Annotated in this window: 22 protein-coding genes (1 of these 22 running past the window's edge); 4 read left to right on the top strand and 18 right to left on the bottom strand. The window is 67.2% G+C overall.

Annotated features, from left to right (window positions below; all coding sequences use genetic code 11):
- The 12 genes from MJD61_05230 to MJD61_05175 all read right to left on the bottom strand — a co-directional run.
- Positions 1 to 2986 carry the start of an amino acid adenylation domain-containing protein gene (locus tag MJD61_05230; protein ID MCG8554680.1) on the bottom strand. The gene continues 5114 nt to the left of window position 1, outside the view, so 2986 of the gene's 8100 nt are visible here — the first part of the coding sequence; its start codon is at positions 2984 to 2986; its stop codon lies off the left edge, out of view.
- Positions 2983 to 14259 carry an amino acid adenylation domain-containing protein gene (locus tag MJD61_05225; protein ID MCG8554679.1) on the bottom strand — a complete coding sequence of 3759 codons (11277 nt, stop codon included), beginning with the start codon at positions 14257 to 14259 and terminating at the stop codon, positions 2983 to 2985. Before MJD61_05225 ends, MJD61_05230 begins: the two co-directional genes overlap by 4 nt.
- Positions 14256 to 22220: an amino acid adenylation domain-containing protein gene (locus MJD61_05220; protein MCG8554678.1), complete on the bottom strand. Its 7965-nt coding sequence runs from the start codon at positions 22218 to 22220 to the stop codon at positions 14256 to 14258. Before MJD61_05220 ends, MJD61_05225 begins: the two co-directional genes overlap by 4 nt.
- Positions 22221 to 22222: 2 nt before the next feature.
- Positions 22223 to 33958 (bottom strand): amino acid adenylation domain-containing protein, encoded by an 11736-nt coding sequence (locus MJD61_05215; protein ID MCG8554677.1) that lies wholly within the window; start codon positions 33956 to 33958, stop codon positions 22223 to 22225.
- 18 nt (positions 33959 to 33976) lie between these two features.
- Positions 33977 to 34957 (bottom strand): TauD/TfdA family dioxygenase, encoded by a 981-nt coding sequence (locus tag MJD61_05210; GenBank protein ID MCG8554676.1) that lies wholly within the window; start codon positions 34955 to 34957, stop codon positions 33977 to 33979.
- Between the two features lie 155 nt (positions 34958 to 35112).
- Positions 35113 to 35838: a hypothetical protein gene (locus tag MJD61_05205; protein MCG8554675.1), complete on the bottom strand. Its 726-nt coding sequence runs from the start codon at positions 35836 to 35838 to the stop codon at positions 35113 to 35115.
- A gap of 283 nt (positions 35839 to 36121) precedes the next feature.
- A complete protein-coding gene (locus MJD61_05200; protein ID MCG8554674.1) occupies positions 36122 to 36661 on the bottom strand; it encodes a hypothetical protein in 540 nt (179 codons plus the stop codon).
- 33 nt (positions 36662 to 36694) lie between these two features.
- A complete protein-coding gene (locus MJD61_05195) occupies positions 36695 to 37240 on the bottom strand; it encodes a peroxiredoxin (protein MCG8554673.1) in 546 nt (181 codons plus the stop codon).
- Between the two features lie 112 nt (positions 37241 to 37352).
- The gene (locus MJD61_05190; GenBank protein ID MCG8554672.1) at positions 37353 to 37625 is read right to left on the bottom strand and encodes a hypothetical protein; all 273 of its coding nucleotides are present in this window, start codon (positions 37623 to 37625) and stop codon (positions 37353 to 37355) included.
- The gene (locus MJD61_05185) at positions 37622 to 38770 is read right to left on the bottom strand and encodes a DUF3501 family protein (GenBank protein ID MCG8554671.1); all 1149 of its coding nucleotides are present in this window, start codon (positions 38768 to 38770) and stop codon (positions 37622 to 37624) included. The genes MJD61_05190 and MJD61_05185 overlap by 4 nt, the downstream gene beginning before the upstream one ends.
- Positions 38767 to 40506 carry an HmuY family protein gene (locus MJD61_05180; protein MCG8554670.1) on the bottom strand — a complete coding sequence of 580 codons (1740 nt, stop codon included), beginning with the start codon at positions 40504 to 40506 and terminating at the stop codon, positions 38767 to 38769. The genes MJD61_05185 and MJD61_05180 overlap by 4 nt, the downstream gene beginning before the upstream one ends.
- Positions 40507 to 40525: 19 nt before the next feature.
- Positions 40526 to 42697, bottom strand: a complete 2172-nt coding sequence (locus MJD61_05175; GenBank protein MCG8554669.1) for a TonB-dependent receptor — start codon at positions 42695 to 42697, stop codon at positions 40526 to 40528.
- 352 nt (positions 42698 to 43049) lie between these two features.
- Here MJD61_05175 and MJD61_05170 point away from each other — a divergent pair, with 352 nt between their 5' ends.
- The gene (locus MJD61_05170) at positions 43050 to 45287 is read left to right on the top strand and encodes a hypothetical protein (GenBank protein ID MCG8554668.1); all 2238 of its coding nucleotides are present in this window, start codon (positions 43050 to 43052) and stop codon (positions 45285 to 45287) included.
- Between the two features lie 196 nt (positions 45288 to 45483).
- On the opposite strand, the gene MJD61_05165 is transcribed toward MJD61_05170, so the two are convergent.
- A complete protein-coding gene (locus tag MJD61_05165; GenBank protein ID MCG8554667.1) occupies positions 45484 to 47376 on the bottom strand; it encodes a permease in 1893 nt (630 codons plus the stop codon).
- A gap of 200 nt (positions 47377 to 47576) precedes the next feature.
- Between MJD61_05165 and MJD61_05160 the strand changes: the two genes are divergently transcribed.
- Positions 47577 to 47951, top strand: a complete 375-nt coding sequence (locus MJD61_05160; GenBank protein ID MCG8554666.1) for a metalloregulator ArsR/SmtB family transcription factor — start codon at positions 47577 to 47579, stop codon at positions 47949 to 47951.
- 35 nt (positions 47952 to 47986) lie between these two features.
- On the top strand, positions 47987 to 48331 hold the full coding sequence (locus tag MJD61_05155; GenBank protein ID MCG8554665.1) for a hypothetical protein: 345 nt from the start codon (positions 47987 to 47989) through the stop codon (positions 48329 to 48331).
- Positions 48332 to 48406: 75 nt separating this feature from the next.
- On the opposite strand, the gene MJD61_05150 is transcribed toward MJD61_05155, so the two are convergent.
- The 5 genes from MJD61_05150 to MJD61_05130 all read right to left on the bottom strand — a co-directional run bounded on the left by MJD61_05150 (position 48407) and on the right by MJD61_05130 (position 56731).
- Positions 48407 to 49138, bottom strand: a complete 732-nt coding sequence (locus MJD61_05150; protein MCG8554664.1) for a hypothetical protein — start codon at positions 49136 to 49138, stop codon at positions 48407 to 48409.
- A gap of 143 nt (positions 49139 to 49281) precedes the next feature.
- Complete coding sequence (locus tag MJD61_05145) at positions 49282 to 51663, bottom strand: TonB-dependent receptor (GenBank protein MCG8554663.1); 2382 nt, start codon at positions 51661 to 51663, stop codon at positions 49282 to 49284.
- Entirely contained in the window at positions 51660 to 52379 is a 720-nt protein-coding gene (locus MJD61_05140; GenBank protein MCG8554662.1) for a hypothetical protein, read from the bottom strand. Before MJD61_05140 ends, MJD61_05145 begins: the two co-directional genes overlap by 4 nt.
- A gap of 53 nt (positions 52380 to 52432) precedes the next feature.
- Positions 52433 to 55117: a fused MFS/spermidine synthase gene (locus tag MJD61_05135; protein ID MCG8554661.1), complete on the bottom strand. Its 2685-nt coding sequence runs from the start codon at positions 55115 to 55117 to the stop codon at positions 52433 to 52435.
- Between the two features lie 219 nt (positions 55118 to 55336).
- Positions 55337 to 56731, bottom strand: a complete 1395-nt coding sequence (locus tag MJD61_05130) for a hypothetical protein (protein ID MCG8554660.1) — start codon at positions 56729 to 56731, stop codon at positions 55337 to 55339.
- A gap of 343 nt (positions 56732 to 57074) precedes the next feature.
- Between MJD61_05130 and MJD61_05125 the strand changes: the two genes are divergently transcribed.
- On the top strand, positions 57075 to 57524 hold the full coding sequence (locus tag MJD61_05125) for a MerC domain-containing protein (protein MCG8554659.1): 450 nt from the start codon (positions 57075 to 57077) through the stop codon (positions 57522 to 57524).
- Positions 57525 to 57671: the final 147 nt, after the last annotated feature.

Raw genomic sequence — 57671 nt, 5'->3', positions numbered from 1 at the left:
GCGATGCGCGGTCGAGCTTGCCGCTCGGCAAAAGCGGCAGCTCGGACAAGACCCTCCAGGCGGCCGGAATCATGCCTCGCGGCAATTCGGCGCGCAGCACGTGCTCGATCGCCGTAAGGTCGAGCGCCGAGCCCGGACCGGACACCAAGAAACCCACCAAGCGCTCGCCCTGCGGTCCAGACTGCAGGTCCACCGCGGCCGCCAGCACGCCCGCGCAGCCAGCGAGGCAACGCTCGATCTCTTGAGGCTCGATACGCTGGCCGTGCAGCTTCAGCTGCGAGTCGAGCCGCCCCAGGAAATGCAACAGGCCGGCGCGCATGCACACCTTGTCGCCCGTGCGATAGAGTCGCCCGCCGCACCCAAAGGGATCCGGCACGAAGCGTTCCGCGGTCATTGACGGGCGCCCGAAGTAACCGCGCGCGAGCGCGCTGCCGGCAACACACAGCTCACCCGCGCCGCCTTCGGGCGCGGGTTGGCCGCTGCTGTCTAGAATCCGAATCGCGACGTGCCCGAAGGGAGCACCGATGGGATGGATACGCCGCGCCTCGGGCTCGCCGCTGTCGAGGCCGGATCGGGCCTCATCGGCATCGGACGGGGGCAGCCCGTGCGCCGTAACACCGATCGTGGTTTCGGTCGGGCCGTAGTGGTTCAGGATCCGGCACTCCGGCTCGAGAGCGCGAACCCGCCGTACGCACGACTCGTGCAACGGCTCGCCGCCGAGCAGCAACGTGTGACGTGGAATGAGCCCCTGCGGTGCGGCGGCCGCGCTCAGTAGTGCGCTCAGGTGCGAAGGGGCGATCTTCAGGCAATCGACTTGTGCCGAGCGCAGTCGTGCCGCCACCTGATCTGCGTTTTCGGCCTCACGCTCGCTCACCACCACCAGCGGGCGCCCCGTGCCGAGGGCGCCAAACACGCTGGTGTTGCCGAGATCCACGGCCACGCTCGAAAGCCAGCCCCAGCGGGCGTTGCGCGGCAGCTGCACCCGCTCCTGGAGAGCCGCCACGTACTCGCTCAGATTCTGGTGCGTGACCGCCACGCCTTTGGGGTGGCCGGTAGAGCCCGACGTATAAAGTATGTAGGCGAGCTGTTGCGCGTGCGGAGGCGCGAATTCGAGCTTCGTGCTCGGGTCGTTCGATGCGGTGCCGGCCCCGGCCTCGAGGTCCGACCACACCAGAAAACGAGCTGCCGCCTGCTCGCCGCAGCGATGGCGTGCGTCGTGCTCCGAGGTGGCGATTACAAACCGCGCGCCCGAATCCCGCAAGCAGTAGTGCAGGCGCGCAGGGGGAGCCTGATTATCGAGCGGCACGTAGGCACCACCGGCCTTGAGCACGCCGAGCATGGCCACGATCCACTCGCTAGCGCGCGGCAGCAGCAACGCCACCCGAGTCTCCTCCACTACGCCGCGCGCGCGGAGGCGCGCGGCCACGAGGCTCGAGCGCCGATCGAGCGAACGCCAATCGACGGCGGTCTGTTCGCACAAGAGCGCAGGAGCGCACGGATCGCTGTGGGCCTGTAGGCTCAGCGCCGCCAGCCAACCGGCCGCGGCCGGCCGCTGGCGCCGCGCCGGCGCCACGCCGGGGTCTCGGGCTGCGAAGCAAAGGCTCCCGGCGGGAGCCCCGGGCGCGGCTGCGGCGAGCCCGATCAGGGTCTCGCGCACGCCGGCAAGCAAGTGCCTGGCGCGTTTGTCGCTGAAGAGGCTGCGCTGATAGGACAAACGGAGCTGCAGTCGGTCACCAGGCACAACGACCAGCGTAAGAGGATAGTGATTGCGCTGGGCCGTCCAGCGGTCGATCAATGCCCGCTCTTCACTGGTCAGCGGCTGCGCCTGCAAGCGCTGGGAGCCGGCGCCCCTGAGGGGCTCGAGCGGGAAATTATCCACGACCAACAAGCTGTCGAATAGCCTCCCGGCTCCGCACCAGCGCTGGATGTCCGAGAGCGCGCTAAACTCGAGCTCGCGTACCGACAAGCACTGCTTATGTAGCGTGGCCAGCAGCTGCGAGAGGTTGGTGCCTGCGGTCCAGCGCACACGCACCGGCAGGCTGTTGACGAGCAGGCCAACCATGCGCTCGCTTTCTGGCAGCCCCGGTGGCCGGCCTGACACGGTAGCTCCAAAAACCACATCCGAAGTGCCGGCATAGCGTCCCAGCACGAGACCCCACGCGGCTTGCAGGAGCGTGCTCAGCGTAACGTGCTGCCTGCCGGCTGAGCCCCTGAGGCGTGCGGTTTGGTCCAAGCTCAGACGAGAGACGGTTTCCGCGTAGGCGTGCGCGTCGCCGCGGGCACCGCCGTCGTGGCCGGAGCGATCGCCTGGGAGCGGAGTCGGCACGGGGACACCCGCCAGGCTGCGCTGCCAGTACGACCGGGCCGCCGCTCGATCCTGCTTGCCCAACCAGCGAATGTAGTCCGAGTACGCCGTAGCAGGTGGGAGCTGCGTGCTTTGCACCGGCGGATTCTCCTGGCACAAGCGCAGTACCTCGCCCAGCAAGACGACGCTGCTCCAGCCATCGAGAATCAGGTGGTGATGACTGAAGATCACGTAAAATGAGTCCGAGCTCAGGGTCGCCAGGTAAAGGCGCAGCAGGGGCGCCTGTTTGAGCTCGAAACCTCGCGCCAGCTCCTGTTCGAGCAACGCTTCCAACCTGGCGCGCTGCCCGGCGGGCGAGGCATCCCGCCAATCCAGAAACTCGAGCGGCAACGGGAGGGTGTCGGCCCGCAGCACGATCTGCAGGGGCTGCTCTGCTTCCTGCCAGACGAAGGCGCTGCGCAGCGCGTCGTGGCGCCGTAAGACCTCACTCCATGCGCGGCGAAACTGCGCGGGGCCGAGCGCGCCCGCCAGACGGTACACGGCCGAGACGCGATAGCTAGCCGCCTCCGGGCTGAGCACGCTGTGGAAGAGCATGCCCTGCTGAGCGGGCGACAACGGAAGGATGTCCTCGATCGCCCGCCGACTCGCTGTCGCTGCCGTGACCGGCGCCTGTATGCTCATGGCTCCATCGTCTCCACGATCCGTGCAAGCGACGCCTGATCGAGCGCGGCTTCAGGGAAGTCCGACGGCGCGTAGCGAGCTCTTCCCTGCTGCAGGCAGTGGGCAACCAGGCGTTCGAGCGCGTGCAAGTAGGCATCGCTCAGTGCTGCGACGGTCCTGGCAAGCAATCGACCCGGGGCGTAGCTCCAACACACGTGCAGCTGGCCGCCACGAATGTAAGCGCTGACGTCCATCGGGTGGCGAAAGCGATTACCTGGGTCGCTGGTAGGCCCCGCACCTTCGATGAGGCGCACGCCGGTGCCGGCGCCTGCGCCTGCGTCGAGTTGCCCGAGGTAGTTGAAGCTGAGCTCGGGGCTTGGCAGCGTGCGAGACAACGCCGGCGGCTCGGTCAAGTAACGCAGGATACCGAAACCAAGCCCTTCGCCGGGGACCGCCCGCAAGGTATCGCGCACGCCGCGTAAGACTTCGCCGGGTCCATCCCGCACGGGCAACAAGACCGGGTAGATGGTGGTAAACCAGCCCACGGTCCGCGACACGTCGCTATCTTCGAAGTGCGTGCTGCGCCCGTGGCCCTCGAGGTCGAGCAGTACCTGCGAACAGTCGAGCCAGGCACCGATCACTTGGGTAAGCCCGGCCAGCAGCGCGTGCTGAATGCGCGTGTCGTAGACGGGAGGCACGCTGCGCAGCAGATGTTCCGTCGCCTGCACAGACAGCGAAGCGCGTACCTCACCGCGACCCGCATTATATTCCGTGGCCTCCTGGGGCAGGCGCTTGACCTCGGTCCACGCCAGGCTCTGCCAGTAGCCGGCCTCCCGCCGCAGCTCGGGCGTCCCGGCATAGGCATGCAAGCGCGCGGCCCAGCGCTGGTAGCTGGCGGTTCGGTGCCTTGGCTCGGGTGCTGTGCCTGACTGCAACTCCGTGTACGCCGCCTCGAGGTCCTCCAGCAGGATGCGCCAGGACACCGTGTCTACGACCAGGTGATGCAGGACCAACAAGAGCCTGTCGGCGCGCGCAAGACCGCACCGGTAGTAGACGGCCCGGCACACGGGTCCCCGCTCGAGATGCAGCGTTGCTTGCGCCCGCCGGTTGTGACGCCGGAACGCGCGTTCCTGCTCGGCCGGGGTTCGCCGGGCCAGATTCACGATCGACAGCGGCCAACCATCCCCACCCGGGCTGGCGTAGTACTGCCGTCTCGCTCCCAGCTCGAAGCGCAATCGCAGCGCCGCATGCTCATGTACCAGATGTTGCAGCGCACGCCGCAGCCGATCGGGATCACGAGGACTCGGCAATTCCAGAAAGACGGCCTGGTTGTAGTGGTGTGGATTGGCTAGTTCCTGTTCCATGAACCAGCACTGAATCGGTGTTGGAGGCACCGTGCCTTCGGGCGCTTCGTCGAGCTGCGGCACAGGGCCGCGCGCCGCGCAACGTTCAGCCAACGCTGCCAGGGTCGGGTGCTCGAACACGTCGCGAGGGCTCAAGACGAAGCCGAGCCGGCGGGCGCGGCTCACCAGTTGGATGCTCAGGATCGAATCACCGCCGAGCTCGAAGAACTCATTTTCTCGGCCCACGCTCGGCACGCGCAGCAACTCTTGCCAAAGCGCAGCAAGGCTACGTTCCGCGGGGCCTCGAGGCTCGACGCGCGAACGGCTGGTTGCGCGAGGCTCGGGCAACACGTCCGGCAACGCCGCACGGTCGAGCTTGCCGCTGGGCGCGAGCGGCATCCGCTCGAGCACGCGAAACACGCCAGGGACCATGTAGGCCGGGAGGCGCTCTGCGAGACCCCGCCGCAACCGATCTTGATCGAGCTGCCCGCCGGAGGCTGTGACATACGCGACCAGCACTGGAACGCCCCCCTTGTCGAGCTTCCCTAGCGCTACAGCCGCCTGTCCCACTGCGGCAAGAGAACGCAGTGCCGTTTCGATTTCACCGAGCTCGACGCGCTGGCCGTGCAGCTTGACCTGTGCGTCGTCCCGTGAAACGAAGCCCAGGCTCCCATCTTGCTCCTGCACTACGAGATCACCGGTTCGGTACAAGCGCGCACCGGGCACTTGCGCGCACGGGTCTGGAACGAAGCGCTCGGCTGTCAAGCCGGGTTGCGCGATATAGCCGCGGGCGAGACCGGCGCCGCCCAGGTAGAGCTGCCCCACCGCGCCTGCGGCAACCGGATGCAGATGTCGGTCGAGCACCAAGCAGCGCACCCCGTCGATCGGAGCGCCGATCGGCACAACGCCCGCGCGAGCCGCGCCCGCCATCGACACAGCGCCCGTGGACCATGCCGTCGCGTCCACCGTAGCCTCGGTCGGACCGTAGACGTTCTGAAGCCGCACGCCGGGAAACAGTCGTAATACTCTGGTAGCGAGCTCAACGGGCAGCGCCTCGCCGCCGCACGCCAGCAGGCGCAGGGGAAGGCGGCAAAGCTCCGGGCGCAAGGCCCAGCTGTCGAGATGCGCGGCGAGCAGGGAAGGCACGAACTGCGCCACGCTGACCTGATGTCGAACGGCCAGCGCCAGCAAACCCTCCGCGTCGCGCTCGAGCCCACTGCCGGCAACGACCACGCTCGAGCCCGCGGCAAGAGCGCCAAACACCTCCCACAGCGCGCCATCGAAGCCCAGCGACGACTTGTACAGTACGCGGTCCGCCGCGCTCAGCTCGCGCTCGCGGCACAGCCAGCCGAGATGATTGCTCCAGCTGCCGTGCCCGATCGCCACGCCCTTCGGGCGCCCGGTCGATCCCGATGTAAACAACACGTAAGCCAGTGCTTGCTCATGCACGTGCAGGCCCGGATTGCCTCCGCCCGGGCAGCCATCCAACGATTCCGCTTCAAGCACGGTACAGCCGGCGCTCGCGCCGCGCCCTTCAAGCACGGTACAGCCGGCGCTCGCGCCGCACCGCAAGGGATGCGCCGGGTCGAGATCCGTGAGGAGCAAGCGCGCGCCGGCCTGCTGCAGCATGGAGCGCAGGCGCGCCACGGGTTGCTCGGGCTCGAGCACGACAAAGGCGCCGCCGGCCTTGAGCACACCGAGAAGCAACGCGATTTGGCGCGGGGAGCGCCGCAAAGCCACTGCCACGCGTTGCTCGGGCTCGAGCCCGAGGGTCAGCAACGCACGCGCGGCGCGATTGGCAGCCCGGTTCAGTGACGCGTAGCTCCAGGCGGCGTCACGCCATAGCAGGGCTGGAGCGTCGGGAGCCCGCTCGACCTGTGCCTCGAAGCGCGAATGCACAGGGATGAACGGTTCCGGGTGCGTTCCTGCCTGCAGTCCAACCTGGAGACACGACGAAAGCTCACCCAATCGGGCGCCGGGCCGGCCGGCCAATTGCCCGAGCACGGTGATCATGGAGCTCGCGAGCCGATGCGCATCGGATTCGGACAGGCGATCGGTCCGGAACGTCAAGCGAAGCCGCAAGGGCGGGCCCGGCATGACGACGACCGCAAGCGGGTAATGAGTGAAGTGGTGTACGCGAACGGACTCGACCTCGAGCCCCACGAGCTGCCCCAAGGCGCGTTCCACAGGGTAGTTCTCGAACACGAACAGACTGTCGAATAGCGTCGGCCGGCCGTCCCCGGCGGGCGCTGAACCGGCAGGCAGCCAGGCGCGAATCGCTTCGGATAGCGGCAAGAACGCATGCTCCGTGCGCTCGGCGTTCTGTGCCTGCACGCTGGCAAGCCAAGCACCCACGACGGCGGCCGGCGGAAGCTCGATCCGAGCGGGCAGGGTATTGATGAAGAGTCCCAGCGCGCGCTCGGTCTGGGCCACGCCGGCGGGACGTCCGGCCACGGTCACGCCAAAGACGGCCTGGTCCGCACGACAGCGCCGCGCAAGCACCAGCGCCCATGCTGCCTGACAGAACGTGTTGAGCGTCAAACCTGTCCCTCGAGCCTGCTCCCGCAGTCGGTCTTCGAGGTCGCGGGGCAGCCGGGCTACGAGCTCGGCACGACCGGCCCCGGACGGATGCGGTGCTCGCTCCGATGCCAGCCACGCAGCCGTGGTTTCGGCAACGAGCGTGGTTTCGGCAACGAGCGTGGGCGCCGCTCCATTCAGCTCGCATCGGAAGTGGGCACAAGCAGCCGCCGCGTCTTGACCCGCCAGCCAGTCCACAAAAGCGCGGTACGAGCCCGGCGGCGCGAAGCGTGGCTGCGCGCCCTTGGCGAGTGCCGCGTAGGCCCGTGACCACTCCTCGAGCAACAAGCCAAGCGACCAACCGTCGAGAATCGCGTGATGATGTGTCAACACGAGCTGCCAGCGCTGGTCGTGTGTTTGCACGAGCAAGGCCCGGCACAGGGGTGGTGCACAGAGCTCGAAGCGTTGTTCGCGTTCAGCGGCCAAGAGCTGCTCGAGACGCTGCTTGCGCGCGGGTCGGGACAGCGAGCGCAGGTCACGCCGTACAAGCTCGCTTCGAGCTCCCGGTTCACGAGGCGCCAGCACCACCTGCTGCGGGCGCTCGACCTGTTCCCACACGATCGCGGTGCGCAAGGCAGCGTGCCGCTCGAGCATCAGCCGCCAGGCCGCGGCCAGCGCGCTCGCGTCAAGCACGCCGCGCAACAGCACGCTCGCCTGTTGTATGTAGGTCCCGGGGCCTGGTTCGCGATCTCGGGTCAGTTCGTGAAAAAGCAGCCCTTCCTGCAGCGGCGCGAGTCGATAGGCGTCCTCGATCGCCGCGCTCGCTCGATCCTTGGCGCCGAGCACGCCTTTGCTACGAAGCAGCGTCGCGAGCCGATTCAAATCTGCTTCCGAAACCCGAACCGGGCGTGCGGCAGCAGCTTGATCCGGTTGGTGGGGCGAGCGGGCAACGCGCGCCAGGGCGGCAACCGTAGGCGCTTCGAATACCTGGCGAGACTTGAGCTCGATTCCGCGTTCACGAGCGCGGTTGAGCATCTGCAGGCTGACAATCGAGTCCCCACCCAGAGTGAAGAAGTTATCGTGCACACCAAAGTCGCGTGCCCGCAGGAGATCACGCCAGATTTCGAGCAGCGTGCGCTCGATCCGATCGCGGCCCTCGGTCGCAGCGAGCTCGCGCTTGCCGGCGCCGGGTACGGACCGGCGCAGCGCCTCGTAATCGACCTTGCCCCGGCTCGTCAGCGGCAATTGCTCGATTTCGATGAACCGCGCCGGCACCATGGCCGGCGGCAGCGATTCGAGCAGAGCCCGGCGCAGCGCGGCCTCGTCGAAAGTCCCGGGCTCTGAGCTCACGAACGCTACCAGCTGCGGCGGCGCCTGGCCGGGCTCGGACAGCACGACGGCCGCCCGGCGCAGCGTCGGTTGCGCAGCCAAGGCGGCTTCGACTTCGGCCAGTTCAATCCGTACCCCTTGGAGCTTGAGCTGGCGATCGATGCGGCCGAGAAACTCGAGCTGCCCGTCCGATCGCCAGCGCACGCGATCACCGGTGCGATAGAGCCGCTCGCCCGCGCAGCCGAACCGATCAGGTCGAAAACGGGCTGCGGTTCGTGCCGGACTACCTAGATAGCCTCGCGCCAGGCTCTTGCCGCCCAGCCAGAGCTCGCCGGGCACTCCCGCGGGCAGCGGGTTCATGGCGCTGTCCAAAACGTACGCCCGGGTATCGCCGATGGGGCGACCGATCGGTGGATGCCGGCCAGCGCACTCGTCGATGACCGTGGCCGTTGCAACCACCGTGTGCTCCGTGGGGCCGTAGTGATTGACCAGCTGGACGGGCGGTGCCGCATCGAGCGGCTGCAATCGGTCTCCGCCCGTAAGCAGGCAGCGCAGCGTGGACTGTTGCGGCCACGGGAGCTCCAGCATGCGCTGGGCAAGCGGCGTGGGCACGAACGCGATCGTCACTCCTTGCCGGGTCAGCTCTCGGAGCAACGCAGCCGGATCATGCCGCGTGCACTCGTCGATGATCTGCAGGCTCGCCCCACCGCACAGGTACGGCCACAGCTCCCAGACCGCAGCGTCGAAGCCCAGGCCCGCGACCAGACTGCCGCGATCGCCCACGCCGAGCCGGTACTGGTCCCGATGCCAGGCGCACAGATTCAGCAGCGAGCCGCGACTGACAGCCACGCCTTTGGGCGTGCCCGTGGAACCCGAGGTGTAGATCACGTACGCCAGCTGCGAAGCATGGATCGCGCTCCGCCGGAAACGGGGCTCGGCGGCGGCCGCTGCATCGCTCAGCGCATCCAGGTAAAGGACGGGCGCGCCACAACGGGCAAGCACGGGCTCGTGCTGCCGATCGGAGATCACGGCCGCCGGGGCGGCATCCTTCAACAACGCGAGCACGCGCGCTGCAGGCGTCTGCGGATCGATCGGGATGTACGCGCAGCCCGACTTGAGCGTTCCAAGCAATGCCACCACCCACTCGATCGACCGCGGCAGCAACACGGCCACGCCAACATCCGGCTCGGCCTCGATCCGGGTAGCAAGCGCGTGCGCCAGTCGGTTCGCGCGGGCGTCGAGCTCGGCGTAGCTCAACGTACACCGCCCGTCTCGCAGTGCACTGGCCGACGGCCGGTGCTGCACGTGGGCCTCGAACTGGGCAATTACGTCCGAAGCCGGGTGCGCCCAATCGAGCGCGTTTCCGGGCCCGCGCGAGAAGGCGGAAACCGCGGCTACGCTCGCCGGCCCGGCAGCCCGCAGACCGAGCGATGCCAAGACACGGTCGCTTGCGTCCTCGCAAAGCACGTCGAGCAAGAGCTGCCGGTAGTGCTCGAGCAACTGCGAGACGAAGCGAGAGCCAAAACGCCGGCTCTCGTGGTTGACACGAATCAGCACCCGCCTGCCGCACGAGGCTGCTACGGTCAGGGGGTAGTGAGTGCGGTCGGCATAGCGGTACGCGTGCAGCTCGAGCTCGGGGTCTGGCTTCCGCATGTCCTCGTCGAGCCGGTAGTTCTCGAACACCCACAGGCACTCGAAAAGCTCGCCGGGCGCCCGGCCTGCCCAGCGTGCCACTTCGGGCAGCCCATGACCCAAGTGCTCTTGCATGGCGGCTTGCCGAAGCTGAGAATCGGCCAGCCAATCGATCAGACGCTGCTCGGATGCGAGCTTGATTCGCAGGGGCAGCGTCTCGATGAACAAGCCCACCGCGCGCTGGATGCCTTGAAGCTCGCTCGGACGCCCGGCAAGCGTGATGCCAAAACAGACGTCGGTCGCGCCGGTGTACCGGCCGAGCAACAGTGCCCAGACCGCCGACAGCACGCTATTCGGCGTCAGCGCATGGCTGCGACAGAATGCACGCAGTGCTTCGGTTTGCTCGAGGTCGAGGGTCAGCTCGGCCCGCTCGTGCGATCCGGCCCCGGCAGGACGCGGGCCGGCCGAGGGATCAACCAGACGGGTAGGGGCCGGCAAGGCCTCGAGCTCTCGTTTCCAGAAGCGTTCGGCTGCCCGGGTGTCGCGCGCGGCTCGCCAGCGCAGGTACTCCTGGTACGAAGGCACCGGAGCCAGGGCTGCTGCTTCACCCGTGCGCGCCGAACGGTGCGCCGCCAGCAATTCGCCGAGCACCTGAGCCACGCTCCAGCCGTCGAGCAGAAGGTGGTGGTGGGTCCATATCAGGTGAAACTCGCGCGCCGCCGTGGTCACGAGCTGCAGCCTGAACAGCGGCGCCTCATCGAAGCGGAAGGGCTGCGCGTAGGCTTCCTTTTGCAGGTCCTCGAGGCGAGCGCCCTGCTGAGCGGATGGAAGCCGGGACAGGTCGTGAATCACCAGCGGCAGGTCCAGCGCGCCGGGCTCGAGCACCAGCTGGCAGGGATCCTCGCTTCCTTCCCAAATAAAAGCGCTGCGAAGCACCGGGTGGCGCTCCAGCACCCGGGTCCAGGCGCTCCGCCATGCCGCAAGCCGGTACTCGCCGCGGAAGCTCAGCGTCAGCTGCTCGTGGTATACCGGGTCCTCGGGAGCATGCTGGCTCTGGAACCACAGGCCCTTGTGCAGCGACGTAAGCGGCAAGACCTGTTCGAGGGCGGGGAAGCGAGCCGCCAAGCGCTCGCGTTGCCGGCGCTGCCAATCCTCGTCTTGCGGCCTCGGAGCGACGGAGCTCGGCAGGGGCTTGGCACGCTCGCGACTCGAGACCGCAAGCGCCTCGACGCTCTGGTGCCGGAACAGCTGCTGCGGAGTGAGCTCGATGCCGGCCTTGCGAGCGCGGTGGACCACCTGCATCGCCAAGATGGAGTCGCCGCCGCGCTGAAAGAAACTGTCGTGGACACTGACTTCGGATAACCCCAGGACGCTCGCGAATATCGCCGCCAGCTTGCGCTCGCGTTCGTTGTGTGGCCGCGCGTGTCTGCTTGGGGCCTCGGCCGACTGCACACCAGGCAACGCTTGCCGATCCAGCTTGCCGTTGGGCGTCAGCGGCAGGCGTTCAAGCAGGACGACTTCCGCCGGCAGCATGTACTCGGGCAGTCGAGTCGCGGCGAACGCCAGCGCACCAGCTCGGAGGTCGTCGTGATCCAGCCCATGAGCGGAATCCCGATCCGGCGCTTGGTCCTGGCAGCGGTCGGGCACGACATAGGCGATCAACATGCCCGGCCGGCTGTGGTCGTCGCAAGCCGTTGTATCGCGCCGTGTCAAGAGCACCACTGCGTCGCGCACGCGCGGGTGCTCGCGCAATACGGCCGCTATCTCACCGGGCTCGATGCGGTAGCCGCGAAGCTTGATCTGCGCATCGAGGCGCCCTAGAAACTCGAGGCCGTGCTCGCTTGTCCGGGCCAGGTCACCGCTGCGATACAGGCGGCTGCCGGCCGGCCCCAGCGCGTCGGGGACGAACCGCTCCGCTGTTAGCCCGGGCCGGTCGAGGTAGCCTCGCCCGATGCCGCCGCCGCCAACACAAAGCTCGCCGGGCATGCCCTCGGGCACGCAATTCCCATCGCCGTCCAGCAGCCGAACGTACCGATCTCGAAGAGGTTCGCCGACCAAGCTCGCGCCCGCGCCCGCGGGCTGGCTTGGTGCCGGCCCAAGCCACGCGCAGGTCACGTGCACGGCGGTTTCTGTGATCCCGTACATGTTGGCCAAACGCGGGTGTCGCCCGAAATGCGAAAACCAACCGTCCAGGCGACGCCTGTCCAGCGCCTCGCCACCAAACACGATCGTGTGCAGCCCAAGCCCCGGCTCCGGAAACGCGATCAACTGCCGGGCGAGCTCGTAGAAGGCGGAAGGGGTTTGGTTCAGGACCGTGACCCCGCGGCTCACGAGCAAGTCCTGCAGTGCACCCGGATCACGGCTCACCCGGGAGGGAACCACCACCAGCTGCCCTCCATAGAGCAACGCGCCCCACAGCTCCCAGACGGAGAAATCAAAGGCGTGCGAATGAAGAAGCGCCCACACGTCTCGTGGACCGAAGCCAAAATCAGGCTGCGTGGCGCGAAACAAGCGCACGACTTGCCGGTGGGAGATGCCGACGCCCTTGGGTCTGCCCGTCGAGCCCGAGGTGTAGATAACGTAAGCCAGGTTGTCCGGATCGAGATCCACGAGCGGTCGATCGGCGTGCTGGCTCGCGCTTTCGAGCAGCCGAGGTACGGAAAGCACCTGTGCGTTGTCGCCCAGGGAAGGCGCCGAATCCGCGAGTACCAGCATGGCTCCGGCGTCCTTTACCAGGTAGCGTTGCCGTGCCTCGGGCAGCTGCTGCTCGATTGGAACGTAGGCCGCGCCCGCCTTGAGCGTCCCCAGGATTGCGATCACAAGCTCTAGCGAGCTCGGGAGCGCTACCGCTATGCGTTTCTCCGGGCCCGCGCCGCGGTCGCACAGCGCGTGCGCCAGGCGGTTCGATAGCTCGTCCAGCTCGCGGTAGGTAAGGCTCCGGTTTTCGTAGCTGAGCGCAATCCGTTCGGGTGTGCTCGCCGCCCGGGCGGCAAACCACTCGACCAAGTTGGTCAGCGACGTTGCCGTGCCGCTCGTGGCCTGCTGCGGCGGGCGTGGCTTTGGCTCGCCCACGAGCTCGAGGTTGCCCAGGCGAACATGCGGGTCGTGGACTACGCGTTTCAAGAGGCCGCGGTAGCTGTCGAGCAAACGTTGCGCTCGGGCGGCATCCAGCAGCCCTCGCTCGTACTCGAGCGCAAGCGCGAGCCCGGGCGCAGCGCCCGCCGCACGCGTGTTCGTGAACGCGTGCAGCGCGAGCTCGAGCTTCGCGTCGCGGGGCGGCAAGGAAAGCGGCTCGCACGCGAGCCCGCCGGCGCGAAAAGGTGCCGGCATCTGTTGCATGGAGAACAGGACCTGAAACAGCGGGTTTCGCCCGGGCTCCCGAGCGGGCGCCAGTCGCTCCACGATCCGATCGAACGGAAGCGCTTGGTTCCCGTACGCTTTCAGTGCGCGGGCCTTGATCTGCTCGAGCAGCTCGCTGAAGCGCAGGCTACCCTGACAGCGGCTGCGCAGCACCACGGTGTTGGCGAACAACCCCACGCTCTCGGTCCATTCCGGGCGCATGCGGTTGGCGATCGGTGTGCCAACGCGCACGTCACCCGGTCCCCCGTAGCGGTAGAGCAACGCGTGCAGCGCGGCGTGCAGGGTCATGAAGAGCGATGCCCGCTGGCGGCGGCTCAAGTCCGCCAATTCCCGGCACAACCGCGCAGGCAGCTCGAGGGCGAGACGTCCGGCCTTGCGACCCGCACCGGACGGATCCGACCCTCGACCGCGAGCAAAGGGACCGCTTGCCACGGGACTGAGCTCGAGACGCCAGTAATCGAGCTGCTCGCGGGCGGTGTCGCCTTCCAGCCAGTCACGCTGCCACTCGCTGTAGGCGGAATAGGGCGCACACGGTTCGTCACACGGCAAGGCGGCGCCCGAGCTGAGCGCGGCATACAGCTCGGCCCACTGCCGCGCCAGCACCTGCATGGAGACCCCATCGGCGACGAGGTGGTGCACGGTCACAACGAGGATATGTTCGCGCGCAGCCAGGGACAGCAGCGTCACACGTCCGAGTGGGCCGTTCGCAAGCGGAAACGGACGCTGGAGCGCCTCGTGCAGCTGCGCCAGCTCACCCGGCTGCGTCCATCCAGCCGATTCTCGCTGCAGGCGAGCGCGCGCCGCACAGGTGAGCGAAGAGGGATCCAGGCGCTCGAAGGGCCAGTCCAGCTGGTCGGACACGCGTTGCAGCAGCTGCCTGCCGTCGTGCACGAAACAGGTGCGCAAGCTCGGATGCCGCGCCACGAGCCGACGAAAGGCTTCCCGCAACGCGGACTCGTCCAGACTGCCGCGCAGGCGTAGGGCGGCTGCGATGTGGTACGCCGAGCCCGCCGGCTCGAGCTGCGCCAGCGTCCAAAGCCGCTGCTGCTCGCAGCTGGCTGGGTACTCGCGATCGGCCGTGTGATTGCCAGCGCGCTCCGCAGTCAGGCTCATGGCCCCGCTCCCGCGCCGGAGCCCGCGTGCTCGGTGTCGTTACGCGCGCGCAGCTCCGCGACCACCGAGGCCAGCGTGGCGACCGTGCTGGCTTCGAACAGGTGCCTGGGCGGCAGGTCCAGTCCCAGCTCCGTGCGGATCCGGGCCGCGATCCGCATTGCCGAAAGCGAGTGCCCGCCGAGCGCGAAGAAGTCGTCGAATACGCCCACATCGGAAACCTCGAGCACATCGGCCCAGAGCGCGGCCAGCACGCGTTCGGTTTCGTTGCGGGGCGCCACGCGCGCCGGGCTCGTGCCCGACGTGGCCCGCTCCTGCCGCGCGCGCTCGAAGAGCACTCGGGTGTCGAGCTTGCCGTTGAACGTGAGAGGAAGCGCCTGCAGCACTAGACACTGGCTCGGCAGCATGTACTGCGGCAGCTGCTCCCGCAAAAAGGCCCGCACGCCTTCAACCGCGAGCTCATCCGCATCAGCGACCAGGCATGCAACCAGGCGTGCATCGTCCGGGCAGCGGCTTGATCCCTCACCAGCGTCGAGCAACACCACGGCATCCCGCACCTGCGGATGCGCGCGCAGCACGCTTGCGATCTCGCCTGGCTCGATGCGATAGCCGCGCAGCTTCACCTGGCTATCGATGCGGCCGAGGTACTCCAGGCTGCCGTCGCTTCGGATCCGTCCCAAGTCACCGCTTCGGTACAGACGAGCGCCGGGCGCTCCGAAACGATTCGGGACGAAACGTTCCGCTGTCAAACCCGAATGCCCGACGTAGCCGCGCCCTACACCCGCGCCTCCGATGCACAGCTCACCGGCGACGCCTTCCGGCAACGGGTTTCCCAACGGGTCCAAAACGTACACCTCGAGATCGGCCAGCGGCTTGCCGATCCAATTGGGACCATCAGCTGCCGCAAGCCGCGGGGTGATCTCGGCGCAGGTGACATGGACCGTGGTTTCGGTGATGCCGTACATGTTGAACAGTCTGGGTCCTGCGCGGCCGAACACTTCGAACCAGGGCTCGAGCCGCCGGACATCCAGTGCCTCGCCGCCGAGCACGACCGTGCCGAGCTTGAGCCCTGCTTCGGGTTGCTCCAAGCTCGACACATGCGCGCAAAGCGCATGGAACGCCGAAGGGGTCTGACTGAGCACGGTTACGCCGCGCTCGACCAGCAGCTTGTACAAGGCCGCCGGGTCGCGGCTTACTTCGTACGGCACCACCTCGAGCGTCCCGCCGTACAGCAGGGCGCCCCAGAGCTCCCACACCGAAAAATCGAAGGCGTGCGAATGAAACAGCGTCCACACGTCGTGCTCCCCGAACCGGAACAGCCCCCTGGTTGCCTCGAAAAGGCGGAGCACTTGTGCATCGCTGATCCCCACACCCTTCGGCCTGCCTGTCGAGCCCGAGGTGTAGATCACGTACGCTAGCCCCTGCGGGTTGCGCTCGAGCGGCGGCGGCTGCGTGCTGTGCGGGGGCTCGGCGAGGAGCTCGTCAAGGGCCAGCGCCCCCACCGAAGCTCTCAAGCCGGCGTCCACTTCTCCCAGCACCCACTCGACCTGGGCGTCGGCCAACAAGATGCGCTGGCGCGCTTCGGGCAACCCGGGTTCCAGCGGCATGTAGCACGCACCGGCTTTGAGGATGCCCAGCAGGCCGATGACCGACTCGAGCGAGCGCTCCAGGCACAGGCCGATTCGCACCTCCGCGCCCACGCCACGGGCAACGAGCGCCTGCGCGACGCGGCTCGCCGACACGTCAAGCTCGCCATAGCTCAGCTCGCGTTGCCCGCAGCGCACGGCCGTCTGGTCAGGGCTGCGACGCACCTGCTGCGCGAACTGTTCCAGCAATCCAGGTTGAACCGCGTGCCGTGCAAGCTGCTGCCTGGCTGCCTGCTTGCCGCCGGTAGCCAGCTGCACTGTACCGAGGCGTGCGTTGTCGTGCAGCCGCGGCAGATCGAGCAAGAGCGCCCTGTACAGCTCCAGCACCCGGGCCGCACGCTTGCCCGTGTAACGCGCGCTGTCGTACTGGAGCTCGAGCCGCAACTCGGCGCCCGGCAGGACCACCAGCGTCAGACCGTAGTGGCTCGGATCCCGGCGGGATACGCCGAGTAGCTGCAAGCCTGCACGAGCCTGGGTTAGTGCAGCGTCGACAGGGTAGTTCTCGAACACGAACAGGCTATCGAAAAGCGCTTCGCCGGCGTTGCCGTTGCCGTTGGCCCGCTCGCGCTGCTGGACCCGCTCCTGAATGCTCGCGAGCGAGCTGTACTCGTACTCGCGAAGCTCGCTGTTGTGCGCCTGAAGCTCCGCAAGCCATTGGCAAACGGTTTGCTCCGGCGGACAGGAGACTCGCATGGGCAGGCTGTTGATGAAGAGCCCCAGCATGTGCTCGACGCCTGCGAGCGTCGCGGGCCGCCCAGACACGGTCACTCCGAACGTGACCGTGCGTTCGCCGCTCATGCGTGCCAAGAGCAATGCCCACGCCCCTTGGCACACGCTGCCCAGCGTGAGCTGGTGCGTGCCCGCCCAGCGCCGAAGCTCGGCGCATTGGCCCCTGCCTACTTCGAGCACCACCTGTTCAGTCGCGGCGCCAGAGCGCCGGGGCGAACCGAACGCAGGATCGGCATCCTGGAAAGGCAGCGCCGTGGGGTGTTCGAACTGTGCCAGGCTGCTATCCCAGAACGCGCGCGCTGCTTCGTGGTCCTGCTTGGCCAACCAGGCGATGTAGTCACGGTAAGGAGCAACGGTGCCGGGACGGACCGGGCGGCCGCGCCTATGGCTCTCGTAGAGCTCCAGCCACTCCGCCAGCAGGCGCGAGGAGCACCAGCCATCCAGCAGCACGTGATGGCGACTCCACAAGATGCGCTGCCGATCCGCGCCACACTCGGCGACCAGCACACGCCACAGGGGAGCCCGGGTCAGATCGTAGCCGGCCTCGCGGTCCTGCTCGAGCAAGCGGCTCCAGGACTGCTCCTGCTCCGCCGGGTCCAAGTGCGACAGATCGCGCCGTTCGACCTGCACCGGCACGTGCCGGTACACGACCTGGACCGGCCAAGGCAGCTCGCTCGCCCGTTCCGCGCTTCGAGCAAGCCGCCAAACGAAGCCGGTACGCAGGATGGGGTGCCGGTCCATCAACGCCTGCCACGCGTGCTCCAGCGCACGCGGACCAAGGCCTTGCACCCGTAAGCTCAGCTGATTGATGTAGTCGCTCGGACGGGTGAGGCTGTGCGCCAAAAGCCCCTCCTGCATAGGTGAGCAGCGATACAGATCCTCGACCTCGTGCGCCGCAAGCGCCAGCGAGTCGAGCTGGGATTGGGTCAACCCCGAAAGTACCAGCGCTTCCGCGTCGAGCTTCGCCGTCGGCCGATCGCAGGGGGCGGCGAGCCGTTGCAGCAACTTCCGGAGCGCCAACTCGCACGCGCCGGCAAGCTGCTCGATGGTCTGTTGGCGATGAAGCTCTGGATCGTAGATCCAATCCAGGCGGAGCCCATCGTCTTCGACGCGCACGGTGAGCTCGAGCGGCTGCGAGCGCAGGCTCTGTGGATCGCGCATTCCGCGAACCGACTCGGCTGCGCGTGCGAACAGACCCTGCGGTTCGACGCCGAGCCCGATGCGACCCAGGTTGTTGAAGCCGATTTGGGGCGCCGGCAGCGCTCGCAAGCGCCGCAGCGGCTCGCTGTCGGCGGAGCGCAGGTAGCGTAGCAGGCCGTAGCCGATTCCCTGATGCGGCAGTGCGCGACGCTGCGCGTGCACACTCGCCAGCACGTGCTCGGGGTCGAGCTCGCCAGCCAGATCGAGACGCAACGGGTAGCGCGAGGTAAACCAACCGACCGAGGACGAGAGATCGAGCGCCAGCCGCGGGTGCCCGCGGCCGTGCGCCTCGCACTCGATCACTACCTGCGATAGACCCCACGACTTGCCGAGCGAAACGGCGACCGCGGCAAGCAGGATGTCGTCCACCTCGACCCGATAGGCGGCCGGCGCTCGCTGCCACAGAGCCCGCGTCAGGCTCGCCGGAAGCGTGCGTTGAAGCCCCACGGCCCGATCACAGGTAAAGCCGCCCGCGGGCTCGCCATCTCGCGGAAGCTCTTGCCCGGTTGCGCGCAGCCAATACGGCAGTTGCTCCAGCAGCTCGGGAGCCGCGGCCGCCTGCGCCAGCGCAGCAGCCCAGCGCAGATAGGAGGTCGCAGCGTCAGGCAGGTTCTGACCGGAGCAGAGGGCGCCGAGCTCCGACAGCAGCACCTGCCAGGACACGACGTCTACGGCCAGATGATGCGCAAAGAGCAACAGGCGCGCGGCACGACCCGTCCCGCAGTCGAACCAGACCGCGCCGAAGAGCGGACCGCGTTCGAGATCGAGGCTGTGCTGCGCCCTTTCCGAAAACGACTCGATGGCCGTACCCTGCTCCACCTCGGGCAGGTGGGACAGATCGACGAGCTGCACCGCCACCGGCTCGCTCGCGCTGGCGGCCCGCTGCTTCCAGCCGAGCTCGCAATCGTGCTCGAAACGCAGCCGCAGCGCGGGGTGACGCCGGTACAACTGCTGAACGGCGCGGACTACGGTCTTGGGCTGTAGGCGGCCGGCCACGCGCAGGATCAAGGCCTGATTCCAGCGGTTCGGGTTCGGGTGCCGGGCCTCGAAGAAGCGTTGCTGGATGGGCGTCAGCGCAAAAGCTCTCGAGCCGTCGAGCTCGGCGCCGTCTCCCGAGAGCCGCGCCTGGGCTGCGCCGGACCCGACCGCTTGGCTTGCCTCGATCCGTTCCGCAAGACGAGCGATCGTCCGCGCTTCGAACACATCCTTGGGCGTGAAGCACAACCCGCGGCGGCGCGCGCGCGCCACGATCTGCAGACTCTGTATCGAGTCGCCGCCCAGCTCGAAGAAACTGGCGTGAACTCCGATGTCCTCACGCCCGAGCACCGCGGCCCAAAGCTCTGCCAGCACGGCTTCGGTCTCGCCGCGGGGCGCGGTGAACGACGCAGCCTGCAGGCGCGGGCTTGGCAGCGCCCCGTAGTCCAGCTTGCCGTTGTGCGTCAGCGGCCAGGTGTCGAGCTGGACGAAGTGCGCCGGCACCATGGCGTCGGGCAGCCGCTCGGCAAGTCGGGCCCGCAGCGTGCTCTCGCTCGCGCGCAGCGTGCCTTTCGCGAGGCAGTACGCCACGAGCTGCGCCTCACCGTCGATCAACACGGCCTTGACCGCGGCATCGCGCAGCTCGGGAGCCCGTCGCAGCAGGGTCTCGATCTCGCATGGCTCGATACGATGGCCACGCAGCTTGAGCTGGCGGTCGGTACGACCCAGAAACTCCATGCGCCCGTCGCGCCGGCGACGGACACGATCGCCGGTTCGGTACAGCCGCGTCCCTGGATACGTCCCAGCCGGGTCCGGCACGAACCGCTCCGCGGTCAACGCGGGCCTGTCCAGATACCCGAGGGCCAGCCCCGGACCACCGAGGTACAGCTCCCCGGCGGCACCCTCGGGGAGCGTACGCCCATGCCGATCGGCCACCGTCGCGTACATGCGTGGCAGCGGCCGGCCGATGGCCGGCGCGAGCGAGATCCCGCGCTCGGATTCGGAGCGCGGCAACACAGGCTCGAGCAGCGCTCCGATCGTTGCCTCGGTCGGGCCGTAGTGGTTGCTGACCCGGCAACCCGGGGCGTGTTCGGAGACAAGCACATCAAGCTTGTCTACCAGCTCCGAAGTAAGCGCTTCCCCTCCCAGAATCAGGTGCCGCCTGGGCAGCACCGTACCCGGCTCCGGGGCATCGAGCAGGATCTGCAGCTGCGACGCGGTCAGCTTGAGGACGTCGAGCGCGTGCTCGCGCTGATAGGCACCAAAAGCCCCCCCGTCGAGCGCCACCTCGGGTGCCAGCACGTGCAGCGTGCCACCGAAACCAAGGCTGCCGAAGGTCGCGGTGTGTCCAAGATCCGAGGCGAACGAGGACATGAGCCCGAAGCTGAGACCAGGTTGGAAGCCTAGCGTTTCACCGACGGCCTCCACGTAGTGCAGAAGCGCCGCATGGCTCACCGCCACGCCCTTGGGCCGACCGCTCGAACCCGAGGTGTAGATGACATAGGCTATTTCTTCGCCCGTTGGCTCGCATGTAGCCGGCAGCGGCGCCGGGCCGGCAGGCTGCTGCAAGCCCTCCTCGGCTACGCCGCCCAACACCATGACTTCGATGCACCCGTGGCCGTCCACGAGCGACCGACTTGGCTCGTCCACCAGGACCGCGCTCGCCTGGCTATCCTCGAGCACCCAGCTTCTGCGGGCCGCCGGCCAATCGCGATCGATCGGAACATAGCTCGCGCCCGCGCGCAACGCGCCCAAGAGGGCGGCCACGCCCTGCCAGCCACGGGTGCAGATGGCGATGCGGCGCTCGGCGGAGGCGCGGGCTGCAAAGTGGCCCAACAGACGTTGCGCCACGGCCGAAGAACGGCGCTCAAGCTCGGAGTAGCTCAGCGAAACCTCCCCGCTGACGAGCGCGGTGGCGTCGGGCCGCTTCGTGACGTTCCCCGTGAAACGGCGGACAATACTGGCTGCCTGCCGGCTCGGCCGCGGGACGGGAGACACGCGACCGCTCGGAGCGCCGGCGAGCGAGGGCAACGCGCCCAGCGCGGGGCCGGGCAGCCCGCGTGGCACCTCGGCAAAAGCGTTCAAGATCGTAGTCAGCTCGACCAAGAGCCGCCCGGCGTCCTGCAACTCGATCTCGGACTTGGCATGGGCCAGCATCAACTCGAGCCGGGGCCCGGGCGCGGCAACGAGGGTCAACGGATAGTTGTTGCGCTCCGCCGAACGCAAGCGCGCCGCGCTGTCGAGCGGCAACTGCAACGGGCACACGCGCAGGGGCTGTGGACCCTTGCTCACGAGGGCGCGGGAAGGATAGTTCTCGAATACGACGATGCTCTCGAACAGCGGTGCGGGCTGCTCCCCGCGAGTGCCCGGCGCTCTGCAGTGCTGCAGCTCGCTAAGCCCCACATGCCCGAACTGCCTGAGCTCGAGGTTTTGCTGCTGCAGGCTACGCAGCCAGGGCACCAGCCGTCGCCAAGGCTCACTGCGGATGCGCAATGGCAGCGTGTTCAAGCAAGGACCCACGACGAGCTCGGCGTCCTCGAGCTCGGCGGCTCGGCCGGAAACGGTGACACCAAACACCACCTCATCCTGGGCAGCGTGGCGGGCGAGCAACTGAGCCCACGCTCCCTGCACCAGGGTATTGAGGGTGAGCCCGCTCGCGCGCGCGAAGGTCTGCAACCGCTCGGTCTGGGTCTGGTCGAGCACCAGCAGGGCCTCGGCGAAGCCCGCTTTGGCAGCGGGGAGGTGATTCGGCGCGCTCGTGCGGCGCAGCGGCAAGGGGGTGGGCTCGCCAAAACCCCGCAGGCGTTGCTTCCAGTGGCGCTCCGCCGCTGCTTGCGGTTGGGCCGCAAGCCAGGCGATCAAGCGCTTGTACGGCACCGCAGGCGCGAGGTCCGGTGGCCTGCCCGAGCGGCCGGATTCGTAGAGCTCGAGCAATTCCGAAATCAGAAGCGGCAGACACCAACCATCGAGAATCAAGTGCTCATGGCTGAAGACACACAGATGCCACTCGGGTAGCCGCAGCAGCGTGATGCGAAACAGGGGCGCCTTTCCAAGATCGAGCCCGCGCGCATGGTCCCGCTCGAAGAATTCCTCGAGTCGTTCAGCGAGCTTGGGCTCCGAGGCATTGCGCCAGTCCCGGTACTCCCAGCGCAGCGTGACGGTTCCCCGCGGCTGTACGACCTGCAGCGGTTCCTCCACGCCTTGCCAGACGAAGAACGTACGCAGCGCTGGATGGCGATCGATCAGCTGTTGCCACGCAGTGCGGAAGCGCTCCCTGTCCAACAAGCCGTCGATACGCAAACGGGCCTGCACGAAATACGTGCGCGACCCTTCGCTGTAGAGCCGATGAAAGAGCATGCCGCGCTGAAGTGGCGACAAGGCGTAGATGTCTTCGACCGTTTCGGCAGCCGCCATCGCTATTCGGCCTCCAGATGCGTCAAGATGGCGTCGAGGCCGGCTTGGTCGAGGCCTCGCGCGAGCTCGAAATCCGACGGCGTGTAACGGGCACGCCCTCGCCCGGCACAGTGCATCGTGATCACGCGCAGTTGCTCGAGGTACTCGACGCCCAGCTCCTGAACCGTCTGCTCGGACAGGCTTGCGCTGTGCGCCACGTGGATCAGCAGCTCGTCCCCGACCAGGCTCAGGTTGAGGTCGAGCGCGTAGGCCCGCTCGTTCTCCGGCGCCTGCTGCGGGCCCGGCGACCGTTGCTCCGGAGCGCCAAGCAGGCGCGAGCTCCCGCGCAGGCTCGCATCCAGCCGCCCCAGGTAGTTGAAGCTGACCTGCGCGGCGGGTAGCTCGCGCAGCGCATGGCGAGCCCTCTCGTCGCCCAGATAGCGCAAGACCCCAAAACCGAGCCCCCGCGCCGGCAACGCGCGCAGCGCCTCCTTGATCTCTTCGATTTGACGATCCAGCTCCTCTTGCACCGGACGCAGCAAGACAGGAAAAAGGGTGGTGAACCAGCCCACCGTCCGGCTCAAATCGACGCCATCGAGCAGATCCTCCCGCCCGTGACCCTCCATGTCGACCCGCAGCCACTCGGCGCTCGACAACCGGCCCAGCGATCGCGCCAGCGCCACCAACAACAGATCTTCCACTCGCGTGTGGTAAGCCTGGCCTGCGTCGCGCAGCAGCTGGCGCGTTGTCGCAGCATCCAGGCTCAGCAGAAGCTCGGCGCGATCTGCTTCGCGTGTCGAGGCCGCGGGCCGATCCAGTTCGAGCGAGCCAACACGCGGCCACGGCAGCGCCAGCCAGAAACCGAGCTCGGCGCGCAGTGAATCGCTCCGGGCATAGGTTGCGAGCGCTTGGCCAAAACGACGGTAGCTGCTGGTGCTCGGAGGCAAGTCGATCACGCCACCCTCCTCGAGCTGGCGATACGCCTTGTCCAGATCTTCAAGCAAAATGCGCCAAGAAACTGCATCTACCAGCAGGTGATGGATTACCAGCAGCAGCCGATCGGGCTCCGGGCTGCACCTGAAGTAGAGCGCACGGCAAACCGGTCCTTTGGCTAGCTCGAGGCAGCGCTGCGCCTGCGCGGCATGGCGTTGCAGCTCGGCTGCACGTGCGTCGAGAGACCATGGACGCAGGTCTATGGTCGCAAGCGGCCAATCGGCATCGTTTGCTGCGACGTAGGCCTGCCTGGCAAGACCGGTATCGTAACGCAAGCGAAACGCATGGTGGTGGCGTGCCACGGAACGCAAGCTTGCCTCGAGCGTGTCGATACCTCGACTCGACGCGAGCTCCAACAACACGGATTGATTGAAATGCTCGGCACGGGCCAGCCTGCGCTCGAAAAACCAGTGTTGAATAGGGGCCAGCGGCACGTCCCCGGCGGGTTCTTCGCCCGCGCTTGCTGCCTGTGCGCGATCACCCTGCGCCGGATTGGAGGCTGCCAGTCGTTTGGCCAACAAAGCCAGCTTGGGGTGCTCGAAGAGCTCGCGCGGGCTGAGCTCGAGGCCATGCTGGCGCGCGCGAGCCGCGACCTGCATGCTCGAGATGGAGTCCCCGCCCAGCGCAAAAAAATCGTCGTCACGGGACACCTGCTCCACGCGCAAGACGGCTCGCCAGATCTCCGCCAGCTGCCGCTCCAGGGGCGTCCAGGCACAAGCACGTGCCGCCGGCCGCTCCGGAGTCCGGGTCATGCCGCTCACCCGCGGCAACGCGTCGCGATCCAGTTTTCCGTTGGGTGTTAGCGGGAGCTCCGAAAGCCGGGCGTACGCGCTCGGAATCATGTACGCCGGTAGCCTATGAGCCAGCTCGCGGCTGATTCGCATCGTGTCGAGCGCCGTGTCGAGCGCTGTGTCGAGCGCTGAATCGGCATCTGCGCCGACCAGGTAAGCCACCAGCTGATCGCCCGCTTCCTCACCCTCCCGGACATCCCGCGGCTGCAGCCGCGCCACTGCCGCGTGCACGCCAGGGCAGCGACGCAGCTCGGCCTCGATCTCAGCCAGCTCTATGCGCAAGCCGCGCAATTTGACCTGGTTGTCCGCGCGTCCCAGGTAAAGCAAGTCACCTGCGTCATCGCGGCAGCCTCGATCCCCGCTTCGATAGAGCCTTGCACCAGGCGCCGCCGAACAGGGATCGGGAACGAAGCGCTCGGCGGTCAGCCCCGGCCGTCCTACGTAGCCCCGAGCGACGCCCGTACCGGCCACACACAGCTCTCCTCGCACACCATCCGGCAGCGGATGCAAGTGCGGATCCAGCACACGGCAGGCCATCCCGGGTAATGCCGTGCCTATGCTCCGCCGAGCCGAAGCCGCATCGCCTGCAGCAAGCGGACAGTGGGTGACGTGAACCGTGGTCTCCGTGATTCCAAACATGTTGGCGAGCCGTGGACCTCGCCCGCCGAAACGCGCGAACCAAGCTGTGAGCCGTGACGAATCCAGGGCCTCGCCACCGAACACCACACAGCGCAGCGCAGGCAGCGTAGTGGTCGAGGCAAGGAGCTGGGCAGCCAGCGGGTAGAAGGCCGACGGAGTCTGGCTAAGGACCGTCACGCCTTCATCCAGCAACAGATCGGCAAAAGCACGCGGATCTCGGCTCACCCAATGCGGCACGACCACCGCGCTGCCACCGTGCAGCAACGCGCCCCACAGCTCCCAAACCGAGAAATCAAAAGCGTAGGAGTGAAACAGGCTCCAGACGTCCTTGCAGGAGAACTCGAAGCGTTGCGCGCAGGCCGCGAAGAGCTTGCTCACGTTGCCGTGCGTAACCCCCACACCCTTCGGCGTTCCGGTGGAGCCGGAAGTATAGATGACGTACGCAAGCTGCTCGGGATGGCGCGCCAGCGCAAGGTCCTCGCTGCACTGGCGTGCGACTGCCTCGCGTGCCTCATCGACAGCGACGATCGAGCACCGTGTCACGGGCGGAACCTGAACTGCGCCATGCGTGAGCACGAGATCTACACCTGCGTCCTCGAGCATGAACGCCAGCCGCTGCGGCGGTAACGCAGGATCCAATGGCACGTAGGCGCCCCCAGCTTTGAGCACACCAAGAATCGCCGCCACCAGTTCGTCCGACCGCTCGAAGCAGAGCCCGACCCGACGCTCGCTCTCGATCCCCCGCTCGCGGAGCAGATGCGCCAGGCGGTTGGCCCGCTGGTTCAGCTCGACGTAGCTGATCGCGTTGCCCTGCCAGCGCAAGGCCGGCGCGTTCGGGTTTTGCTGGACGCTGCGCTCGAACGCCGCCGCCAAATCGCAGGCCGGAGCGAGCTCGGTGGGTTCTTTGGCCGCGCCACGTTCCCGTCGAGCGCCCGCTGCCGAGATGACGCCCGAGGCAACGCGCGCTTTCGTTCCGCCCGTCAAGCCGAGCGACAGCTGACCCAGACGCGCTCGTGGATTATCGACCAGGGCCTTCAGCGCGGCTCCGAAGCCGGCTAGCAGCCGCCGCACAAATCGCGCCCGATACCGGTCGCTACGGTAGCCAAGCTCCGCATGCAGCCTGCTGCCGGGAGTCACGACGAGGGTCAACGGGTAGTGGGTCGCACCACGGTGGGTGATTTCGGCCAGGCGCAAGCCCGCCTGCTCTCGCTCCAACACGCCTTGGCGCGGATAGTTTTCGAAGGCGAATAACGAATCGAACAGTGGCGTGCCCGTTCCGAGCCAGCGTTGAAGCTCGATCAGCCCGACGAACCCATGTCCCAGCACCTCGATCTCGCTGCGCTGCAGCTGCTTCAGCCACTGTGCAACCGTGGCCTCGGCCGGCAGCGACACCGCGAATGGCACCGTGTTGATCAACAGCCCCACTGCGGATTCCACATGTGGAATGTCGGCCTCACGCCCGGAGCCGACCAATCCGAAGCAGACACGATCGGAGCCCAGAAAGCGACCGAGCACCAAAGCCCAAGCCGCGTGCAACCAGGTGCTTGTTGCAACGCGCAGCTCTCGCCCTCGGGCTGCAAGCGTCTCGGTCAGCTCCAGGCCGAGATCGACGGTCTCGCGTTCCACCGCGGCCGGCCGGCCTGGCGTGTGCCCGGCGTCACGCGCATCACGCAACGCGGTTCGCTCCGGCAACGCGGTTCGCTCCGGCAACGCGGTTCGCTCCGGCGACGCGGTTCGCTCCGGCAACGCGGTGGCATCACGCAATCGAGGGACCTGCACGAAGTCTGCCAGGTACCGGGTCCAAAACCGTTGCGCGAGCGTCCGATCTTGGCGCTCGAGCCATCCCAGGTAGCGTCGAAACGGTACCGGCTTCGGCAGACTTGGAGCGGTCGCGCGTTTGACGGCGCCGTAGATGACCAGAAGCTCCCGCACCAGCAGCGCGCTGCTCCAGCCGTCGAGCAACGCGTGTGGATAGGTCCATACCAACAAGGCATGGTCCGCTGCTCGCTGCAGCAGGACGAAACGCATCAGCGGCGCGACAGCATAGTCGAATGGTCGGGCGCGCTCGGCTTCGAGCCAGCGAGCAAGCTCCTGCTCACCGCTCGCACAAGCGTCGACCCGCAGCTCGAACGGAAGTCGAGACCGCGCGGGCTCCACCACGTGCGCCTGCAAGACTTCGGGATCGGAGACATCGAACGCCGTGCGCAACGCCTCGTGTCGTTCGAGCAGACAGCGCAAGGCAGCCCGCAGCGCATCGGGATCGCACGGCCCGCGCAGATCGAGCCGAACTTGTTCGACATAGAACGGCTCGGCGCGTTCGCCTTGGGGCTCGAAGAGCGTGTGGAACAGCAGGCCCTGCTGAAGCGGGCTGAGCCCGTGCCCGTGCTTGCTGCCGGCCGGATCGGTCGGATCCGGCCCCGGGGTAGCGTCCCCCGCAGGCTGCCCGCCCGCGTCGCCGGCACGCCCGCGACGGTCAGCCTCGATCGCGTTCGCGAGGCTTGCCACGGTCTGGGTGTCAAAAAGCTGGCGCGCGTGTATTTCGATGCCGCGTTCGCGCAGCGCGCTGACCACCAGGATCGCAAGCACGGAGTCGCCGCCCAGCTCGAAGAAGTTGTCGTGCACGCCCACGCGCGGCAGCGCCAGTTTTTGCTCCCAGACGCCGGCGAGCTCGCATTCCAAGGCAGTCGTGGGCGCCCGATAGCGGGCGCTCGCCGTCATCGCCTCGGGGGCCGGCAAAGCGCGCCGGTCGAGCTTGCCGTTCGGGCCCAGAGGCTGGGACGCGAGCGCGAGCCAGGCACTCGGCAGCGAATGTGCGGGAAGCCGCTCCGCGAGCTCCAGCTTCAGCTCAGCCAGGTGCTGGGCGATCCGCTGGTGCCGCAAAGGCTCGTTCGTCAAGGCGGCGGCGTCGAACGTGCCCGGCCCCGCGGCGCTCGGACGCAGCGGAGAAGCACGCAGGGGCGAGTCCAAACGCCGCAGCACCGCGTCGAACCTGCCTGGCTGGCCATCCGCCGGCTGCAGCAACTGTGCATGGTAGCCCTTGCGTGATGCGAGCCGCCAGAGCGCATCGGGATCCACTGCATCGCCCTCGTACGCGGCAAGCGAAGACGAGAGCTCCGCCACCGTCGTCGCGGAAAGCGCCCCGGCATCCAGGTTCCGCAGCCGCTCGCGCGCCGCGAGCGCGCGCCCCACCCTCGCCGAAGCCAGACCGCCGAGCGCCAACCATTCGGGCGCCTCGCGTTCGAGCCGTCGCTCGAGCTCCGCCAGCGATCCGATCGTGTTCCAGGGCTCGAGCCGCGGCTCGAAGATCGGCGGATGCTCCCCCACGAAGACCACCACATCGTAGCGGTAGCGCGTCAGCTCGTTCTGGCAGCGGCCGCGCTTGAGCCGCACTTCCACGGCCGCCACCCCCGGGTAGCGATCCGCGAGCTGGTGGAAGAAAGCCGCGCCGACCGCCAGCTCCTGCTCGCGCTCTCGAAACTGGCGCGCCCGCACCCGTAAGTCGGCCAGCGAGAGCCCAGGCCGCGCCTGATAAAGCTGCACATCGGTGTGGAACAGCTCGAGCAGCCCGAGATCGCGCACGTCTCCGATGAACAGGTACCCTTGCTTCAAGCTATCGAGAGCTCGCTCAAGCACGCGCTCCAAGTACTGCCGCGACGGGAAATACTGGATCACGGAATTCAGGATCACCCCATCGAGCTGTGTGCCCGCCGGGAGCTGCAAACCCGGAGCCTGATCGGCGGCCGCCCGTTCGAGGCAAAACTCGCCCGTGATCTTGCCTTGACGCCGATCGGAATCGAGCTGCTCTCCGAGCTGCTCGATCGCGCGCTCGGACAGGTCCGTGCCGTGGTAGTAGGCACAGCGGTCCGCAAGTCTCGAGCATAGAAGGCCAATCCCGCACCCGATCTCCCACACGCGACGCGTTCCGAGCGAGCGAATGCGCTTCGCGGTCTCGTCCACCCATTCGCGCATGTCCTGCTGAGGAATGGGACGCTCCGTGAAGCTGCTGTTCCAGCCTGCAAAATTGAAACGCGAGTCCACGCCGGGCTGCTGGTTGCTGCCGGCGTATGTTTGTTCGTAGAGCGCGGCCCAGCGCTCGACGTGCGCGCTTTCCTGCTGCGCCCGGTCCCCGGCGCCCGGCGCATTCCCCTCTTCAAGCACCACATAGGCCGCCAGGCGCTGCTCGGCGTTCGCATCACGGTAGGTCGCAGCCGCGGCGGCCCTGATCCCAGGCAGCGCCTTCAGAGCGGCTTCCAGCTCACCAAGCTCGACGCGGTGGCCTCGTACCTTGACCTGGCGATCCGCTCGACCCACGTACTCGATAGCGCCGCTCGCACGTTGCCGCGCTCGGTCCCCGCTGCGGTACATGCGCGCGCCTGACACACGCGAAAAAGGATCCGGCACAAAGCGCTCCGCGGTCCATGCCGGGCGAGCGACATACCCCCGAGCCAACCCCGTACCTGCAATGCAGAGCTCACCCAAAGCGCCGCTCGGAACCGGCCGTAGCGCTTCGTCCAGCACGTAAACCTGCAGATCGGCAATGGGTTTGCCGATGTCCGGCACGTCGAGCGCCCCGAACGCGACCTCGCCCGCCGTGGTCACCACCGCCGCTTCGGTGGGACCGTAGTGGTTTATGAGCTCGAGCCCTGCCAGCGGAGCATCGCCGGTGACCGGACCCAACCGATCGCCGCCCGTCAGCAGCGCGCGCAGCCTTGCCTGCTTGGGCCAATGGGCTCGGAGCACCAACTCGGCGAGCGGCGTGGGCAAGAACATCAGCGAGATTCGCCGCTCGGCTACCCACCCCAGCAGCTGATCGGGGTCAGCGATCAGTGCGTCCCGTGCAACGTACACGGCTGCGCCCGAGAGCAGGTACGGCCAGAGCTCCCACACCGAAGCGTCGAAGCCGACGCTGGCAACCATGCTGGCGCGATCGAGCGGCGTGACCGCGTAGCGCTTCTGGTGCCAGCGTGCCAAGTTGAGCAGCGCAGCGTGGCTGACCTGGACGCCCTTGGGTACTCCGCTGGAGCCGGAAGTGTAGATCACGTAGGCGAGGCTGCAGCCGATGCTGGTACGGACAGGAGGCTTGCTGGCATCGAAGCCAGCGAGGAGCGCTGCGTCGCGATCCAGGCACAAGGCGCGTACGTGTCGAGGCAAACGCGCAAGCAGCACTTGCCGAGACACCACGGTCTCGATCGATGCGTCGCCGAGCATCCACGAAAGACGCGCCGGCGGGTACGCCGGATCCAGTGGCACGTAGGCGGCGCCTGCCTTGAGCACGCCGAGCTGTGCGACCACCAGATCTGCCGAGCGCGGCAAGCACACGCCGACGCGGCTCTCCGGCCCCACGCCTCGGGCTCGAAGTGCGTGCGCCAGCCGGTTCGCCGCCCTGTCGAGCGCCTGGTAGCTCAGCGTCTGGCTGCCTTCCACCAGCGCCGGCAATCCGGCGCACCGCTGCACTTGCTGCTCGAAGTGCCAGTCGACCGGTTTGTCGGCGTGCTCGAGCACGCACCCCGTGGCATTCCAGCGCGAGACGAGCTCGCGCGCCTCCTGGGCGAACAGGAGCGAAAGCTCGGAAAGCGGCGCCTCCGGGCGCTCGACTACGGCTTCGGCAAGCCGCGCGTAGTGCCCGGCCAGTTGCTCCAGCGTTGCCGGCTCGAACAGCTCGCGGTTGTACTGGAAGCAGGCCGCCAGGCCGTCCGGTGTCTGGGCCATCACGAGCTTCAGATCGAAGTTCTCGACGCGCTCGCCAAGGCGAGCGGAGGCGATTTCGAGCCCACCCCAATTCGTGCGCATGGGGTAGTCGCCGAGCGCAAGCGGCGCCAGCTCCGCCTCCTCCGGCCGCTGAGCGGCCTGCAACGTAAAGGCCACTTGATAGAGCGGCCACAGCTCGGCACTGCGCTCCGGATTCAAGCGTTCCACCAGCTTGGAAAACGGGTAGTGCTGGTGTGCCAGCGCCCCGTTGACGGTTTCGCGCACCGCGTGCAGCAAGTCCCGGAACGACATCTGCACCCGAACCCGCAGGCGCAGAGCCATGGGATTGACGAAGTAACCTACCACGTGGGCAAAGCGCTCGTCCGTGCGCCCGGCGCTTGGAGTACCGACAACGAAATCGTGCTGCCCGGTGTAGCGCTCGAGGAGCGCAGCGAACAGCGCCAATGCGGTGGTGTAGGGCGTCGCAGCGCAGGCTCGACCCAAGCCAAGCAGCTCGGCGCTTGTTTTACGCCCCAGCAGCCTTGTGACACAAGCGCCTCGAAACTCCCGCGACGCCGCGCGGGCTCGGTCCCACGGCAGCGCGAGCACCGGCAGCTCACCCGCGAGCTCCCTGCGCCAGTACTCCCAGTCGCGCGCGCCCTCGGCGGCAAGACGAGCACGCTGCCAGCTCGCGAACTGCGCGTAGTCCGCAGCGAGCTCTGGGAGACAGACTGCAGCGCCCGCTCGTTCGCCGGCGTACAGTGTCTTGAGCTCCTTCAGGAGAACGACCAGCGACCAGAAATCGAGCGCGATGTGGTGCGCAACCAGCAACAGGATGCGGGGCCCGGCGGCCCGGCAGAGCAGACGCACGCGTAGCAAGTCGCCCCGCGTGAGATCGAAGGGCTCCCGAATCAGCTCGGCGACCCGAGCTTCCTGTTGAGCGCCGTTCGTGGCAACAAGCTCGATTCGCTCGAAATCGCAGCTGGCGCGCTGGCATACTTGCGCGCGGGGTTTTCCTGCCTGCTCGACATACCGGGTGCGTAAGGCCGCATGACGGCGCACGAGCGCGTCAAACGAACGGCGCAACGCAGCTTCGTCGACTGCGCCCTCGAGCCCCAAGCGCAAGTGGACGTTGTGGCCGATAGCGCCGGTAGCCCGCCGGTCGACCGCCCAGATCGCTTCTTGCGAGTAGGAAAGTGGATAGTCGCTCGGGTCGCTGTGAACGATTTGTCGCCCGCCCGCGCTGCAGCGCGGCGGAGCCGATTCGCTTACGCCGGAGCGTGCGGCTGTCGATTCGCTCGCGCTGAGGCGCGCTGGTGCCGATTCGCTCGCGCTGAGGCGCGCTGGTGTCGATTCGCTCGCGCTGAGGCGCGAGCGGGGCGGCGCGCTGGCGTGCGCTCCAGGATCGCCGGCTGGTGGGCTCAGCAGCAGGCCGACCAGTTCGCGGAGCGAGCGGTCGCCGAGCACCAGCGGCACATCGACCGGCCGCCCAAGCAGCCTGCCCAGCCGCTGGCACAGCTGTAGCGCGCCGAGCGAGCCCAAGCCAGCTTCAACCGCCGTAACGCTCGGATCCACCTCTCCCGCCGACAGACCCACCAGCTCGGCGAGCTGCACGCAGACGAACTGCAGCAACAAGGCCTCACGCTGCGCGCTCGCGCCGATCTCGAGCATTCGGCGCAAAACGGTGTACTCGTCGGGCCTGTGCTCGTCGGGCCTGTGCTCGTCGGCCGTGTACTCATCGGTCCTGGGCGAGCCATCTGCCCGGGGCCGCGGATGCAACCCGTCTCGCTCGACGACGTCGAGCGAGCCCTCCGACCAGAGCTGTCCGGTGGTGCGCCTGCGCAGTTTACCGCTGGAAGTTCTCGGCAACGCGCCCGGTCGAATCAGCACGATCGCATCCGGCTGTAGCTCGAACGTTTGGCTCAGTGCCCGGCGGATCTTGAAAAAAACCCGTTCGTGGTCCTTGCGTACCTGGGTGCGCTCGAGCTCGCAAACCAGCACCAGCTGTTTGTGGCTTGAATCACCGTACGAGAAGGCCACGCTGGCGTTGGGCCTGATTTCGGGCGCCGCGTCGCAGACGCAGCGCTCGAGGTCCTGCGGGTAGTAGTTGCGCCCGCGGACGATGACCAGATCCTTGCTGCGTCCCGTCAGAAAGACATGACCCTGGTGGACGAAACCCAGGTCGCCGGTACGCAGGTAGGTTCGGCCCGGATCGCCGCTCTGGACCGGAACGTCTGCACGCGCTACCCCAAAGGTCTCCGCCGTCGCCTCGGGATTCTTCCAGTACCCGGAGCATACGTTCGCTCCACGCAGCCAGATCTCTCCGATGCGTCCGTCCTCGCAAGCCGTTCGTCGCTCGGGATCCACGATTGCGAGCTCGCCAAACGGCGGCAGCCCGCAGCCCACCAGCTGCCGAATGCTTGAGGTCCGGTTGTTACGGGTGTCAGGAATGCTTGAGGTCCGGTTGTTACGGGTGTCAGGCTTGTGGGAACTGTCAGGGCTATCCGGGTTATCTGGGTTGGCGGGGTTGACGAGGCGAGCCCGGCCTCGCGCCAGTGCCTCGGAGTCGAAACCGGCGGTCAGCGCTTTGGGCGCGTTCTTGCTGCACGAAACGAATACGCACGTCTCGGCCATGCCGTAGCTCGGACATAGCGCGTTGGCCGAGAAACCGTACGGAGCGTAGGCCGCGGCAAAGCGCTCGAGCGTGTCTGCAAATACGGGTTCGGCGCCGTTGTAGGCCAAGCGCCAGCTGCGCAGGTCGAGTCCTTGGCGCTCGGCCGGGTCAATCCCGGATACACAAAGATCGAATGCGAAATTCGGAGCGCCGCTCAGCGCCACCCGGTAGCGCGAGATCGCTCTCAGCCAACGAACCGGACGTTCGATGAAGCGCACTGGCGGAATCAGCACCACCGGTGAGCCGGTGTATACGCCCAGCAGCGCTGCACTGATCAGCCCCATATCGTGGTAGAGCGGTAACCAGGAAACGATCCACGCGCCAGCGGGATGCGCGAACGAAACACGAAGCTCATGCAGGTTGACCGCCAAGCTGGCGTGCGTGACCACAACGCCTTTGGGGCTGGAAGTCGAGCCGGAAGTGTACTGCAGGAACGCGACCGCCTCTGGTGGCGGATCGTTCGGCACCGGCACGCTCTGCTCCGACCGCGGAAGCGTGTTCGACGCCAGCCAGTGCCGGTTGGCAAACATCGGCAGCTCGCTGGTCCGACGCTGGAGTGAATCGCGACGCTTCGCGCTCGTCAGGATCAGGCGTGGGTCGGCACTTGCCACGATCCCGCCCAGCAGCTGCAGCTGCCGCCTGCGCGGTGGATACGCAGGCACCGCGATCGCGCCTGCGTACAGGCAGCCGAAGAACGCAGTCAGGAAATCCAGGCCGTCGTCGTGCAGCAGCAGCACGGTTTCGCCGGCAGCGCCACGCGCTTGCAGCGCACCCGCGATCCGCGCGGCCCCCGTGTCCAGCTGCCGGTAGCTCAGGCGCCGCTGCTCGTTGTCTCCGTCGGCCAGGAGCACATAGGCCGGCAGATCCGGCTCGCGGGCGGCTCTCGCTCGCAGCACCGAAACGATGTTCGCCTGCGGATCGAAGCCCGCTGCCAAAGACAGCCCCCGCCGGTACCCTTGCTCGTCGCCGGTCACGTGATCATCCTGGGGCGCTCAGGCCATTGCCACCAACACGCTGCGCTTGCCCCGAAAAGGCGCCCGGCCATGTGCGACCCGAACGTTATCGACCAGCAGCACGTCACCCTCCTGCCAGGGGAATTCGAAACTGCACATCTCGTAGGCCGCTCGAATCTCCGCTATCGCGCTTTCCTCGAGCGGCTCACCGTCGCCGTAGTAGGCGTTACGCGGCAGATCCTCCGGCGCTACTGACTCCAGCAAGGCTTCGCGAACCTCCGGGTCGAGCTGCGACACGTGAAAGAGGTGCGCTTGATTGAACCACACGGGGTCCCTACTGACTGGATGCGACGCCACGGCCTGACACACCTGCCGGGTCTCGAGCACACCGCCGGGCTTCCACTCGTGCGCCATGTTCATGCGCCTGCAGTAGGCCTCGACGCTGCTGCGCTGCTCGGTAGCGAAAGCTTGCTGCCAGCTCAGATCCAGGCCCGTACCGTAGTTGCGCACGTAGAGCACCTTGCGCTCCTCGAAACGCCGGCGAAGGCCGGGATCGAGCCTCAGGTAGACTTCACGGCTGTCGGCCAGGGTGGTGGCGCCTCCCTGGCCGGCCGCCGTCAGGCAACAAAACCACAGAACCCGGGGCCAGCTGGTGCTGTACGACATCTCGTTGTGCGGCGGGATACGCTGGTGCGCCGGGTACTCGGTCGACGTGTAGATGCGGCCCGTTCTGCGCGTGCGCGGAGTGGATGCGTAGTCGTATTCGAGCAGCTCCGGTGTGACATCCTCGGCTACCCGCTCGAAGTCGCTCTCGGATGCGACCGGGTAGTTGCGAAACAGCACGGCCCCAACCTCGTGCAAGGTCTCGCTCACCATGGCTCGCGCCAGCTGAGAAAGTTCCTCCGCGCTCGCAGCAGCGCCAGCGCGAATCACCGCGAAGGGATGCCGCTCGCAGAGCCTTGCCGTCGAGTCGGACGGCACTGCGGCGCGAAGCGACGCCGGGCGGGGCTCGTAATGCACGTATTCCTTCTTCTTTCCCCCCTGCCCATCCTTCCTGTTCTTACGTGCCTCCGGCTTCCCGGCGCCCGGGGATCACGAGCCCGCCGGATCACAAACCGGGGACTCGTGACCGCACCCGTGCCGGCGGGTGTGCCCGTGCGCGTTGGCTCCGGGCCTCAGTTGAAGGGATTGGCCTGGGCGCAGGCTTGTGCGTCGCTACCGGCGAGCCTCAACGTACCGGCGTTGTTGAGCGGAATCACGGTCCCGCAGTTATCGAAACCGAAGCCTAGGCTTCCATCGCAACGAATGCCTCCCAGGTAGTTGTTGGCGATGCCGCTGTAGCCGTTCGCGGGGTTATCCGCCGTGTAGGTGGCGGAAGGCCCGGTCAGTGGAGGCTTCCAGTCGATCACGAAATCGTTGCCCTGGAACACGCCCGACCCGTCCACGGGGTTGATGCGCATGGCGTATTGGCCACGGAGCGCAGCGCCGGTCTCGGCAAACGCCCTGGCCGGCTTGGTCCCAGTCTTGGAAAACGCGTAGTTGAGATTGAACAAGATCCGATCGATTTGCACGCCCCCGTCGCCGACGAACGTGTGCGTACCCGCGCTGCCCAGAACCTGCAAAACGCGATCGGGCTTCTTGCCGTCGGTGCGTACGATTTGACCGCTGAAGATGGCCTGTTCATCGCTCAGGGGCAGGAACGTCAAGGTCATGAAGGACCCCTTGCCGACGACCGGATCCAGCACCCAACACTTGGTGCCGGCAAGAACGTCTTCGGAGTCTTGCTCTGCTTTGACCGGTGCCGTCCCCACCGCGAATGCTCCGCACACGCCCAGCGCGAGCAAACACGAGAGCCCAGTTATCCATCGCGTCTTGTTGAATTCTCTAGATTGACTGCTCATTCGATTCCTCTCCAGGGCATTTGCCGTCAAAGGCGGTGGCTCCTCACCGGGACACCGCTCCACCACGCAGCCGGCTGCACGCCCCGAAGGAACGCACGAGTCAGCCGCCATGACGGGCGCTGGGCGTTTGCCTGGTCCCGGTACACCGACCGCGGCTCTTGCTGAACACAACACCTGGCAAGTAAGCTCACAGGTGGCTGCGCCAGCCGCGACAATGGGGTGGGGACGAGTGGCCTCTGGCCGCTGCCGCCGGTGCCCGAATGCACGCAGCGTCGCCTTCTTGCTACGCCCGGTACATTGGGTTGTCAAGGCACCTTTTTGTTACGATTTTGCGCCCCATTGCCGGCAAGCGGGCCGCGACGAACCGGAGATCCGTTAGCTCACCCAAACGGCGTTCGGCCAGCGTCTCGAGCTCGGCACCCAGCCGGCGCGCGAGCAGGTCGCTTGCCGGGCTTTGTTGTCTCACCAGAGCCCACAACAGAGCGGCAAGCTCGGTTCCCGAGAGCAGTTTGCGATCTTCGCCCAACATACGCTCGAGCGAGAGGCTACGACCGTGCTGCCGGCGCACACGTTCCAGCCAACGATCGAGGGCACGGGCGCAACGCCGCCAGACGATGGACGATCGCGAGGCTCTCAGCGCGAGAAGCTGGTACAGGCTCGAAGACCAGAGCGTTTCGGCCTGCTCAGCGCTAAGGCCGAGGCAGCGAGCGGCAGCCGCGCGATCAAGGGCGACCGTCAGGACGACGCGCAAGACGTCGGGTGCCGCCAAGCGACGGCAACACGCTTCTTGCCCTTCGAGTCCGGCAGCAGGCTCAACGTGCATGGCGGTTTCGGCAACAGCGGTGGCGTCGCAGCCTCATCGCGTCCCGCTCCCGGAAAGCGTGACCTCTCCCGGTCTCCAGTTGCAGGCCGTGAGCTCTCCCGTTTGGAGGCCGTCGAGCACACGCAGCACTTCTTCGACGTTGCGGCCAACGCTGAGGTAATTGGCACTCGCAAAACGCACGACGCCTTCGGGGTCGCTGATGATCGTGGCGCGAAGCGCAACCCCGGCGCTCGGATGCACGATGTCGAGCGCTTGCGCGAGCTCGGGAGAGATGTGGATGAGCGGGTGGGAAAGCCCCCGCAGCGCCTCGTCGCTTCGCCTCCACGCCAGATGGGCGTATTCGTTGTCGGTGGAACCGCCCACCAGCAGCGCGTCACGCTTGTCGAAAGCGGGCAGGTTCCGGTCGAACTCCACAATCTCGGTTGGACACACGAAGGTGAAGTCCTTGGGGTACGTGTACAGCACCAGCCACTTGCCTGCGACGCTGCGCGTCGTGAAGGTAGAGAACTCCTTGCCCTCTTGCACACCGACGCAAGCCGGGGCCGTGAGCTCCGGCAACTTGGTTCCTGGATTGATCATGGGTTTGCTTCCTTTGTGTTTGCTTTGTTCTGCGGCCAGCCCAGCCAGCAACGCCGGGGCGGAGCGACCGGGGGCCGTTCGATCGTGCGGGGCAGCATGGCCGGGCGGCGACTCATGCCTCGCCCCGGTGCCGTCGGCGAAACGGAACGGCCGCCGGCTGCTCGCTGGCGCTGGTTCGATCGTGCTCGGCAACAGCCTGCCCCAAGGTCGCCAGCAGCTCCGACAGCGCCCGGGGCTCCAGTCGCAGCGTGATGGCGCCCACGTGCAGCTGAATCATGCCGCACTCGCACATGTCCACCGCGGCGACTGCCCCTTGAGCGAGGCGTGTCTGCCGGCAACCATGGCGCATAGGCGGGTGATTGGGTTTGGAGTCGTTGCGTTTCATGCCGGTCTGCTCCTGGTGCGCGCTGGTCGTCGAAACGAGGCCGCAGCCACTTGCGCGGGCGGATCGGCCAATCGGGCCGGAGGACCAATGCGTGCCAGGTCCCGTACTTGGGTGTAGCGATAGCCTGCACCCCGCACGCACTCGATGCTGCTTCCCGCACGACCCAACTTCGCGCGCAGGCGCGTAACATGGGTGTCTACCGTGCGGGTGACCACGTTTCCCCGGATGTCCCAGGCATCGCGCAGCAGCTCGCGACGCGAGCGCACCTGGCCCGGATGGCCGAGCAGTTCCCGCAGCAGCCGAAACTCCGCCGGAGTCAAATGGACCTCGTGCGCGTCCACCCAGGCCCGATAGCCTAGCAGGTCCACCGTAATGGCTCCGGAACGCACGATCTCGGGCCAGCAGGGCGCGCGGCCAGCGTGGGTCGAGCCGGGACCGGTGCCACGACCAGGGATCCGGACGCCACAGCTCGTGCCCTGCGCGGTTGCGCCATGCTCCCCCCGTTGCGGATGGACTTCCCTGCGCTGAACCGCCGCCAAACGAGCCACGCCGGCGCATGGCTGCAAATCCTGCAAGAGCTCGGAGCGGGTCTCGGGCGCGAGCGGTGCGCTTGCGATGTGGTCGCGAGCTCGCAAATGCAGCGCGGCCGCTGATTCGGGGTCATCGAGTGCCCGCGCGATCTCGCGCGTCAGAGCAAAACGCAGGAACTGAACCGGGTGTGCCACCTCTCGCTCGTCCTCGAGCGGTTGTGCCTGAATCTCGGCGTCGCCCACGCGCAGGCTCAACGCGCCCGCGCGGCCGATCTGTAATGCCCGCGACGCGCTCTGGTCTCCGGGTTGGCCGTCGAACATCAGGGTAGCCCGCAGCTCATCTGCACGCGGCACGAGCGGATCGTATTCGTCGATCTGGCGCCGCACGCGCGCCGGGCTCGCATCAGGCGCTATGCGCAGCACCTCCTGGATCTGGAAAAGCACCGTATCTCGATTCTCGAACACCAAGGTGGCGTAGGGCTCGAGCGCCACGCGACGCCGGCGCTTGAGCTCCACCATGCCCTGCAAGAACTGCGGCCTGACCTGCTGGTAGAGCTCGCGCGGCATGACCTCGGCCGGATGCAGCGCCTGCTGCGTGTCTGAAAGCGACATCATCGGAAGCTCCCGCTGCCCGGGCCTGCAAAGGCCATGCGCAGCGAGTAGACGCCGTCGCGGTACCCGAGCACCTGTACGGCCGCGCCGTGACCGTCGGCAGTGCGTAGCGCGAACACCACCTTGCGCGGTGTCACGCGATGCGTGCTCGCATCGTAGTCAAACCACTCGGAGAGCACCGGGTTGAGGCTCTGCGGTGGTGCCGATGGATCGCTCGCAGGACGTTCTTGGTCGGCCTGCCAGCCCGCGGAGGGCAGCATCGCAAGGGCATCGATCATCATCACGTGCGCCTGCGCGGCCCCGCCCTTGCCCGTACCGCTTGTGCCGGAGTTGGTACGCATTTGGGTGCGCCGCAGGGCGAGGTCCCAGAGGTCGCTTTGGGCTGGATCCGCGATCTCGACCTGTCTGGCGTCCCGCAAGCTCAGGTACGTCCAAGCGTCCGGCTTGGAGGCGTCCAGCTCGAGCTCGACGATCTGCACCCGGCGCTCGACCGGAGCCAGCGACAGGCTGTACACGCCGTCCTTCCAGTCCCAGACCCTGAGCTTGGCGTAATGGCCCGCAGCCGTGCGCAGCAAGAAGGTGCGCTCCTTGGGGCTCACTCGATGCGTCGCGACGTCGTAGTCGTACCAGTCCGCGAGAACCGGATTGCTGCTCGCCGGCATGCTGCCCGGGGACGCACCGCCGGCAACTTCATCCACCTCGAACGCGAGCGTCGAGCTTTCGGAGACGTCGGCGAAGGCGAGCATGCTGTCGTCCTCCTTGGCACCACCGAGCCCCGCCCCGCTGGTGCCGGAATTGGTGCGGATGCCGGTGCGCCGCAGGGCCAGATCCCAACCGAGGTCGGTCTCGGGGGTCTTCGGCACCACGAGGCCGTCTTGAACACCGACGTAGACCCACTTCATGCGGTCCGAGGCGTCGACGCGCAGGGCAGCGCTCGGTATCGTAACGGGTGGCATGACCGGCGCGGTCGGCGTGCCCGCGGGCATCGCGGGCGCCCGAGGGGGCTGTCCCGGCACTGCGGGAGCACCCTTTGGGGGCGCGTCGATGGCTGCGAAGCGAAAGCTCAGGTGGCCGGGCGTGCCCGCGCTGTCGTAGTAGTCCTCGAAGCGCAGCTTGTAGAAGCGACCCTGAGTCGAAACCACGGCGTAGGTGACGTCCTCGGGTGTCAACACGTGCGTGGCCGGGTCGTACGCGTACCAGGCACCCGTCCCTTCTGTGTCGACCCCGTTGGTGAAGACGTTGTCGACCTCTTGGTCGCCGTCCGGCCCATCGGGTTGGTCGACGCTCCAGCCCGAGTCGGGAGCCCTTTCGACCTGCTCGAAGCTCTTGCCCACGAGCGCTGCGACTTGAACCCCTCCGGGACCGCTGACTCCACCGTTGCTGAGCACCCGGTAACGCTTGAACGCCAGGTCCCAGCCCGCACTGCCTTCTTCGAGCGCCCTGCGCTGGTCGAGATCGAGGTAGCGCCACAGCATGCGGTCGCTCGCATCGGCGCTCACCACAACGTGGCCGGAGGCTTCCTCCGAAAACGCGAACGCCCCATCGCGACTCGGGTTACTGCCGCCGGGCGTGGTGGCCGGGTCGCCCATGGGATCCTGCGTGGCTTCGAGATCACCCGCACACCCTGCCAGCACGACGGCAGCAGCGACCAGCGCGGTGCGTTCCACCACGATGGTTTGGTGTGGCCTTGGCAACACCGATGTGATCCGATCGCGTGCTCTCGTATGGTGCAGACACATGGGTCTTGCCTCCTTGCCCTCAATAGCGGCCCCGCACCGCCCCATACGCGGTGCGGGGCCTCAGGACAGAGTATCGATCTCCGGCATCGAGAAGATTGTCGATGCCAAAGGCCAACTCGAATTCACGGCCAAAGTGCTTGGCCAGGCGCAGATCGACCTGCGCGAGCACCGGGGCGCGCAGCTGTTCTTCGACGCCATCGTTGTTCTCGTCCTCGTAAAAGACCCGCCCGAGCAGAAGCGCGACACGTACCGAGGCGTCGGATCCCCAGTCCGAGCAACGAAAGCGGGGTGCTGCTGTCAGTCGATGCAGGGGGCGACCTTCGAGGCGGCGGTGCTTGTCGGCATCCCACGTTTGCGTGAGGGTGTGAGCGAGACTCAACGCGAAAACGCCGCCCGGGCGCAACTCGGCGGCCGACTCCACTCCCATGGTCCATGCCGAGCGGAGGTTCTGATAGGAAAAACGCCGACCTGTCGCGCTCGTGTCGAGCATGACCACCGCTATCATGCCGTCGAGGTCATTACGGAAGAGGCTGGTTCGCAGGTCGAGCACGTCGTGAGGCCGCCACGCGACACCTAGATCGACGCCATGACTGCGTTCCGCGCGCAGGTCCGGGTTTCCCGATACGGCATAGCCTGCGGTGGGATTCTCGAAACGCAGCAGCAGCTCCTTGAACGACGGGGCTCGGAAGCCGCGCCCGTACATGGCACGCAGCACCAGCGCCGGGCCGGCGTCCAGCCGCAGTGCGAGCTTGGGAGAAAGCTGGCGGCCGAATTGCGAGTCGGCGTCGAGCCTCAAGCCCGGCACCACGCGCAGCCGCGTCTGGCCCTGGACCAGCACTTGCCACTCATCCTGGCCGAACACCGACAGGCGTACGCGGCGGCCCCGGCTGTCAATACGAGGCGAGTCCAGCTGCTGCGACAGCCCCTCCAGACCAAAGCTCAGCTCATGCACGCCGGATGCCCGCAGATGCAGCAGCTGCGTCGCCTGCGCGAGCCGCTCGCGGTTGTCTTCGTCCTTGTCGAGCGCGCTGCCCTGGCGCTGGTCGAGCAGGTATTGCTCGCGGAACTCGTTATAGCTCACCCTGCTGACAAGGAGCGCCGCGTCCGAGACGCCCAGACGCTGCTCGACACTTGCGACCAGCTGCTCCTGCAACTGCGTGCGATCGAACACGGCAGATCCGGCACCCTCGTCGATCCCGCGCAGCTCGAGCTGCACATAATCCGCCTGCGCGCGAAGCTCGTGCGAGGTGCCGGCATGCAGTCCTACGCGCAGGCCCGCCGACCACTGCCGGCGAGCGCTGCCTCGAGTGGCCTCTACCGCGCCGCTGCGAAACGCACCGGCTCGATGCAGACCCGCCGTTAGCTGGAAGTCGACGCGCCGCGCCGGCCGGCCCCCCACGCGCGACGTGAGATCCAGGCTGCCGTTTTGCCCAACGCTCAGCAGCGCGTCGCCTTCGAGCCCTGCGTGCGGCCTGCGCGTGATGATGTTGATCACACCGCCCAGGGCGTCGGCACCGTAGAGCGCCGAGCTCGGCCCGCGCACGATTTCCACACGTTCGACGTTCTCGACACCGTAGCGCGACAGATCGATCGCCCCCCCGATCCGACCTGGCACACGGTCGCCATTGACCAACACGAGGGTGTATTCCGAGCCCAGCCCGCGCAACAGAAGCGCGCTGCCCCGGTACGATCGCCTGAGCTGCAGGCCGGCGCGTTCCTGCAGCAACTCCCCGACGTTGCGCGTCCCGCTCTGTTCGATGGCGTGCCGGCCGATGACCTCGGTCGCGACGACCGCGTCACGGGCCCGCTCCTCGCGGCGCGAGCCGGTGACGACGATCACCTCGGCGGGCTGCTCCTGCCCATCCTGCGGTGGCGCGCTGCGTTGGGCTGGCTGCTCGTGGTCGCTCCGGGACTGGTCGGATGGTCCCTGGGCAATCGCCCGCTCGGACCTCGCGAGGCCCCCGGCGCCCACCACGGCCATTACCCACGTACAGCACAGGAATCGCCGCCTGAGCGGTGCCCGGCTTCCCGGAAAGGCGTGTGCTGCCGGTATTCCGGCCTGGCTGTGCAGCCCAGGCGGCGACTTGTGTCCCCCGTGTCCCCATGCATCCCCTTGACGCGGCTTGCGACTGGCATGCGCGACTCGGACGGCGCTGCCCGTCCACAGCCGGTCGCGGCTTCGCGCTCTCAACGACTGCTGTGGTAACCGGAGTCTCATGCTTGGGACAAATTTGAAATTGACTTTGATTTTCAATATCGGTGATGTTCTTAGGCCAGCGTGCTGAGCCTGTCAACGAAAAACCGGGATCTGGGCTGTTTTTGGCGCGGACCTGCTTGGCGCCATCGAGCCGGCCGAGGTCATCCACGGGTCCGTCCGGCGTGCTGCCCGGTGCAGGTTCCCCTGCTCGAATCGAATTTGACTTTGATTTTCAAAGTCGTATAACGTGGCGGCGATTACGAATGCCGAGGTCCGGATGCTACCCTTCAGCCGATTCGATCCGTGCAATCGCACACGCCGCAAGCCCTTCAGAAAGGGATCGTCGGTGGCTGCAGCCCTGAAGAGGGATCGCTGGCTGCCGTCGCCTGACCAGGAGGTAGCGCACGGGCCCGGCCACCGGGTTTGCAGGGTCTTGATCCCAGCTTGCACCAGCCTGTTGGCGATGGGCGTGGTGCTCGCCGGCTGTGGCGGCTCGAGCGCGCCGCCGGCGCACGCCGCTTCGACGGCGCGTTCCTCGGCGGCTGCATCCCAGCAGCCACGGCAGCTCCAGTCCCACAATGAAATCAACCCGCTCGCGCCAGCGGCCGACCATGTTCAGGTCTTATTCGGCCTGCTGCCACCCATGCCGGTTGCGGTTACAAGCTTCGGCGCTGCGTCGGATGGGCAGCACGTCTATGTGCTGGGCGGCTACGCGGGGGTGCCGCACCGGTATTCCCGGGAAGGCCAATCTCGCTCGCTGTGGCGCGTTGCTTTCGGGACAACCGCTGCCCTCGGGAAAACCGCCCTCGATGGGGGTCGCCACTGGGAGGAAATCTCACGGCTCGCTGCAGGTGGCGTCCAGAGCGCAGCGCTGGTCGCCCACGCGGGGCGCATCTGCGCCTTCGGCGGGCTGCGCATCCACAATCGGCGGGGTGATCCAACTCACATGGCGTCGCTGAATGAGAGCACCTGTTTCGATCCGCAACGCGGGCGATGGAATCGATTGCCGCCGTTGCCGGCCGCGCGCTCGTCCCACGGCGCCGCATTGCTCGGCCACGACGTGTACCTGGCAGGCGGCTGGCGTCTTTCGGGAGGGCCGCGCGAGGCTCGATGGCATGACGCTTTGCTGGCGCTCGACCTTGCAAGACCCGGGGCGACCTGGCGCGAGATCCCCGCGCCGTTCAAGTGCCGGGCTCTAGGAGTCGCGGCCGCAGCTGGCCGGATCGTCGCGATCGGAGGCATCACGCCCGAGCGCAGGCTCTCGCGCGAAGTGCACGTCTTCGACCCCCAAACGGGCGCTTGGGGACAGGGACCGGAGTTTCCGGGCAAGGCCTTCGGGCTATCGGCGTATGGAATTGGCGACCGAGTGTACGCGTCGGCGCGCGGGGGCACGCTCTATGCCTGGCGCGTTGGCACGGCTCGCTGGCGGCCCGCAGGCAAGCTCGCGTTCCCCCGCTTCTTCCACCAGCTGGTGCCGGGCTCCGAAGGCGAGTTGCTCGCCATTGGTGGCATAAGCGGCATGCACACCTCCGGCCGCACGCGCCATGTGGAGCGGCTGCCCGTCGATTCCGCCGTGCCATCGGATGGGGGCAGCGCAGACGCACGCAAGCTAGACGAGACGGAAGCCAGCCGAGGTCTCGAGCCCGGCCATTTTTGGTCCTGGAGCATGGACTACCCCGGCGTTGCCAAGAACCGCCAGGCGATCTTCGTCAAGGGCGATTTCGTGTACTTCGTTGGGGGCAACAACACCCTGGAGCAGCACGCCTTTGAACCGTCGAATTTCGTGGCACAGGGCTGGCGCCTGCATCTCCCCTCGCTACGCTGGCAGCGCGTCGCCGATTATCCGCATGCTCGGCAGAGCATGCGCACCAATGCAGGCTCGGATCACGCCGTGGTGATGGGCGGTTTTGGCCACGATGGCTCGGCGGCGGTATCCCACGCGGACGCGTACGCGTTCGACTTCAAGACGGAGCGCTGGAGCCGCCGGCCAGGCCTGCCCCGCGGGCGCACCCAGTTCGGGATCGCCGAGCACGGCGAGCGGACCTGGATCTTCGGCGGTCTGAACTACGACCCGGCACGCAAGGGGATGCAAGCCTTCGACCATGTCACGAGCATCCTCAGCGCCCCCACGGACCAGGCGAGCGAGCCTTTCGTGACGCAGCGTGTGCGCATGCCGGGACCGCGCCGCGCCTTCGCCGCTGCCACGTTGAACGGGCGCTACTACATCATCGGTGGCATGCGCGAAGGCTTCCAGCTCGTCGGCGACTGCCTGGTGTTCGACTTCGCCCAGCAGCGCTTCGCCCCGCTGAGCTGTCCCTCTCGGCCTCGCTTGTCAGGACATCTGCTCGCGCTTCGGGAGCGACTGTACTTGATCGGCGGCTCGGTGCGGGACGGCAGAAGCATGCGTGCCGCAAAGTCGGTGCAGGTCTATGATCCCGCCGCCAAACGCTGGCAGACGCTGATCGACAAGCTGCCCTTCAACACGCGCCACATGGCAGCCCTGCCCTACCGCGACAAGATCCTGATGCTCTCGACCCACCAGCCCGAAGCACGGTTGCTTGTCGCGCTTTGGCATCCCAGCTGATCGCCCGGGAGGGGTTCGCCGGGCCGGCGCGCGCGTCGAGCTTGGCCCGCATCGGTCACCAACTTCGAGGCCAATCGCCGGAGGCGTCCGCGTCCGATCTGGGCCAATAATGCAAGTAGATCGCATGATGTGCGGCCAAACGATGCGACGCCCAAGCCCAAGGAGGCTCGACCTGCGGGTTGCCTGGGTTGTCTGGTCAGTTAGCGTGGATCGGCTCCAGAACCTGACGCAGGGCGCCCCGAGGCCCCTGCCGAAAGAGCGAGGCTACCGCCAGCGCAGCGAGGCTGCCGACGCAGATCCAGGCGAACCAGGACCCGTGGGCCTCGGCGTCCGCGTGTGCTTCGAGGACAGGCGCCGCGGGAATGCCGATAACGTCGACCAGCCAGCCGGCCAGCACCGCCAAGGCGGTTACTGAGAAGCCGAAGAGCAGGGCGATTCGACGCCCATGGAGGCTGGCAAGCACACCGAAGGTCGTAACGTTGGTTGCCGGCCCGGCGATGAGAAACGCGATGGCAGCGCCGGAAGAAAGGCCTTTGTGCAGCGCCAGGGCGGCGACGGGAGTAGCGCCCGACGCGCAGACATACACGGGTACTCCGACCAGCGCGGCGATGGGCACCTGCAAAGCACGCGGGATGGTTTCGATCGCGCTGTGCGAGAGCATCGGCTCCGCCATGGCCGCAACGATCAGACCCAGAGCGATCCACGGCATCGTGTGGTCGAACACCTCGACGAAGCCGAAACGCATCCCCGCCCGCATGCGTGCGCTCCAAGAGCTCGTGCCGGAGTCCGGTGCCGGCTCCTCTCCCGGCAACGTGCGGGTCAAGGTGCGACTTCCCACAAGAAGCGCAACGAGCAGCGCGACCGCGAAGGCCGACAGCACCCGCGCGAGGGTCAATGACGACCCGAGCAACGGCACCGACAGCAGCACCGCGTCGAGCCCGATCTCGGGCGTGGCCACGAAGAAGGCCATCGCGGCTATCGGCGGAGCGCCCCGGCGGACGAGCGACTGGTAAAGCGGGAGCACGCCGCACGAGCACACGGGAATGGGGAGCCCAAACGCGACACCGCGCAGGGATTGCCTGAGCCCGCCGCCGCGCGCCAGGGAGCTCGTCCTGGCAGGCGTCAAGAGATACGGGAGCGCACCCGCCAGCCCATACCCGAGCAGTAATGCTGGCGCACTCTCCAGGACCAGGACGCAAAATGTCCGCAGGAAGGCGACCACGCTGCCTTCGGGGGGATGCGGTCCGACGAGCGTTCCTCCTGCGAACACCACGACGAGGCCCGCCAGCGTGCCGGCTGCGGCCCATGGCGCAGCTCTCGCCGAATCCACCGTGTGACCTTCGCCAGGCCGGGGCGCGATAGAACGCGCCGGGTCGGAGCACGCGCCGCCGCTTGGGTCGGGTTGCTCGTCGTGATGGTGCCGGTCCGAGCGACCGTGGCCGCATCCATCTTGCTCGTGTGCCGCATCTCGCGCAGCTGCACGCCCGGGCGCATGCGATGCTCGTTCCATCACGTGAGGCAGGAAGACGACGTGCAGCAGCACACCCGCCACGAGCGCTTCCCACGCACCTGGGGTGTTGTGTGGAAGCCAGGCCGCGATACTCGCGCCCCAGGCGTATCCCACGACCGTCGCGGCTACCATCATCAGCGTGAGCCCCCACGAGACCGCTGCCGACCTCCGCGCCGCCTGAGTAGTAACCACGACGGCAAAGCCAACAGGCAGTCGATGTGCCACAACCGCCCAGGCAAGGGGGGCGCCATCGCTCTGGGTGGCTAGCACCATGCCGTCGAGCACGACGTGCGCCAAAAGCGAGAGTACGACGAACGCAAGCGACCACGACCTGCTGCGCCAAAACCTCTGGCCCACGGAGGGCAGCGCGACGCCGGCTCCCGCGAGCGCGAGCGCCAAAATACCCAACTCTCCTACCGCGTGGGGAAGAACGAAAACCAGGCACAGGCCGCCCACCAGGGCCAGCGCGAACCCATCTACCAGCGCATGAACCGGCCGAGATCGCGCGCCGAGCGAGCCGCACAGCGGACCGACGATGAGACCGAGCGAAGCCAGGACCAGAGGTGCGAGGGGAGTCATCGCGGCGGTCGCTCCTTGGGCATCCGGTCAACATAACATCGCCGCTTCGATTTCGATCCATCCCGTCCAGCGGTGTTGCGCCGCCTTGAGCCCGCATCCATCACCGGCGCCCGGCTCGATCGGCCTATCCGCCCGCGCAAGCAGCCGCGTCTTCCTTTCCTGGCATCCTCGGCTTGCATATTTCATGAATCCATGGAACAGTGCCCGCAGATACCATGACCCATGTGTCGCCCAAGCACAGCCAGCACGTTTCCGATGCGCTGCTGAGGCGCGCGGCCACGATGCTCAAAGCCGCGAGCAGTCCCGAGCGCCTCCGCCTCTTGGAGTGTCTGCGTGAGGGCGAAGCATGTGTGTCGGGGCTCGCGGAGCACCTCGGCGAAGCCGTTACCACAACATCGAATCGCCTGCAGCTGCTTGCACGAGAAGGTCTCGTGGCCAGGCGGCGTGAAGAGCGGCACCAGTACTACCGGCTGGCCGATGAGCACGTCACCAAACTCCTGGACGTCGTGCTCGAGCACGCTCGTCACGTGGCGAGCCACGAGGCACGTATCGCGGGCCTGGAGATTTCGGAATGAAAGCTGAGTCAAATTGCCAAGAAAGGAGCCTTGTCATGAGCTGCAAACCTCACGCCAATCACGGTCACCAGCACGGAGTCGACTGCGGCCACACGGCGGTCCGGCACGGTGACCACGTCGATTACTTGCACGACGGGCATCTTCATCATCCCCATGAGGATCATGTAGACGAGCACGCGATCGACGTCGGCGCGAACAACCCTGCTGGCTGCACTCCCGACCACGCCTGCGGCGGCCACGCGAACACCCATACGCATGGGCCGGGTTGCGGCCATGAAGCGGTTCCTCATGGGGACCACGTTGACTACTGGGTCGACGGCCACCTGCATCATCCCCACGGCGAACACTGCGACGACCACGGGCCGCTCTACCGGGCGTGACCGACGGGCGGTGGGGTGATGACCCCATGTCCTGCGGCCGATCGCACGCCGCCGTTGAACGCATGCGCGGGAGCGCTACCGGACGATTTCGATCGTCAACCGTTCTGTCTCCTGATCGGCGTGGTTGACGTGCCACAGTACGAAGGCAAGCGCGACCGTGCCTGCGCGCTCCGGGTAAAGCGTGACGCGATCGCACTCGAACATCCTGACCATGGCTCCCTCCTCCTGCACTCCATAGAGCGCCTGCCCGTCCGGTTCCTCCGAATGGGGCACATTCGGCCAGGTGATGGCGGTCGTCTCGTCATCGAACGGATAGTAGCGCGCCGAAAACTCGCCACACTGCGGTGTCCCGGCCGGGCTGTCGGGTCCAGCGGGGCTCAGGTCCAGCTCCTTTCGGGTGTCGAAGTACTTCACCTGCAAGGTCCGAGGACCATCCGCGAGGTGAAGCCGCAGCGTGCCAACGCCGCTACCGGACGCCCTCGACCTCCCTGGTTCGCGCGAGCTCGCTGGCTTGGCCGGGCGGAGGTGTTCGCGCGAGCTCGCTGGCCTGGCCGGGGGGAGGTGGACGGCTGCGGGCTCCTTCGCGGCGGGCTGGACTTTCTTGCCGCGGCGCCACCCAGCAAGCTGCGGCAGCTGCGCGAGCGTCAAGGGGTGCTCGCTGGTGGAAGCCCGAGGATCTACAGCCGCAATCTCCCAGGCGGCCGCGCTCTCGGTCCATGTCGCCAGGCGCGTCGATGAACCCAGGTCGTAGAGCTCGACGCGCGCCAGATGTCCGTGGCCCCCCGGCCAGAACGATTCTTCGGGCACTGGCTGGCTGCATGCCGCACAGAGGCTGCATGCCATGCCGATGAAGGTCGGGCTGCGGCTCGGGATGGCTTTGCCGGATCGGAGTCGCAATGGCGCTCGAAGCCTACATGCCGGAGCATACGTGTACATGATGGGGACTCCGCTCAAAAGGTTAGCGAGTAGGTAAGCAGCAAGTTGCGCCCCGGCTGAGGGGCGATGTCTTTGACACGGGAAAGGTGGGACCGCCAATCGCGGTTGGTGGCGTTGGCCAGCTCGGCCGTCAGCATGTGCTCCGCGCCACCCCGCTGCAGTCGCAGGCCGGCTTTGGCCCCGATGAGCGTGGTACCAGCGGTGGGGAGCTGCGGCAGAAGCTGGCGTGTCCCTACGCTCACGGGACGTGGCACGCGTCTCTGGCCCGCATTGGTTCGCAACTCCAGCGAAGCGAACACGACGGCGCCCTCGTATCGGAGAGAAGCGGCGCCCGAAAGGGGTGGAATGAACGGCAGGGGATCGCCCGCGGCAGTTTCGGCCCGCGTATAGGAAGCGGTCACCTCGGCCGAGAGGGGCGGCATGAAGTGCCACTTGAGTTGCCCTTCGCCGCCGAGGATCTGCGCCTCGGCCGACCGAGCCTCGTACACGGGTGTTTCGACCGGACGCAAGCCCTCGCGAATCAACCGCCGCGTCTCTCCCGTGGCCAGGTAGTACACGTAGCCGCTCACGCGGCTCGCATACAGCGACCCCCGAAGCTGCAAGCGTTGTATGGTCCCCCGGAGGAAGACATCGATCCCGGTTCCAACCTCGGCTCGCAGGTCGGGGCTGCCGATATCGAAGGAGAAATCGGCCAGGTGCGGTCCATCCGAGTACAGCTCTTGAAGCGTCGGGGCGCGAAAGGAACGGGCCACCGTGGTTCCAACGCTGAAGCCATCCGCAAAGGGCCACAGGACCGACAAGGAGCCGGAGCCGCCGGAGAAGCGGCGTCGCGAGACCTCTTTGTGGATCCGCCGCTGCGCGGTGCGAACAGCGATCGGGTCGAGCCAGCCGGGCGCGCTGGCTCGCAGATCCCAACGAACACCCGCCTGAATTCGAAGGGCCCGAACGGGGACCTCCTCGTAGGCGAAGGCCGCGAAGTTGACGCTGGAGCCCCCCCGGTTGCCCGGGGACGTGCCCCCCGACTGGAGCTCTTGGCTCAACAGCAACAGCCCGAGCGCCCCATGCCAGGTGCCGGCATTCGACCCCTGGGTCTTGCCGTGTTCGCACAGCACCCTGGCTTCGGTGGTCCGCAGCCTGAAGCGAGCGCCAAAGCTCGCGCGTCCCAGCAAGCGGGCCTCGATTTCGTCGTGCTCGTACTGCGTGAGGTTGCCTTCGACGGTCACGCGACGCAGCAGGGCGCCCGCGTCCGGCTCGAGCACGACTCTTGCCCGTCCTAGCATGCGACTGGTTTCAATCCACGCGCCGCCGGGATGGCCGCCCGGGATCAGCTGTCCCCCGAACTCGCCGGGAACACCGTACTGGTTGCCGTAGTAACGCAATGCGACCCCTGCGGCGCCCCAGACCGGGTGCCAGGCCAGGCCGGCGGCGGCCCCCCGCGCTCGAAAGCTGGTGCCTGTGAGTCTGCCGCGTGGCGTTCTCGTCTCGCCGCCTCGACTCGTCGATTCCTCTACGCGGAAAGCCCAGTCCCCAGCGCCTGCAGAGACGTTGGCCGCCTGGGCCCACTGCCGGTTGACCGACTCGAGGTGGGACGCGAGCCGAACTGCAACGCCGTCCGGAAGCACACCCGGGATATCGGCTCGCCGCACGTTTACGGCGCCGCCGATGGCGTCGGCTCCGTAGGCCAGGCTGGCGGCTCCCCGAACGACCTCGATCGTGGCAGCGGAAAGCGGTTCGACCATGACGCCATGGTCTGCGGCACTCCAATACAGGCCCCCGGTTCGAAACCCGTCCTCGAGAATCAGAAGGCGGTCGCCGGACATGCCGCGGGCCGAGGGGCGCGAGGCGGCAGGTCCATTGTAGGCCGCGAAGAACCCGGGCAACCTGGCAAGGGTTGCCGGCATGCTGGACCGCATGGCGTCCTGCAGCTCCATGCCCGACAACGCCGTCACTTGCGCGATGACACGCCGCTTGCGGGCGGTGACCACGATCTGCTCCGGCTCCTGCGCAACCGTCTCCTCCGGCTCCTGCGCAACTGCCTTCGCCGGCCGAGCGGCCGCCGGCTCCAAAAGGATGAGAAACGGGTCGCCGCCGGAGGCAAGCTCGGATACCCGCAAGCTGCGCGCCCGGTAGCTCGGGTGGTCTATGCGAATCTGCGTCTGCGCGAGCGCGAGCGCTGCGACTACCTTGCCATCGCGTCCCGAGCGCGCAAGCTCCGCCTCATCGGCTCCGGATATCACCGCGCCCGCTACGGGCCCGTCCGTGTGAGCGTCTTTCACAAACAGCACAAAGGCCGCACGCCGGTCTTCCGCCTGGGCCTCCCGATCGAACGCGCCCAGCAGGAGCAGCGGGCCGAGGAGTACGAGCGCCCCCCAGCGGGTGTCGGCGGGACGTTTCACTTCAGCAGGGTGTAGTTGACTGAAAACTCGGACTCGATCATGCCGCCCTCCGGGGTGGCGGCCGAAACGCCGTAGCGGACAGACCACTGCCCCGGGGCGGAAAAGGCCATGTTGAAGTGGTCGTGGCCGATCGGAAGGGGAAGCTCGTCCTCTGCATCGATGCCGTCGCAGGTAGACATGTGGAACTCTGGGCGCAAGCCGTCTCGCCACAGCGCGTAGTGGCCAGTGTCCGAATCGGGCGTCACGGAGACGAGCCGAAGCCGCAGCTGGTCATCGACCAACAAGCCGGAAGGGGCCTTCACGCTAAGGCCGAGGAAGGGGGCCTCGCGCCGAGAAGCGTCTTGGAGATTCTGGGGCAACCAGCGCACGCTTTCGCCGGGATCGGTGCACAGGAGATCGAAAGCACCGTTGTCCTTCGCCGGCCGCTCGAAAACGGCGCTTGAGACGATCTCGACGGCGGTGAGCGCGTAACGGCGGTTCGTTTTTCGCTCGCCATCAATGACCGCACCGCCCGCCGCGAGAAAGACCTGCATACCGGCGGTCGCATCCGGCCCCAGGGCCATGAGCAGGTCCGCATGCCCCGTCGTGTAGCGAGCCCTTGCTTCCGGCTGCTCGGCGGCACACGCCGACGCCAGGAGGCAAAGCACAGCCGGGCAACGCATGGCCAGAGTCCGGAAGCCGCTCGGTTTTGGGGCGCTGGCGCATCTAGCTTGCATCGGTCACCAGCTGGCATCGTAGGTCCCCAGTCAATTGGTGCAAGTCGATTGCATTAGAGCTTCGGACGATCCTCGGTCGCCCGGCTCGCTCGAGGAGGATTCCAGGGACCGATCCCAGGCCACTGGGACCGTTCGGCTCCCTGGTCTAGAGAGATCTGAGCCGGAAACGTACGGGCGATGTGTTGCGCAAGCTTCGCGGTCGCCGGGTGGCGCGTGCGGCGCGCGACATCGAGGTTCGTGAGCGCGATTCCTAGCCGCGCCCGATCGCGTACGTTGGCCGGCACTTGGTTCGCGGCTGCGCGGCTGAACCACGCGTGCCGGCGCTTCAGGAACTCCGTCCAATTGCGGTTGTACAGGTACGCCTCCCGGCCGGCTCCGGACAAGCGCACGCTGCTTGCGTCATGCTCGAAGTCGACGTTGGACAACCGAACGATGGGTGCCTCCGGAAGCTCTAGCGTGTTTGCCGGACCAAGATAGAGCAGCCCCACGCCCTCGGCCCAGCGGCATGTGGGGTCCTTGATCCGGTCATGGCTACGCACCGCCCGTGTCCGGTCTGCGATGACCGACCAGTCGAGTGTTCCGCCCTTGATGCCAAGCACGCCGAGCACCGGGCGGTCCGGGTGGAACCCGCCTCGGAACAGGTGCGCGTTCGGAAAGACCTGCAGGAACGTCCTGACCACCATGGCAAGCTGCCTACTCGTGAGCTGGTACATCGGCAGCCACTGGCAGAACACGCCGCCGTCACGCAACGCGCGACGCACGTTGCGGAAGTGCTCCACGCTGTACAGACGCCCCGCACCGGCGCCCCACGGCAGGAACAGGTCGCCCGCGACTACGTCCAGGGCCTCGCGAGTTGCAGCCACATACATTCGCCCGTCCTCGAGAACGAGGCGTGTGCGCGGGTCGCGCATGACGCCGTGATTCATGTCGCCAAAGTGGCGCTCTGCCATCCGTGCGACCGTGGTCGAGATCTCCACCGCGTGAATCGTCTCTACTTCGGGGTGCAGCAGGGCTGCGCCGGGCGTCGACCCGGTTGCGATGCCGATGAATCCGACCTGCGTGGGGTGGGGGTGCGCCAGCAAGGCCAGGTGCGCCTGCCGCTCCTGGTTGTAGCGCGCGCGGGTGCTGCCCAGGACGTACTGGTTGTCCACCAGCATGAGTCGTCCCATCTTGGGATGCTCGGCGACCACCAGCGTGCCCTCGCGGCCGCTTTCGACCTGGAGCAGGTTGAAGCTCATATGTGGGTTGACTACGGGAAGCTCGGGCAAGACCCCGAAGCTCAAGACGGCGATGCCGAGCCATGCCGGCGAGGCGTAACCGAGCGCACGACTCGGGCGAGCCGTCTTCAAGAACCACAGGGAGCCGAGCGCGACGTAGAGCAGGCCGCAGATTCCCAGCGTTTGATACGGTCCGAACCGAGGCAAGAGGACCCGGTATGCCGTCTCGGCTCCTAGCAACCCTCCCACGCCGTTGCAGGCGAGGAGGCGAGCGAGGCCGGTCGCAGCTTGTTTTCCCACCGAGAGCGTCTGGAGCAGCGTCGGAAAGACCGCGCCGGCCAACCACAACGCCGGTCCGCCAACGACGAGCGTGAGGCCGGTCAGACGCAACACAAAGCCCTCGGCGCTCTTGGCCGTGAGCAGTCCGGGCACTGCAGCCAGTTTGGCGAAGGCGAGCGGCGCAAGTCCAAAACACAGGGCAGCGCCCACAAGCAGGATCGCAATCCGGGTATGGATCGGCAGGGACGGCAACAGATGCGGCGCAGCCCAGGCGGCGGCCGCGAGTGCAGCGATCACCGCCACCAAGACCGCAAAAGGGGCGTGCATGGAGGTCGTGGCGGCCAGCATGAGCATGCGCAGCAGCGCGACCTCTACCGCGAGCACTGCGAAGCCTGACAGCAACGAAAGTGCGTACAGCCAGATCGGTCTGTCCGGCGGTTGCAAGGGGGGCGCAGGAAGTTTGGTCTGAGCCTGTTCCGAGCCGTCTTGCCGTGCCAGGACCCAGGCGCAGGCGGCGACGGCGAGATTGAGCGCCGCCGTTGCCACCAGCGAGCCGACCGTGCCCAGGGCTGGCAAGCACAACAACAGCGCGGCGGTCAAGCCGAGCACGCCACCGGCCGTGTTGGCCGCGTAGAGCCAGACCACACTGCGGTTCGATGCAACACTGCGGTTCGATGCAACACTGCGGCTCGATGCAACACTGCGGCTCGATGCAACACTGCGGCTCGATGCAACACTGCGGCCCGACGCGTTGGCGCTCCGTACACACGCTGCCGTCAACAAGGGCAGGGTCATGCCCATGGCGATCGCGGGCGGACACACCACCGCAAGCGAGATGGTGAGCTTCGTCCAGCTGCCGGCCGTGCCGGTAAGCGCCGCGCCGCCCAGCCAAGGCCACAGCTCGTCGGCAAGCTCCGGAAGCAGCAGCATCGGCAGCGAAAGCAAGCCGATGGCGAGTTCGGCTCGAGCCAGCGCAAGCCACGGGCGCCGGGCGAGGTTCGGCAGCCAGCTCACGAGCGCCGCGCCGAGCGACAAACCCAGAAAAAAGGCTCCAAAGACACGCGCCGCGGCCGATGCGCTGCCCCCCAGTGCGTCGAACAGGCGCCGTGTCCAAAGCAGCTCGTGGCTGAGCGCTGCGGCCCCGCTCAAAACGGCCAGCAGGATCGCAGCGCGAGCGGGACTGGAGCGGCGGTCCGGCGTGCGGATACCTGCCGGCGGTCCACGAGGAGATCTGTCGCTCACCTGCTTCAAGCCGTCGCGCTCTCTGCGCGAGCCGCTGGGCGAGCTCGCGCGGCGGTTGGTGTGCGGGCACAGGGAGCGCCGGTCCACTCGAACATGGCGGGCCGGCTCTTCCCAGCAGCATGCGGCGTCCACGGCGTGAGTCAGACCGAGCTCATCGACCGCGGCCGCCCGCTTGTCCTAGCCCGGCCAGCTACCTGCCACAGGCAACTATGCGGTCCTCTAGCAGGTAGCGGTTGCGCAGTCCACGACGCGAGGCCCGCAGACGGCCTGACCGCGCATGAAATCGAGCTTCAGGACGCCTGCGTCGCCGAACGTCGTGTCGAGCCTACCGTCATGCAGGTAGCGCACGACCAGCGCGTCGCTCGGGGGCAGCGTGTCGTCGGCCTCTCCGAAGTTCCAGCCCACGGCTGTGACCGTCTTCCGGTTCACAGCGAGGTCGTTGTACGCGGCGTACTCGAGGTCGAAGTGGGCGGACGTGACGTCGTAGCCGGCGTCCTGCGCGCGTTTGCGCGCCAAAAAAGCGTCCCCTGTAGCGAAGTCTTGGGGGTAGGTTGCACCTGCCAGGTACATCGCGCGGCCCCACAAGAACGCACCAGCATTGGCAAAATCCAGCGCTCCCGTCGGTGCGTCAAGCACATCGAGATACCCATCGGTCCCCTGCTGTGCGTGCCCGCGCGGGTCGAATACCACCGTTGCGATGCGGCTCCCCGCTTCAGCAACCACCTGAAGCGAGACCGCCGTTGCACCACGGCGGGAAAAGAAGGCCGTACCCTGGCCGGCCACAGCGTGCGGGACCTCAACGGTGGCCACGCCTGCGTCCGCAAAGCGACGAGTCAGCCGACCGTCGCGATTCAGGCGGACTACCATCGCCTCTGTCGTGCCGTCGGACGACCGCGCTCCGGCAACCAGCAACGCGCCGCCGGTCCTGCGCATGCCGTGAACACGATGCATCCCGGCAAGCGCGCCCAAGTACACCACGCCGTGGTTGCCGAAAGCGGGGTCCAACCTGCCCTCATCGTCCAAGCGCGCGACAAACCCTTGCGTCCATCCGGCACGCTCGAGGGTCCCGGCGACGTACACGTCCCCCTCCCGGCCCGCCGCCACGCTTTCGACCGCCTCGCTGCCGCCGAGGCCGAGCCCCGCAATCCCCCGATCACCGAACGACTCATCCAGCTCGCCGTCATCGTCCAGCCTGAATACCACGGCCCGCCTCGGCCCGGTGCGACCCGCATCACGCTGCTGCGTCGTACCGCCGACGATGACGCCCTCCGAATCCAGCGCCAGGTCCGCCACCGAGTCGAAATCGCCCTCGTCCAGGATGAAGCTGCCCTCGTCTCCGAAGGACGGGTCCAGGCGCCCGCTGGCGTCCAGGCGGGCGAGTGCGAAGTTCCCGTAGTGGGCATGTCCACTTTCCCACTCAAGCACTCGGTTGTCCGCGGCGGCGCCTCCCACGATCGTGCGCTGCGAGCCGTCCACCACGACGGACGTGCCCCAATCGCTGCAAGGGAAGCCGAGCGACTCGGCAAATGCCCCGTTTGAAGCGCCCAGCACCAGGCCCACAAAGATCCACATCAGGCAACGGTTCGGCATCGAACGGTGCGTTCGGAGTTCCATGGTTCAACTTCCTTTCCGTGGCCACTCAAGCCACACATCGGTACGCAACCAGCTTGTACAAGAAAGCCTTGGTGCCCAGTATCGCAATTCAAATGCTTATGCAATGGACTTGCGAAAACATTCCGTGACACTCCCATCACGGGTTGTGACCACGAGTGGCGAGCCAACTGTCACAATCGACTTGCACTTGCTATTGGATTGCGATAATAGGCATCGTCACGCTCCTGTGCACGTGGCCCTGGGTATCGGTTCTGGGATGCGGCGCCGTTCATCGCTCGCCCCCCATCGAGGCCAGCGGCCAGACTCGCGTCGTGCTCTCACTCACCGCCGCCTGATCGATCGCATGCAAGCAGGAACGCAATACCAGCAGGGAAGCAATTCACGCGATCGCTGGGGCATTGCGGCCTCGACGATGTGCGCACTTCATTGCATTCTGGGCCCGGTACTGGCGGCAAGCGCGGGGACGCTGTCACTGTTCGGCGACGAGCGAATCGAGATCGCGCTGGCGGTTTTCGCGTGCGGCATTGTAGTGTACGCTCTGCAGCATGCATACTCCGCGCACCGCAGCCTGACGCCGGCGGCGGTGGCTACCGGAGGCATCGCGGTCCTGGGCGCAGTCCGTACCGCTGAGTTCGACCTGGAGCACGCAGAGATGCTCGGCTCGGTCGCCGCCTCGATGCTACTCGTCGCCGCGCATGTCCTCAATACGCGTGAGCTTCGACGCGCAGCCTGCTGCGGCGAGGCCGGTTGCATGCTGGGCACTCATCGGTCGGCGGACGGTGACGCCGCGTAGAGAACGGCGTGCCGCCAACACAGCGATGGTAAGCAGCGGATGCTTCCGCGCGCCATTTCGAGGTCCGCGACCGTCTGCCGCCACGTTTCCAGCTTGGGCTGTCCCGGCTGGCGCGCGCTGAGGAGATACGCGACGGTCTTGCCGGTT

This window comes from Pseudomonadota bacterium (assembly GCA_022361155.1).
In the GTDB taxonomy this organism is placed as follows: Bacteria; Myxococcota_A; Polyangia; order Polyangiales; family JAKSBK01; genus JAKSBK01.
The sequence above is the reverse complement of the archived record's forward strand: the minus strand, read 5'-3'. Positions and strand labels throughout refer to the sequence as shown.

Coding starts and splice junctions, on each gene's coding strand:
- MJD61_05130 (MCG8554660.1), bottom strand. CDS start 56,731: ATGGAACTCCGAACGCACCGTTCGATGCCGAACCGTTGCCTGATGTGG.
- MJD61_05200 (MCG8554674.1), bottom strand. CDS start 36,661: ATGCACGTTGAGCCTGCTGCCGGACTCGAAGGGCAAGAAGCGTGTTGC.
- MJD61_05125 (MCG8554659.1), top strand. CDS start 57,075: ATGCAAGCAGGAACGCAATACCAGCAGGGAAGCAATTCACGCGATCGC.
- MJD61_05205 (MCG8554675.1), bottom strand. CDS start 35,838: ATGAGCAGTCAATCTAGAGAATTCAACAAGACGCGATGGATAACTGGG.
- MJD61_05140 (MCG8554662.1), bottom strand. CDS start 52,379: ATGCAAGCTAGATGCGCCAGCGCCCCAAAACCGAGCGGCTTCCGGACT.
- MJD61_05185 (MCG8554671.1), bottom strand. CDS start 38,770: ATGATGTCGCTTTCAGACACGCAGCAGGCGCTGCATCCGGCCGAGGTC.
- MJD61_05165 (MCG8554667.1), bottom strand. CDS start 47,376: ATGACTCCCCTCGCACCTCTGGTCCTGGCTTCGCTCGGTCTCATCGTC.
- MJD61_05190 (MCG8554672.1), bottom strand. CDS start 37,625: ATGAAACGCAACGACTCCAAACCCAATCACCCGCCTATGCGCCATGGT.
- MJD61_05180 (MCG8554670.1), bottom strand. CDS start 40,506: ATGTGTCTGCACCATACGAGAGCACGCGATCGGATCACATCGGTGTTG.
- MJD61_05225 (MCG8554679.1), bottom strand. CDS start 14,259: ATGAGCCTGACTGCGGAGCGCGCTGGCAATCACACGGCCGATCGCGAG.
- MJD61_05195 (MCG8554673.1), bottom strand. CDS start 37,240: ATGATCAATCCAGGAACCAAGTTGCCGGAGCTCACGGCCCCGGCTTGC.
- MJD61_05155 (MCG8554665.1), top strand. CDS start 47,987: ATGAGCTGCAAACCTCACGCCAATCACGGTCACCAGCACGGAGTCGAC.
- MJD61_05220 (MCG8554678.1), bottom strand. CDS start 22,220: ATGGCGGCTGCCGAAACGGTCGAAGACATCTACGCCTTGTCGCCACTT.